Origin of the sequence: Enterococcus camelliae, assembly GCF_042685105.1 — a bacterium.
Lineage (GTDB): Bacteria > Bacillota > Bacilli > Lactobacillales > Enterococcaceae > Enterococcus_G > Enterococcus_G camelliae.
The window spans coordinates 1-56,782 of the sequence record NZ_JBHUMO010000056.1 but is presented as its reverse complement, the minus strand read 5'-3'; the positions used below and the strand labels follow the sequence as shown (position 1 = coordinate 56,782).

At 39.7% G+C, this 56,782-nt stretch carries 61 protein-coding genes, 1 rRNA gene, 1 other RNA gene and 1 riboswitch (1 of these 64 cut by a window edge); of the genes, 16 read left to right on the top strand and 47 right to left on the bottom strand.

Annotated features, from left to right (window positions below; genetic code table 11):
* Together ACFSR0_RS09280 and ACFSR0_RS09275 are read left to right on the top strand one after the other, a co-directional pair.
* On the top strand, positions 1-388 hold the 3' end of the coding sequence (locus ACFSR0_RS09280) for an ABC transporter ATP-binding protein (RefSeq protein ID WP_379982135.1). Its footprint begins 722 nt before the window's first position; 388 of the gene's 1,110 nt are visible here — the last part of the coding sequence; its start codon lies off the left edge, out of view; the stop codon is at positions 386-388.
* A gap of 230 nt (positions 389-618) precedes the next feature.
* The gene (locus ACFSR0_RS09275) at positions 619-960 is read left to right on the top strand and encodes a hypothetical protein (protein ID WP_379982133.1); all 342 of its coding nucleotides are present in this window, start codon (positions 619-621) and stop codon (positions 958-960) included.
* 92 nt (positions 961-1,052) lie between these two features.
* Here the strand turns inward: ACFSR0_RS09275 and ACFSR0_RS09270 are convergent, their stop codons facing one another.
* The 7 genes from ACFSR0_RS09270 to ACFSR0_RS09240 form a co-directional block, all read right to left on the bottom strand.
* Positions 1,053-3,140: a DNA topoisomerase 3 gene (locus tag ACFSR0_RS09270; protein ID WP_379982131.1), complete on the bottom strand. Its 2,088-nt coding sequence runs from the start codon at positions 3,138-3,140 to the stop codon at positions 1,053-1,055.
* A complete protein-coding gene (locus ACFSR0_RS09265) occupies positions 3,088-3,450 on the bottom strand; it encodes a DUF1033 family protein (protein WP_379982129.1) in 363 nt (120 codons plus the stop codon). The genes ACFSR0_RS09270 and ACFSR0_RS09265 overlap by 53 nt, the downstream gene beginning before the upstream one ends.
* A gap of 250 nt (positions 3,451-3,700) precedes the next feature.
* Positions 3,701-4,822 carry a tRNA 2-thiouridine(34) synthase MnmA gene (mnmA, locus tag ACFSR0_RS09260; protein WP_379982283.1) on the bottom strand — a complete coding sequence of 374 codons (1,122 nt, stop codon included), beginning with the start codon at positions 4,820-4,822 and terminating at the stop codon, positions 3,701-3,703.
* A gap of 199 nt (positions 4,823-5,021) precedes the next feature.
* Positions 5,022-5,369 (bottom strand): DUF1831 domain-containing protein, encoded by a 348-nt coding sequence (locus tag ACFSR0_RS09255; RefSeq protein ID WP_379982127.1) that lies wholly within the window; start codon positions 5,367-5,369, stop codon positions 5,022-5,024.
* A gap of 47 nt (positions 5,370-5,416) precedes the next feature.
* Positions 5,417-6,589, bottom strand: a complete 1,173-nt coding sequence (locus ACFSR0_RS09250; protein ID WP_379982125.1) for a cysteine desulfurase family protein — start codon at positions 6,587-6,589, stop codon at positions 5,417-5,419.
* 81 nt (positions 6,590-6,670) lie between these two features.
* A complete protein-coding gene (locus ACFSR0_RS09245; RefSeq protein WP_379982123.1) occupies positions 6,671-7,630 on the bottom strand; it encodes a ribose-phosphate diphosphokinase in 960 nt (319 codons plus the stop codon).
* A 47-nt stretch (positions 7,631-7,677) separates the two neighbouring features.
* Complete coding sequence (locus tag ACFSR0_RS09240) at positions 7,678-8,250, bottom strand: hypothetical protein (RefSeq protein ID WP_379982121.1); 573 nt, start codon at positions 8,248-8,250, stop codon at positions 7,678-7,680.
* 110 nt (positions 8,251-8,360) lie between these two features.
* On the opposite strand from ACFSR0_RS09240, the gene ACFSR0_RS09235 reads away from it, so the two are divergent.
* A complete protein-coding gene (locus tag ACFSR0_RS09235) occupies positions 8,361-10,265 on the top strand; it encodes a M13 family metallopeptidase (protein ID WP_379982119.1) in 1,905 nt (634 codons plus the stop codon).
* A 109-nt stretch (positions 10,266-10,374) separates the two neighbouring features.
* Here the strand turns inward: ACFSR0_RS09235 and ACFSR0_RS09230 are convergent, their stop codons facing one another.
* The 3 genes from ACFSR0_RS09230 to ACFSR0_RS09220 are packed head-to-tail and all read right to left on the bottom strand — an operon-like array spanning position 10,375 to position 11,975.
* The gene (locus ACFSR0_RS09230; protein WP_379982117.1) at positions 10,375-11,091 is read right to left on the bottom strand and encodes a 5'-methylthioadenosine/adenosylhomocysteine nucleosidase; all 717 of its coding nucleotides are present in this window, start codon (positions 11,089-11,091) and stop codon (positions 10,375-10,377) included.
* A gap of 19 nt (positions 11,092-11,110) precedes the next feature.
* Positions 11,111-11,407 carry a cell wall synthase accessory phosphoprotein MacP gene (gene macP, locus ACFSR0_RS09225; RefSeq protein WP_379982115.1) on the bottom strand — a complete coding sequence of 99 codons (297 nt, stop codon included), beginning with the start codon at positions 11,405-11,407 and terminating at the stop codon, positions 11,111-11,113.
* A 4-nt stretch (positions 11,408-11,411) separates the two neighbouring features.
* The gene (locus tag ACFSR0_RS09220; protein WP_379982113.1) at positions 11,412-11,975 is read right to left on the bottom strand and encodes an NUDIX hydrolase; all 564 of its coding nucleotides are present in this window, start codon (positions 11,973-11,975) and stop codon (positions 11,412-11,414) included.
* Between the two features lie 197 nt (positions 11,976-12,172).
* Between ACFSR0_RS09220 and ACFSR0_RS09215 the strand changes: the two genes are divergently transcribed.
* Positions 12,173-12,820: a 5-bromo-4-chloroindolyl phosphate hydrolysis family protein gene (locus tag ACFSR0_RS09215; RefSeq protein WP_379982111.1), complete on the top strand. Its 648-nt coding sequence runs from the start codon at positions 12,173-12,175 to the stop codon at positions 12,818-12,820.
* A 91-nt stretch (positions 12,821-12,911) separates the two neighbouring features.
* Complete coding sequence (locus ACFSR0_RS09210; RefSeq protein ID WP_379982109.1) at positions 12,912-14,120, top strand: toxic anion resistance protein; 1,209 nt, start codon at positions 12,912-12,914, stop codon at positions 14,118-14,120.
* Positions 14,121-14,177: 57 nt separating this feature from the next.
* Here the strand turns inward: ACFSR0_RS09210 and sapS are convergent, their stop codons facing one another.
* From sapS to ACFSR0_RS09180, 6 genes are all read right to left on the bottom strand, one after another.
* On the bottom strand, positions 14,178-15,203 hold the full coding sequence (gene sapS / locus ACFSR0_RS09205) for a two-component system sensor histidine kinase SapS (protein ID WP_379982107.1): 1,026 nt from the start codon (positions 15,201-15,203) through the stop codon (positions 14,178-14,180).
* A gap of 8 nt (positions 15,204-15,211) precedes the next feature.
* A complete protein-coding gene (sapR, locus tag ACFSR0_RS09200) occupies positions 15,212-15,886 on the bottom strand; it encodes a two-component system response regulator SapR (RefSeq protein ID WP_379982105.1) in 675 nt (224 codons plus the stop codon).
* A 194-nt stretch (positions 15,887-16,080) separates the two neighbouring features.
* Positions 16,081-16,791, bottom strand: coding sequence for a glucosamine-6-phosphate deaminase (nagB, locus tag ACFSR0_RS09195; protein ID WP_379982103.1), 711 nt, complete (start codon positions 16,789-16,791; stop codon positions 16,081-16,083).
* 81 nt (positions 16,792-16,872) lie between these two features.
* On the bottom strand, positions 16,873-18,381 hold the full coding sequence (locus ACFSR0_RS09190; RefSeq protein WP_379982101.1) for a phosphomannomutase/phosphoglucomutase: 1,509 nt from the start codon (positions 18,379-18,381) through the stop codon (positions 16,873-16,875).
* 176 nt (positions 18,382-18,557) lie between these two features.
* On the bottom strand, positions 18,558-20,339 hold the full coding sequence (locus ACFSR0_RS09185; protein ID WP_379982099.1) for an ABC transporter ATP-binding protein: 1,782 nt from the start codon (positions 20,337-20,339) through the stop codon (positions 18,558-18,560).
* Positions 20,339-22,090, bottom strand: coding sequence for an ABC transporter ATP-binding protein (locus tag ACFSR0_RS09180; protein ID WP_379982097.1), 1,752 nt, complete (start codon positions 22,088-22,090; stop codon positions 20,339-20,341). Before ACFSR0_RS09180 ends, ACFSR0_RS09185 begins: the two co-directional genes overlap by 1 nt.
* 177 nt (positions 22,091-22,267) lie before the next feature.
* Between ACFSR0_RS09180 and ACFSR0_RS09175 the strand changes: the two genes are divergently transcribed.
* Positions 22,268-23,107 (top strand): helix-turn-helix transcriptional regulator, encoded by an 840-nt coding sequence (locus ACFSR0_RS09175; RefSeq protein WP_379982095.1) that lies wholly within the window; start codon positions 22,268-22,270, stop codon positions 23,105-23,107.
* A 73-nt stretch (positions 23,108-23,180) separates the two neighbouring features.
* Here the strand turns inward: ACFSR0_RS09175 and dtd are convergent, their stop codons facing one another.
* The 5 genes from dtd to ACFSR0_RS09150 form a co-directional block, all read right to left on the bottom strand.
* A complete protein-coding gene (gene dtd, locus ACFSR0_RS09170) occupies positions 23,181-23,630 on the bottom strand; it encodes a D-aminoacyl-tRNA deacylase (protein WP_379982093.1) in 450 nt (149 codons plus the stop codon).
* A 6-nt stretch (positions 23,631-23,636) separates the two neighbouring features.
* On the bottom strand, positions 23,637-25,850 hold the full coding sequence (locus tag ACFSR0_RS09165) for a RelA/SpoT family protein (RefSeq protein ID WP_379982091.1): 2,214 nt from the start codon (positions 25,848-25,850) through the stop codon (positions 23,637-23,639).
* A gap of 189 nt (positions 25,851-26,039) precedes the next feature.
* Positions 26,040-26,819 carry a 16S rRNA (uracil(1498)-N(3))-methyltransferase gene (locus ACFSR0_RS09160; protein WP_379982089.1) on the bottom strand — a complete coding sequence of 260 codons (780 nt, stop codon included), beginning with the start codon at positions 26,817-26,819 and terminating at the stop codon, positions 26,040-26,042.
* Positions 26,800-27,765: a 50S ribosomal protein L11 methyltransferase gene (gene prmA / locus ACFSR0_RS09155; protein ID WP_379982087.1), complete on the bottom strand. Its 966-nt coding sequence runs from the start codon at positions 27,763-27,765 to the stop codon at positions 26,800-26,802. The genes ACFSR0_RS09160 and prmA overlap by 20 nt, the downstream gene beginning before the upstream one ends.
* A gap of 14 nt (positions 27,766-27,779) precedes the next feature.
* Entirely contained in the window at positions 27,780-28,265 is a 486-nt protein-coding gene (locus ACFSR0_RS09150) for a DUF3013 family protein (protein ID WP_379982085.1), read from the bottom strand.
* A 122-nt stretch (positions 28,266-28,387) separates the two neighbouring features.
* Here ACFSR0_RS09150 and ACFSR0_RS09145 point away from each other — a divergent pair, with 122 nt between their 5' ends.
* Both ACFSR0_RS09145 and ssrS read left to right on the top strand, forming a co-directional pair.
* Positions 28,388-29,674: a replication-associated recombination protein A gene (locus ACFSR0_RS09145; RefSeq protein ID WP_379982083.1), complete on the top strand. Its 1,287-nt coding sequence runs from the start codon at positions 28,388-28,390 to the stop codon at positions 29,672-29,674.
* Positions 29,675-29,729: 55 nt separating this feature from the next.
* Positions 29,730-29,923: non-coding RNA, 6S RNA (gene ssrS, locus ACFSR0_RS09140), on the top strand.
* A gap of 75 nt (positions 29,924-29,998) precedes the next feature.
* On the opposite strand, the gene ACFSR0_RS09135 is transcribed toward ssrS, so the two are convergent.
* Positions 29,999-30,439 (bottom strand): phosphate-starvation-inducible PsiE family protein, encoded by a 441-nt coding sequence (locus tag ACFSR0_RS09135; protein ID WP_379982081.1) that lies wholly within the window; start codon positions 30,437-30,439, stop codon positions 29,999-30,001.
* A gap of 154 nt (positions 30,440-30,593) precedes the next feature.
* Between ACFSR0_RS09135 and ACFSR0_RS09130 the strand changes: the two genes are divergently transcribed.
* Positions 30,594-30,857, top strand: coding sequence for a hypothetical protein (locus ACFSR0_RS09130; protein WP_379982079.1), 264 nt, complete (start codon positions 30,594-30,596; stop codon positions 30,855-30,857).
* Positions 30,858-30,944: 87 nt separating this feature from the next.
* Entirely contained in the window at positions 30,945-31,415 is a 471-nt protein-coding gene (locus ACFSR0_RS09125; protein ID WP_379982077.1) for a universal stress protein, read from the top strand.
* Between the two features lie 120 nt (positions 31,416-31,535).
* Here the strand turns inward: ACFSR0_RS09125 and ACFSR0_RS09120 are convergent, their stop codons facing one another.
* The 15 genes from ACFSR0_RS09120 to ACFSR0_RS09050 form a co-directional block, all read right to left on the bottom strand.
* A complete protein-coding gene (locus ACFSR0_RS09120; protein ID WP_379982075.1) occupies positions 31,536-33,122 on the bottom strand; it encodes an ABC transporter in 1,587 nt (528 codons plus the stop codon).
* Positions 33,115-33,885, bottom strand: coding sequence for an ABC transporter ATP-binding protein (locus ACFSR0_RS09115; protein ID WP_379982073.1), 771 nt, complete (start codon positions 33,883-33,885; stop codon positions 33,115-33,117). The genes ACFSR0_RS09120 and ACFSR0_RS09115 overlap by 8 nt, the downstream gene beginning before the upstream one ends.
* Before the next feature lie 215 nt (positions 33,886-34,100).
* Positions 34,101-35,297, bottom strand: a complete 1,197-nt coding sequence (locus tag ACFSR0_RS09110; RefSeq protein ID WP_379982071.1) for an acetate/propionate family kinase — start codon at positions 35,295-35,297, stop codon at positions 34,101-34,103.
* Between the two features lie 31 nt (positions 35,298-35,328).
* A complete protein-coding gene (locus tag ACFSR0_RS09105) occupies positions 35,329-36,354 on the bottom strand; it encodes a class I SAM-dependent methyltransferase (RefSeq protein WP_379982069.1) in 1,026 nt (341 codons plus the stop codon).
* A gap of 224 nt (positions 36,355-36,578) precedes the next feature.
* Positions 36,579-36,941, bottom strand: a complete 363-nt coding sequence (locus tag ACFSR0_RS09100) for a hypothetical protein (RefSeq protein ID WP_379982067.1) — start codon at positions 36,939-36,941, stop codon at positions 36,579-36,581.
* Positions 36,928-37,419: a competence type IV pilus minor pilin ComGF gene (locus ACFSR0_RS09095; protein WP_379982065.1), complete on the bottom strand. Its 492-nt coding sequence runs from the start codon at positions 37,417-37,419 to the stop codon at positions 36,928-36,930. The genes ACFSR0_RS09100 and ACFSR0_RS09095 overlap by 14 nt, the downstream gene beginning before the upstream one ends.
* A complete protein-coding gene (locus tag ACFSR0_RS09090) occupies positions 37,379-37,669 on the bottom strand; it encodes a hypothetical protein (protein ID WP_379982063.1) in 291 nt (96 codons plus the stop codon). The genes ACFSR0_RS09095 and ACFSR0_RS09090 overlap by 41 nt, the downstream gene beginning before the upstream one ends.
* Positions 37,650-38,096 carry a hypothetical protein gene (locus tag ACFSR0_RS09085; protein ID WP_379982061.1) on the bottom strand — a complete coding sequence of 149 codons (447 nt, stop codon included), beginning with the start codon at positions 38,094-38,096 and terminating at the stop codon, positions 37,650-37,652. The genes ACFSR0_RS09090 and ACFSR0_RS09085 overlap by 20 nt, the downstream gene beginning before the upstream one ends.
* Positions 38,089-38,292 carry a prepilin-type N-terminal cleavage/methylation domain-containing protein gene (locus tag ACFSR0_RS09080; RefSeq protein WP_379982059.1) on the bottom strand — a complete coding sequence of 68 codons (204 nt, stop codon included), beginning with the start codon at positions 38,290-38,292 and terminating at the stop codon, positions 38,089-38,091. The genes ACFSR0_RS09085 and ACFSR0_RS09080 overlap by 8 nt, the downstream gene beginning before the upstream one ends.
* Positions 38,289-39,320 (bottom strand): competence type IV pilus assembly protein ComGB, encoded by a 1,032-nt coding sequence (gene comGB, locus ACFSR0_RS09075; RefSeq protein WP_379982057.1) that lies wholly within the window; start codon positions 39,318-39,320, stop codon positions 38,289-38,291. The genes ACFSR0_RS09080 and comGB overlap by 4 nt, the downstream gene beginning before the upstream one ends.
* Before the next feature lies 1 nt (position 39,321).
* Positions 39,322-40,185, bottom strand: a complete 864-nt coding sequence (gene comGA, locus ACFSR0_RS09070) for a competence type IV pilus ATPase ComGA (protein ID WP_379982055.1) — start codon at positions 40,183-40,185, stop codon at positions 39,322-39,324.
* A gap of 207 nt (positions 40,186-40,392) precedes the next feature.
* Positions 40,393-41,046 carry a tRNA (guanosine(46)-N7)-methyltransferase TrmB gene (gene trmB, locus ACFSR0_RS09065; protein WP_379982053.1) on the bottom strand — a complete coding sequence of 218 codons (654 nt, stop codon included), beginning with the start codon at positions 41,044-41,046 and terminating at the stop codon, positions 40,393-40,395.
* 57 nt (positions 41,047-41,103) lie between these two features.
* A complete protein-coding gene (locus ACFSR0_RS09060; protein WP_379982051.1) occupies positions 41,104-41,883 on the bottom strand; it encodes a phosphotransferase family protein in 780 nt (259 codons plus the stop codon).
* Positions 41,884-41,972: 89 nt separating this feature from the next.
* A complete protein-coding gene (locus ACFSR0_RS09055) occupies positions 41,973-43,196 on the bottom strand; it encodes an ABC transporter permease (RefSeq protein WP_379982049.1) in 1,224 nt (407 codons plus the stop codon).
* Positions 43,193-43,927: an ABC transporter ATP-binding protein gene (locus ACFSR0_RS09050; protein WP_379982047.1), complete on the bottom strand. Its 735-nt coding sequence runs from the start codon at positions 43,925-43,927 to the stop codon at positions 43,193-43,195. The genes ACFSR0_RS09055 and ACFSR0_RS09050 overlap by 4 nt, the downstream gene beginning before the upstream one ends.
* A 183-nt stretch (positions 43,928-44,110) precedes the next feature.
* On the opposite strand from ACFSR0_RS09050, the gene def reads away from it, so the two are divergent.
* Together def and ACFSR0_RS09040 are read left to right on the top strand one after the other, a co-directional pair.
* Complete coding sequence (gene def, locus ACFSR0_RS09045) at positions 44,111-44,674, top strand: peptide deformylase (RefSeq protein ID WP_379982045.1); 564 nt, start codon at positions 44,111-44,113, stop codon at positions 44,672-44,674.
* A 94-nt stretch (positions 44,675-44,768) separates the two neighbouring features.
* Complete coding sequence (locus ACFSR0_RS09040) at positions 44,769-45,734, top strand: dipeptidase (RefSeq protein ID WP_379982043.1); 966 nt, start codon at positions 44,769-44,771, stop codon at positions 45,732-45,734.
* A gap of 157 nt (positions 45,735-45,891) precedes the next feature.
* Here the strand turns inward: ACFSR0_RS09040 and ACFSR0_RS09035 are convergent, their stop codons facing one another.
* From ACFSR0_RS09035 to ACFSR0_RS09025, 3 genes are read right to left on the bottom strand one after another with little or no spacing between them, the layout of a single operon-like run.
* On the bottom strand, positions 45,892-46,404 hold the full coding sequence (locus tag ACFSR0_RS09035) for a transcription repressor NadR (protein WP_379982041.1): 513 nt from the start codon (positions 46,402-46,404) through the stop codon (positions 45,892-45,894).
* On the bottom strand, positions 46,404-47,243 hold the full coding sequence (locus tag ACFSR0_RS09030) for a chorismate mutase (RefSeq protein WP_379982039.1): 840 nt from the start codon (positions 47,241-47,243) through the stop codon (positions 46,404-46,406). Before ACFSR0_RS09030 ends, ACFSR0_RS09035 begins: the two co-directional genes overlap by 1 nt.
* Complete coding sequence (locus tag ACFSR0_RS09025) at positions 47,240-47,962, bottom strand: NAD-dependent protein deacylase (protein WP_379982037.1); 723 nt, start codon at positions 47,960-47,962, stop codon at positions 47,240-47,242. The genes ACFSR0_RS09030 and ACFSR0_RS09025 overlap by 4 nt, the downstream gene beginning before the upstream one ends.
* 354 nt (positions 47,963-48,316) lie before the next feature.
* On the opposite strand from ACFSR0_RS09025, the gene ACFSR0_RS09020 reads away from it, so the two are divergent.
* From ACFSR0_RS09020 to brnQ, 4 genes are all read left to right on the top strand, one after another.
* The gene (locus ACFSR0_RS09020; RefSeq protein WP_379982035.1) at positions 48,317-48,616 is read left to right on the top strand and encodes a hypothetical protein; all 300 of its coding nucleotides are present in this window, start codon (positions 48,317-48,319) and stop codon (positions 48,614-48,616) included.
* 114 nt (positions 48,617-48,730) lie between these two features.
* A riboswitch (Lysine riboswitch) is annotated at positions 48,731-48,904 on the top strand.
* 109 nt (positions 48,905-49,013) lie between these two features.
* On the top strand, positions 49,014-50,597 hold the full coding sequence (locus tag ACFSR0_RS09015) for an ABC transporter substrate-binding protein/permease (protein ID WP_379982033.1): 1,584 nt from the start codon (positions 49,014-49,016) through the stop codon (positions 50,595-50,597).
* Between the two features lie 12 nt (positions 50,598-50,609).
* Complete coding sequence (locus ACFSR0_RS09010; RefSeq protein ID WP_379982031.1) at positions 50,610-51,350, top strand: amino acid ABC transporter ATP-binding protein; 741 nt, start codon at positions 50,610-50,612, stop codon at positions 51,348-51,350.
* Between the two features lie 187 nt (positions 51,351-51,537).
* On the top strand, positions 51,538-52,887 hold the full coding sequence (gene brnQ / locus ACFSR0_RS09005) for a branched-chain amino acid transport system II carrier protein (RefSeq protein ID WP_379982029.1): 1,350 nt from the start codon (positions 51,538-51,540) through the stop codon (positions 52,885-52,887).
* 107 nt (positions 52,888-52,994) lie between these two features.
* On the opposite strand, the gene ACFSR0_RS09000 is transcribed toward brnQ, so the two are convergent.
* The 7 genes from ACFSR0_RS09000 to rrf form a co-directional block, all read right to left on the bottom strand.
* Complete coding sequence (locus ACFSR0_RS09000) at positions 52,995-53,369, bottom strand: hypothetical protein (RefSeq protein WP_379982027.1); 375 nt, start codon at positions 53,367-53,369, stop codon at positions 52,995-52,997.
* 22 nt (positions 53,370-53,391) lie between these two features.
* Positions 53,392-53,850, bottom strand: a complete 459-nt coding sequence (locus ACFSR0_RS08995; protein WP_379982022.1) for a low molecular weight protein-tyrosine-phosphatase — start codon at positions 53,848-53,850, stop codon at positions 53,392-53,394.
* A 1-nt stretch (position 53,851) separates the two neighbouring features.
* On the bottom strand, positions 53,852-54,418 hold the full coding sequence (locus ACFSR0_RS08990; RefSeq protein ID WP_379982020.1) for a TetR/AcrR family transcriptional regulator: 567 nt from the start codon (positions 54,416-54,418) through the stop codon (positions 53,852-53,854).
* Between the two features lie 20 nt (positions 54,419-54,438).
* On the bottom strand, positions 54,439-55,437 hold the full coding sequence (ruvB, locus tag ACFSR0_RS08985) for a Holliday junction branch migration DNA helicase RuvB (RefSeq protein ID WP_379982018.1): 999 nt from the start codon (positions 55,435-55,437) through the stop codon (positions 54,439-54,441).
* 12 nt (positions 55,438-55,449) lie between these two features.
* Positions 55,450-56,052 carry a Holliday junction branch migration protein RuvA gene (gene ruvA, locus ACFSR0_RS08980; RefSeq protein ID WP_379982016.1) on the bottom strand — a complete coding sequence of 201 codons (603 nt, stop codon included), beginning with the start codon at positions 56,050-56,052 and terminating at the stop codon, positions 55,450-55,452.
* An 86-nt stretch (positions 56,053-56,138) separates the two neighbouring features.
* Positions 56,139-56,567: a peptide-methionine (R)-S-oxide reductase MsrB gene (gene msrB, locus ACFSR0_RS08975; protein WP_379982014.1), complete on the bottom strand. Its 429-nt coding sequence runs from the start codon at positions 56,565-56,567 to the stop codon at positions 56,139-56,141.
* A 122-nt stretch (positions 56,568-56,689) separates the two neighbouring features.
* A 5S ribosomal RNA gene (rrf, locus tag ACFSR0_RS08970) occupies positions 56,690-56,782 on the bottom strand; the annotation flags it as partial.

Sequence of the window (56,782 nt, the reverse complement as noted above, 5' to 3'; positions counted from 1 at the left end):
GAACTTCTTTAACGTTGTGTTAAAAGATGGCGTCATTTCTGACGGTCTTGGTTTAAGTTTACGTATTCCTGAAGGTCGCAACAAAGTCTTAGTTGAAAAAGGATATGAAGGCAAAGAAGTCGTTTTTGGTATCCGTCCTGAAGACATCCACAGCGAAGAAGTTGTTTTACAATCTTCCCCTGAAGCAACGGTCAAAGCAGAAGTCGTTGTATCTGAACTATTGGGTGCGGAAACGATGCTATACACACGTGTTGGTAATACTGAATTTATTTCCAAAGTAGATGCACGTGACTTCCACAATCCTGGTGAACATGTTGAATTAGCTTTCAACATTAACAAAGCACACTTCTTTGACAAAGAAACTGAAGAAGTGATTACTCTTCATTAATTTTGTTAGTTCTTGAGAAAAGGGAAGTTTGCCCCTTCCCTTTTCTCAACTACTTATATATTTTTCCTTATTTGTACCCCCTAACCAAAACCACCAAAAACTTGCCCGTTTTTGGTGGTTTTTCCTTACATAATTTGTAACCAAACGAACAATTACCTTTCAGTTTTATCACATCTATTGAATTTGCTCATCCGAGTTGCTATACTTCCGTTCGAAAGGAAGTGTCTTCTGTGCATACATTGAAACAAAACCGTCATTATTATCATCATTTTTTATTTTTAATAGCCGCCTTAATTGCTTATTTAATGCTGACACTTGCTCAAGATAGCGCCCAAACCATCGAACCTATCTTTTGGTTAATTGGCTATGTCATGAATACATTCTTCATACTAAATTATTTTCGATCATTCTCTCTTGCCAATATGCGATTGGCTTTTCTTACTTTTTCGTGGGTATTGTATGGCATATTAAGCGATTGGTTAGCAGATGGCATTTATTTACAAATTATGCTGCCCCTTATGGTTATAGCCATTGCTAGTATTTGTCTTGATGCACAAGTGATAAACGAATAATTTGCCCAAAAAAAATGATTCAATTGCTTCGTGTTGCTACGTGCGTTTAACCGTAGTAGCTACGAATGACTGAATCATTTTTTCTTTTGCTTTTATTTTTTTGTTTGCTCCATCGCCGCTTTTAACGCTGCGGCAAGTGGGCTTTCCACTTGTTCTTCTGATTGACTATATTTTTTGACCAATTTCCGTTCTTCTTGTTTGGTCATTTTTTTCTTTCGTTCTTTTGTTTCCATCATTTTTTCGGTTGTTCCATCATATTTGCAACGGAAGAAGGCACCATTTTTCCCTTCAATGATCTCCATTTTTCGATGACATTGTGGACAACGATGATTGGAAACTTTCGGGTCTTTTCGTCTATGGTAACTACAAGTAGCGTTCGTACACACATATATTTTGCCATCACGCGTATTTTTTTCACGCAACAGCTCCCCACATTCGGGGCATTTCTTTTGAGTCAAGGCAAAATCTTGATAGGTGGCTTCACTTTGCTTAATTTCTTTGACTAATTCCCGGGTGTCTTGCTCGATTTGGGTAACAAAGGTTTGAAGTTTGTATTTTCCCGCTGCAATGGCCTCTAACTCTTCTTCCCATTTTTGGGTTAAAGCTGGAGTCACTAAATCCGGATTGACCAATGTCAACAATTGTTTGCCCTTTGGTGTAACAACCAAATGATTGCCAGTGCGCTCCATCAATTCACTCTTGATTAACTTATCAATGATTTCCGCACGGGTAGCTGGGGTACCTAGATGAAATTTCTCCATTTTTCCTAATAGCGTACCTTCTGTTAACGGTTTGGGTGGCATTGTTAAGCCTTTTTTTAGTTGAAAGGCAGGAGCAATCTGCTGTTCTTTTGACCAATTTTCCCAGTTTACCTGCGCTTCCGTTGAGGTTGGTTGTTTCCAGCCACTTTGCATCACTTGCTTTTGTTGAAAGGAAAACTGCGCCGTCCCAAAGGTTACAACGACCGTTTGTTGCTTGGTGAGATGGGGTTGTGCGAATAATCCCAAGAAGCGTTGAACAATTAGTTGATAAATTTTTTGTTCGTCACTGCTTAGCTTTTCATAGCGCGCCCGTTCTTCTGTAGGAATTAAACCATGATGATCCGTCACTTTGGCGTCATTGAAGACATTCGTTTGAATGACTTTCGCCCCATTTTTTAGGTAAAGTTTGACTTCGGGTGAAAAAGAAGCAACTGCTGCCAAGCGTTCTTTCATAGTCTGTTGCAAATCTTTTGGTAAATATTTGCTATCGGTTCGTGGGTAGCTGACTAGTTTGTGTAGTTCGTATAGACTTTGAACCAGACCAAGTGTTTTTTTAGCCGAATACCCGTAGCGTGCATTGGCTTCCTGTTGCAATTCTGTCAAATCATAAGGCAATGGTGCCGCTTGTTTTTGTGATTTTTCTTGTATGGATGCTACTTTACCTTTTTGTGTCTGTAATTGTTTGATGACTTCTTGTGCTTGGGCTGCCTCTTGAAAGGCATACGGATTTTTTTGAGCCATCGTTGCCCGCAAATTACCTACTGCCAATTCAACTTGATAATAGGTTTGTGCGCGAAATTTTTCAATAGCTTGCTCTTGTTTTCTGACGAGTGCAAGCGTAGGGGTTTGGACCCGACCTGCACTTAAATTATCTTTGTATTTGACCGTCAGTGCTCGTGTAACATTCAATCCGACAAGCCAATCCGCTTGTGCTCGTGCTAAGGCAGATTGGTACAAGTTCTGGTATTCTTCAGCTGGTCTCAGTTTACGAAATCCTTCTTTGATTGCTTTGTCGGTCTGTGAAGAGATCCATAATCGCTTGATTGGTTTATCAAAGCGAATCCACTCGATAATCCAACGAGCAACCAATTCTCCCTCACGACCTGCGTCAGTTGCAATCACTAGTTCTTTGACATCTTTGCGCTGTGCAAGTTGTTTGATTGCTTTTAATTGCTGCCCTGTTTTGGGTAATGGTTGAATCCCAATTTTCTTGGGAATCATTGGCAGTGTTTCAAGTTGCCAGGTTTGCCACTCTTTATTTACCTCTTCAGGCATTTTTAATCCCAATAAATGACCAAGGGCCCATGTCACAATGACAGTTGGGCCTTCGTAATAATTCTTTTGTTTTTGCGTTGCACCTAATACCCTAGAGAGATCTTTGGCAACGCTTGGTTTTTCGGCTAGAATTAGTTGCTTCATACAGTTCCTTTCTGCTTTCTACGGTGACAGGTTGATAGTCTTTTAAAAGGGCCAAACCTTTGTATTGTTGCAAATCATCATCACATTCTTCACACCAACGTACTTCTGTTTCATTCCAAAAAGCACTTAAATAATTTGCACGGGCATAGATATGTTTGTATTGTTCTCTTAATTTCGTCCATTGTTTTTGGTAACAGCGTTCGGCCTCTTCAAGTGAACGAAATACGTGTTCTTCATCAATATCTTTGCGCCAGTCTTCAAAAAACCACCATGGCTCATTGTCACCATACATTGTGATTACCTGATACATGTTTTTCCATCCTCACTTATCTTTCAAGTTCTGACATTACGTCTCCACTAAATGCTATAGTATGGACTTTTAGTTGAACTTTCAAGAAGTTAGCTTGTGAAGCTCCATGCATCTTTGATTTTTCTCCTTTTCTACTATAGCACATCTTCCAAAATTTAAGCCGCTTGTCAAAGAAAATTTCCCAAAAAAAGAAGGAAAAGGAGGACTTATTTGCCTCTTTTCCTTCCTGTAAACCTTTGTGTACCTTTTCCTAGACGTACTGTAAAATTTTGTTTGCTTGATACGCATGATCGATTAATCCGCCACCCAAGCATTCCATACCATCATAAAAGACGACTGCTTGACCGGGAGTAATAGCTCGTACCGGTTCATCAAAAAAGACTTCTGCTCGATTATCTGGCAAGCGATGCACCGTCACTGGTACATCTTGCTGACGGTAACGGAATTTTGCCGTGCAATGAAATACATCAGGTTGTTCTTGCGTCGTGGTAAAGTGAATGTCACTCGCATCTAGGTGATCTGCATAGAGTGCAGGATGATGGAACCCTTGACCAACGTATAACGTATTGGTTGCCAAATCTTTGCCCACAACAAACCACGGCTCTTGCGTTTTTCCGCCGCCACCAATTCCTAAGCCTTGACGTTGACCAATCGTATAATACATCAAGCCATCGTGTTGGCCTTTGACTTCCCCTTCTAAGGTCACCATTTCCCCTTTTTGGGCTGGCAAGTAGTGACTTAAAAATTGTTTGAAGTTTTTTTCGCCAATGAAGCAGACACCAGTGGAATCTTTTTTCTTTGCGGTAGCTAGATGGGCCTTTTCAGCAATCGCACGCACCTCACTTTTTTCCATTCCCCCTAGCGGAAACATCGTCTTTGCTAATTGTTCTTGTGACAATTGACTTAAAAAGTAGGTTTGATCTTTATTATTGTCCACACCTCGCAACATATGTGTGACACCTGCTTCATCGCGCACAATTTGTGCATAATGACCGGTCGCAACATAATCTGCCCCCAAGTCCAATGAATAATCGAGAAAGGCTTTAAATTTGATTTCCTTGTTGCACATGACATCAGGATTAGGTGTTCGACCTGCACGGTATTCTGCTAAAAAATATTCAAATACACGATCCCAATACTCTTTTTCAAAGTTAACCGAGTAATAGGGTATACCAATTTGCGCTGCAACTTTGGCTACGTCCTTGTAATCTTCCGTTGCTGTACAGACACCATTTTCATCCGTGTCATCCCAATTTTTCATGAAGATTCCAATGACATCATACCCTTGTTCTTTTAAAAGAAGTGCTGTTACCGATGAATCGACACCGCCGCTCATCCCAACAACGACTCTTGTGTTGCTGTTGTCTTTCATTTCTATCACCATCATTTCAATTGATTCTGAAACATCTACGATTTGAAGGTCGCAACTTTTCAGTCCACGTTATTATACTAGAGATTGCCATTTTTTTCATGTGTTTCCGCTTCAGTTTTTTGGCTACAAAAAAACCGTTGTCGGTCTTTGGATTTCGCATGAGCAAAAAACATAGACCGACAACAATTTCCTAGTTTGACTACTTCGTTACTTCTTCAAACAATCCCCGATCGATAAATCCGTCCATCAGGAACGTAAACTTCTCGCGTAACATTTCATGTTTTGGATCTTTAAATATATTGACAGCTTTTAATCCATTCGCCGTAGTAATGGACATTTTCACTGTCTTCATGTCTTTTGCTACAGTGATTTTTAATTGAAACCCCTCTTTGCTCTGTGGTGTTGCTTGCAACGGTCGAATTAATTGGAAATTTCCACCATTGGTTTCTGTAAAGCCATTGTCTCGGAGCGTATATCTTTTAGCTGTTGTAGCTAGTTGGTACAGCTGTGGGCACCCCAAAACCGTTGTTTGTGTTTCAAATGCCATTTTTTCACCTCATTTATTTATTGTCATCTCTATTATATAAAGAAAACTTAGCTCTGACTATCTTTATTGTTAGTGAATGCTTTTTTTTGCAATCGTTTGACACTTGCACTTAATTGATGGGCAAAGGTTTCCACTTCTTCTTGCGTATTCCCCAGACCAAAACTAATACGAATGGATTCACGAATATATGGCGAATTTTCACCATACATCGCAATTAAAACATGTGATGGGTCCACGTTGCCAGCGGTACATGCTGAACCAGTCGAGATGGCAAAGCCTTTCAAATCCATATGCATCAAAATCATTTGATTATCCACACCTGGAAAAGCAAGGTTTAAAATATGGGGCATCTTCGCTTGTTGATTGCCGTTTAAATGATACGTGACTTCTTCCTCATCTAAAATGGCTTTTACAGTATCAGCAAACTTTTGGTATTTGATGGTATGGGCTTGCTGACTTTCTTCGTTATTGATGGTTACCGCCGTTGCCATCCCACAGATACTAATGAGATTTTCTGTCCCGGCTCGTCGCTTTTCTTCTTGTTCACCGCCATGAAGCAGAGCCGGTAATTGTAATCCATCTCGTTTGAAAAGGAAGCCTGTTCCTTTGGGGCCATTTATTTTGTGGGCGGATACACTTAGCAGATCAATTCCCAGTTCATATGGATGTATTGGGACTTTTCCAAAAGCTTGCACTGCATCTGTATGAAAATAAGCAGGATGCGTTTGCAGAATGGCTCCAATTTCTTTAATTGGCATTAGATTCCCTGTCTCATTATTGGCAAACATCACCGATACCAAAATCGTATCTTCCCGTAATGCTTGTTTGAATGCTTCAAGATCAATCATTCCACTTTGATCAACGGATAGATAGGTGAATTCAAATCCTTGTTGTTCTAAAAAAGCGGCCGTTTGTAAAATAGCGGGATGTTCAATTTGCGTGGTAATAATATGACGTCCTTGCTCTTTTCTAGCTAATGCGGTACTAATCAGGGCCGTATTGTCTCCTTCTGTTCCACCGCCATTAAAAATAATTTCATGGGGTTGAACAGCTAAACTTTCAGCGATTACTTGACGAGCAGCCATTAATTTTTCACTTGCGGCGCGTCCATATTGATGAATACTGGAAGGATTACCGAACAATGTTGGCATTAGATTGGTCATCGTTTCAATGACTTGCGGATGGATGGGGGTTGTTGCCGCATGGTCAAAATAAGTCATTTTCTTTCCTCTTTTCATTTTTCTTTACTAAAAAGCTCCCATCATGGTATTCACCATCCGGGAGCACTCTTTTTATACCTATTACTTTTGCAAACGGAAAAGCGGGCTGACAGGTGTATTGTCATGAATTCGTTTCAACGCTTCCCCTATTAATTCTGAACAGGTGATATACGTCGTTTGGCGAGGATGCTTTGCTTCTTCGGTCAAACAAGAATCCGTGACACAAATATCTTTAATTGGTGCTTCTTCTAATACTTCTTTTGAATGACTGTTGAATAACGCATGGGAGGCACATGCATAGACCCCTTTTGCCCCTGAATGCATCAATAACTCAGCTGCTTGAGCAAATGTTTCTCCTGTATTTAAAATATCGTCTACCATGATACACGTTTTTCCCTGAACGTCTCCAATCACGTAGCCTTCATCTTCTGGATTTTCTCCTTGGTCAACAATCGCTAACGTTGTTTCCAAGTACTCTGCTAAACTTCTTGAACGTTGGATGCCACTATTTTTTGGCGAAACAACAACATATTCATCTCCACACATCCCTTTGTCTAAATAGTAGCGAGCAAATAAAGGGATTGTAAATAAATTATCAACTGGAATATCAAAAAATCCTTGCACTTGAACAGTATGCAAATCCAGAGTTAAGACCCTTGTTACCCCTGCTTCTACTAGCAAATTGGCAATCAACTTGGCCGTGATTGGTTCATGCGGTTTTGATGTCCGATCTTGACGAGCATACGCATAGTAAGGCAACACGACATTAATCGTCTTGGCACTGGCGCGACGCATCGCATCAATCATAATCAGAAGTTCCATATAATAATCGTTGACTGGTTTGTTCGTAGACTGAATCAAGTAGGTGTTGACACCCCGGACACTTTCTTCAATACTAATGGCAATCTCACCATCACTAAATTTTTTAATAGAACATTCACCTAATTCACAACCGAATACTTTAGCAATTTTTTTGGCTAGTGGCACATTCCCGTTTAAACTAAAGATTTTTAAAGGTTCTTCTGAATAATTGTCGTTCATAGTTTCCTCCAATGTTGTTGTTTGTTCTATTTTACCATAATTTTCTCTTAATTTTCATTGGTTTCTGCTATTTCACAAATTTCCTTAAAAGAGATGGTACTCATCAACCATTTGGCCGGGACAACAGCGCGATAATTCCCCCAATTATCGTGAACTTTCACCCAGCGTTTGCCCTCTTGGTCTTCCCCATAGGCATAAGCAACTACCCAATGATTGCCATAAGTACTCCCTAAGCGTTGGTTTAATCCAACAATTAATGGCAATCCAGTATCAATGCGTTTAATCGTTCTTTCCCAACCGCCAATTGGGGTCGAACGCGCCCATTGCGGTTGCTTCATAAAGTGACAAAACCGTGAAATTCCCCAACTAACTTGTAGCGGAATCGTGGAAAAGCCCAGTGGTTGTATAAATAATTGCAAATAATGAACCAGATTTTCCCCATCAGATGACCCTTTTTTTCGAACAAAAGGGGGGAGCGTAAACGTGGGGTGATAGTCTTGCAAGTATGCGAGCAAAATCGTCGCTGCGTAAGAGCCACATAGTTGTCCATCGCTATTAATCCAATCTTCATATCGCTTAAACCGCTCTTCAGATATCCCTTGCCACTGAATGCATGCCATCTTTCAATTCCCCTTTTTCTCTAATCACTTCTATTTTCTCATAGGGCTGCTACTTGTCAGAACTTCTACCTTATACGATAATAGTAGCATAAGAAAGCGAGGAATTACCTATGAACTTAAATTTAAAAGATGATTTTTATCATTACGTCAATGGAGAATGGATGGAAACAGCCGTTATTCCCGCTGACAGACCTTCCATTGGAGGCTTTCAAGATTTAGTTATCGAAATTGAACAGTTACTAATGAAAACATTCGCTGATTGGTCCGCAAATCCTGAAACAATCCCCAATCAAAAATTAAAACACGCCGTAACCTTTTATCAACTGGCAACCGATTTTGAAGAACGCAATCAATTAGCAGGAAAACCCATTTTGCCAATGTTGGAACGGGTCAAAGCCCTCAATAGCTTCCAAGACTTGAATACCCAATTAGGTGAGTGGATTTTAGAAGGCTTTCCATTACCTTTTGATTTTGGCGTGATGGCGGATATGAAGCAAACTAGCGCCAATGCTGTCTATCTCTCACCGACTCAGTTAATTTTGCCTGATAAAACGTACTATGCCGAAGAAAATGAACAAGCTGATGCCATGTTACAAAAATTTTTCGAAACGACGAGCTTGTTGTTGCAAAAACTCGGTCACACTCGTCCAGAAGCAGAGACTTTAGTTGAACAAGCGATGGCTTTTGATCGCGCGCTCGTGCCTTTTGTCAAAAGTGCCGAAGAAAATGCAGATTATAGTCTAATGTACAACCCTCGCTCGTATGAAGAGGTGGTAAATTATTCGGAACTACTTGACTTTGATCAAGCCTTCTCCGCTACCTTGCCCTTCAAACCAAAACAAGTAATTGTTTCCGAACCCGCCTTTTTTGAATCATTTAAAGAATTTATCACTGAAGAACATTTTCCTTTGTTGAAGAGTTGGATGTATGTCATGACTAGCTTAAATTATACCGACTATTTAAGTGATGATTTACGGATTCTTGGCGGAGAATATGGTCGTTTCTTATCGGGTATCCAAGCAGCAAAAGAACCACTTAAAGCAGCCTATGCACTTGCTTTCAATCAATTTAGTGCAGTTGTGGGTCTTTATTATGGCCAAAACTACTTTGGACCTAAAGCAAAAGAAGATGTTGAACATATGGTTATGACGATGGTTGATGTCTATAAAAATCGTTTGGAACAAAACACTTGGTTAACTGAAGCAACCCGCAAACAAGCCATCGTGAAACTTAATAAAATCGGGATCCATGTGGGATATCCTGAGACCATTCCAGCCATCTATGACCAGTTGGTAACCGTTGCGAAAACAGATGGCGGTACATTCCTTGGCAATGCTTTGCACTTTAAGCGTCTTGCTCGTCAAGACAACTTCAACAAACTATCGCAGCCCGTCGACCGCGAAGAATGGGGCATGGCGGCTGCAACTGTCAATGCTTATTATAGTGGTTTAATGAATATTATTGTCTTTCCAGCAGCCATTCTCCAAGCACCATTTTATAGCATCAACCAATCGAGTAGCGCAAACTACGGAGGCATTGGCGCGGTCATTGCACATGAAATTTCACATGCATTTGATAACAATGGAGCAAAATTTGACGAAAATGGGAATTTACACAATTGGTGGACAGAAGAGGATTTAACTCAATTCCAATCACTAGCGCAAGCCATGATTGATGAGTTTGATGGCATTGATTTTGCTGGTGGCAAGGTGAATGGTAAGTTAACTGTCTCTGAAAATATTGCCGATGCTGGTGGGTTAAGCTGTGCCCTTGAAGCAGCGAAACGTGAAGCGGACTTAAATTTAGTAGACTTCTTTACGAACTGGGCGAAAATCTGGCGAACCAAAGCAACAACCCAATATCAACAATTATTGCTGAATGTCGATGTCCATGGTCCAGCCAAACTACGGGCTAATATTCAATTACAAAATTTGGATGACTTCTTCACCACTTTTGATATTCAATCTGGTGATGCGATGTACCGTGAACCTGAAAAGAGAGTCCATATTTGGTAAAACACGACCTTTCATCAAGTGAGTAGCTAAACAAACATACGTCGTCTGCAAGTTGGCCGTGATGCCAATCTACAGACGACGTATGTTTGTCTTGCTAAAAAGGAGGATCCTACTCTATTGTTCTTTGGTTTGCTGCGTGGTTGTTGATAAACTGTAAAACCATATTCGCAGATTGCTTACCTGCTTTTTCAATAAACTCATCAAAACTTTGTGTTGCTTGATGATCGGCAGTATCGCTCATTGCGCGGATAACTAAAAAAGGAACGCCAAATTGAAAGGCTGTCTGAGCAATGGCCGCTCCTTCCATTTCACATGCGAGTGCTTCTGGAAAGTGATGAAGAATATGCTGAATACTCGCTTGGTTATTGATAAACGCATCGCCAGTGACAATCAGACCTTTTTTCGTTTTCAATTGATTGATTCGTGCCGCTTCTTCAAATTCATTTAATAAACGGGCATCTGCTTCAAAGTACAAAGGCATCCCTGCAGGCAACTGACCGTATTCATACCCGAATCCCGTCACATCCACATCGTGATAGGCTAGCTTTGTCGACAATACCATATCACCAACGGCTAATCCCTTCCCAATTCCACCAGCTGAGCCAGTATTCACGATTGCTTCAACACCATACTTTTGAATTAACAAACTTGCTGTAATGGAAGCAGCAACTTTGCCAATCCCCGATTCCACAACGATCACTTCTTGTTGTTCGATGGTCCCAGAATAAAATTTTGCACCTGCTTGTTCCCACGTCTTTTCATTTACTAACGCTTCACGTAACAGAGCTACCTCTTGGGACATTGCCCCAATAATACCAATTTTCATTATTTCCTCCGTTCATCGATTACAGATAGATAATTGCTAAATAAACAAGGACAATCAAAACCGCAACCAAAGCAATCGCTTTTCCTAAAAACGTATTCATTTGCCGTGATTTTTGATTCTCTCTTGCGCGTGTCTTCTTAATCGGTTGCTTTTTTTTGTATTCTTTGCGGTAAAAACGATCAATCTCTTTTTCTCGACGGTGTTGTTCGTTTTCACTTTCTTTAATCATTTGTTTTTGTTGTTCACTTAATTCATGGTCTGCTTGTTGACGCCGCTTTCGTAATTCCGCTCGAGTAATAAGAGGTTCTTGGCTCATCCACTTACCTACCTTTCAGCATTCGTAACTCCCAGTATGTCACTGCATAGATGGTTTTCGCATCACAAATTGTTCCTTTCACAATTTCTGCTTTGGCTTCTGCGAGTGTTAATGCAACCACCGACAAAAATTCATCCTCATCTGCAGCAAGCGGATGTGCTGCTTTATGAAGCTCTTCTGCCCAATAAATGGTCAAAAATTCGTTGGAAAAACCCGGTGTGGAATACATGCCACATATTTTTTCCCAATGATTCGCTTGATAGTCCGTTTCCTCTTCTAGTTCTCGCTTCGCTGTCTGTTCCGGTGTATTTTCTTCGCCTGGATCTATTTTTCCAGCGGGGATTTCAAGGGTTATTTTTTCCATTGGCTTACGAAATTGACGAACAAATAACATTTTTTCTTGGTCGTCAATGGCCATAATCGCTACTGCCCCATGGTGAAACACCAATTCTCTCGTCGCCATTTTGCCATCCGGAAGCCTCACTTCATCGACAACAAAATCAATAATATTTCCGTGGAATATCTCGTTACGCTTAATTGTTTTTTCTTCAAAATTCTCTCTATCCATTTCATCCACCTCTTTTGTAAAATAGCAAGTTCTGTTTGATTTGTCTATTCTTTTCTAGTGTATCATAGAAAATTATGATTTTTCTAAATTATTGAAATCCATCCCAAGTCTGATACTCAAGTGATTCTACTCGTGTTAAAATACAAATAGAACAAATAAGAACACGTTTTGATTCAGATATTTCAGGAGGAACGTAAATGAAAAAGAACCTATTGTTTGGTGTCTTCTTAGTAATTATTGGCTTCCTATGCTTGGTGATGGCTTTGAGACCAGTTTTTTGGCCGATTGCTTTTTGCCTAGTTGGTGCATGGCTTATGTATCGAGGTTTTGCTGGGGGGAAAAGCAAAACAAAACCTAAGAAAACGACGCCAACTTTATCAAGAGAACGTGAGCGCCACTATCGCGAAAATGGAATGAGTACTCGTGAAATTGAGCTCTTTCGCGAAACCATGAATCAAACAAAAGAGGCGATCGATCAACTTCAACAAAATTTTAGCACGCATGCAAAATTGAAAGCTATTGATTTGCGCCATGACACCGTCAAAGCAGCGAAAGCTTTATTCAAAGAATTGGTAAAAGAACCCCAAAAATTACATTATGCAAGCCATTTTCTCTATACACATTTGCCAAATCTGGTTGATTTAACAAATAAATATATTGAAATTAGTGCGCATGAAATCAAATCGAAAGAAACCTATGATAAAATGGAAGAAAGCATCCTCGTCATTGATCAGATGGCTGCGTTGATTGCTAAAGATTACCAAAATTTCGTTTCAGATGACTTTGAAGATATGGATGTGGAGCTATCACTAGCGAAACAAAGTATCAAAGAAGAGGCCAAGTAACGAACTTCTTTTTTATCAGTGATTTTGCAGAAAATCTAGCTGATGGCTAGATTTTTTTGCTCATTATGAAAAGTTTATAGGAGGGACTCCCATGACAGACGAGTCGAAAAAAGAAACAACCTTTGAAACAGATTCTTTAAATGATTTATTAGCCAATCCCTTTGAGACGCCTATCGACACGTTAACCACCAGTCAACAAGCCGATATCGATGTCTTAAAGAAACAAGAAACCGCACCACGATTAATTGATCAGTTACCAGAAGACCGCCAACAACAAGCGAAAGAGCTAGCAGAAAAAATTGATGTCAACAATCAGCAAGCTGTGATTACTTATGGTGCCAACGCACAAACAAAGTTAAGCGAATTTTCGCAATCCATGTTAAATCACGTACAAGCCGCAGACATTGGTCCTGTTGGTGACTCATTGACAGAATTGATGTTTCGCTTGCAAGAAGCCAATCCCGATGAATTGCGGGCCGGTGACGGCAACTTTTTCCAACGCATGTTTGGGAAAGTCAAGCAATCCATCTACGAAATTACAGCGAAATATCAAAAAATTGGTGCACAAATTGACAAGGTTGCTGTCAAACTAACCAAAGAAAAAGACGGGTTGTTGCAAGACAACTTGATGTTGGAGCAATTGTATCAAAAAAACAAAGACTACTTTGATGCGCTAAATATTTACATCGCAGCTGGCGAATTAAAAATGGATGAAATGCAACAAAAAATCATTCCCGAAGCATTGGCAAAAGCACAAAAAACAGGCGATCAAATGGATGCACAAATAGTCAATGACTATACACAATTTCTGGATCGTTTGGATAAACGAACCCATGATTTACGTTTAGCTAGACAAATTACGATTCAACAAGCACCCCAAATTCGCTTAATTCAAAATACCAATCAAGCGTTGGCTGAAAAAATTCAGGCTTCGGTTGCGACAGCTATTCCATTATGGAAAAACCAAGTGGTGATTGCTTTGACCTTACTTCGTCAAAAGGATGCTGCCACTGCTCAAAGACAAGTCTCAGAAACCACAAATGATCTTCTGCGGAAAAATTCTGAGATGCTCAAAATTTCAGCGATTGAAACAGCCAAAGAAAATGAACGGGGAATCGTTGATATTGAAACCTTACAACAAACGCAAAATGACTTGATTGAAACCATTCAAGAAACACTCCGCATTCAGCAAGAAGGCAAAGAAAAACGTCGTCATGCAGAACGCGAGTTAGGTGTTATGGAGAATGATTTAAAAGAAAAATTGTTAGAACTAACCAGTCATCGAATTGATCACAACTAAAAAAGCTACCCAGAGGCAATTCCTTCTTTGAGAGTGAATTGCCTCATGGGTAGTTTTTTATTTTTGTTCTTGATAGTACGATAATTGTGGGAAAAAGAGTGTAAATTTGGTTCCAGAATTGACTTGGGATTCGACCGTCACATCAATACCTAATTTTTCTGACAAATTTTTCACTAGATATAAGCCTAATCCTGTGGAATGAATTTGCGCATTCCGCCCATTTTTACCAGTAAATCCCTTATCAAAAATGCGATGAAAATCCTCTTTCGGAATGCCGATACCGGTATCCGAGACACTAAGGGACACACCTTGAAGGTTGCGGGCAAATTGAATCAGAATTTGGCCATTCTCTGAAGTGTACTTGATGGCATTTGAAAGCAGCTGACGAAAAATAAATGCCACCCACTTCCCATCTGTTAAAACATACTGGTCCTCACCTTGCAGTTCAAACCGAATATTTTTTTGAATAAAAAAATTGGCTTGACTGCGAATTACTGGTTGAACGGTCTCTTTTAATGATGTTTCTTTAATCAGATAATCTTTCGTAAAACTATCTAGTCTCGCTACGTATAACACCTGTTCCACATAGTCATTCATACGCCCCAATTCATTTTCGATGGCGATAAATTTTTGGTCAGTCAAATCAAATTCGACTGACTTCACGAGTAGTTGCATCGCGGCCAGTGGTACCTTAATCTCATGGACCCAGGAATCAATGTAATCTTTTTGTTCTTCTTGGTTGCCAATGATTTGTTGCATCGTTTCTTGATGTTCACGCAACAATTGATTCATATAGGCTTGTTGAACTTTTTCTTCTTCTGTTTTTGCTCCTGTAACGTAATCCTGCAGCAGACTGGCATTCGTCGTACAAGTGATTTTCGCCCACCATTTTCGCTTCAACCCATAGTAAATCGCTTGAAACCCAATAAGTAAAACCGCCTCTAAAAAAAATAGATAACCCACCACACTCCAACGGAAAGGGTAATTAGGGGTTAACCACAAAACAAATACGGTTAAACTCATAAAAACGAACCATGCAAGATACAAAAGCCACTGATCTTTTAAAAATTTTCTGATTGTCATGGCTCACCTCACGGAACAATATATCCTTGCCCAACCTTCGTTTCAATATAATTGTGTACACCTGCTTGTTCAATTTTTCGCCGAAGACGGTTGATATTCACGGTCAAGGTGTTATCATCAACAAACCGTTCATCATCCCATAATGCGCGCAATAATTTTTCACGACTCAAAATTTTCCCATGATTTTTCATCAAAATATAAAGCAAGCGGTATTCGTTTTTACTCAAGTCTACGAGCTCTCCATTAATTTCTACGCTGCTATTGTCAACATTAAGAATTAAGCCATTGTGAGCAAAGGTTTCTTGGCTACCTTCGACATAATTATAGGAACGTCGCAACAAAGCGTTTATTTTTGCAACAAGAACATCCAATTCAAATGGTTTGGTGACAAAATCGTCCCCTCCCATGTTCATCGCCATAATCATATCCATGTTCGTATTGCGACTGGAAATAAAAATAATAGGCACTTTGGATACTTCCCGAATTTTTTGGCACCAATAAAATCCATCGTAAACAGGTAAATTAATGTCCAATAACACTAATTGTGGCGCCTGTGATTGAAAATCATCGAAAACGGCATGGAAATCCGTTGTTCCAAAAGTTTCAAATTGCCATTTTTGGAGTTCTTCACTGATCAGTTGTCTAATGACCGCTTCGTCTTCGACAATCATTATTTTTGACATACGTACGCCTCCTTTTCTCTCTTCCACTTTACCAAATAAATCAAAAATTCACCATGAAAAATCGTCGTTCTGCCTCAATCTTTTTTTTGAGCACACAAAAAAAGAAACTGTTCTCAAGTCGCTTGCCAAACAATGATGTCTTGTTTAGCAACCACTTCACAAACAATTTCTTTTTCATGATTCCTTCAATTAAATTACGCGTTCGTCAACTCACTCGCAGCGGCTTCGTCAATAATTACGACCACATTTTTATGTGTTTGTAGAACACTTGCTGGTAATTGCTCCGTTACCGAACCTTCAATCATCTTAGCAACAGCGGCAGCCTTTTCCCGACCAAACGCCATCAAAATAATCTGTTTACTTTTAAGAATGGAAGCAATTCCCATCGACAAGGCATGGGTTGGGACTTCTTCGATAGACTCAAAATAGCGTTTGTTCGCTTCAATTGTCGATTCCGTTAGTGCCACAACATGCGTTTCAACTGCGAAAGAAGTGCCTGGTTCATTAAAACCAATATGCCCATTGCGACCAATGCCCAGTACTTGTAAGTCAATAGGATGATCTGCAATAATTTGGTTATAACGGATACATTCTGCATCCAAGTCGTTTGCTTTCCCGTTTGGTACGAATGTTTCCTTAAATGGCTTGTGGAGAAATAACCGGTCATTCATAAAATAGCGGTAACTTTGTGGATTTTCGCCACTAAGACCAACATATTCATCTAAATTCACAGAAGTCATATCCGAAAAATCTAAGTCGCTCTTCACCATTTCTTGATAAAGTGTTTCTGGTGTACTACCAGTTGCTAACCCTAGTGTTGTTATCCCTTTCGCCATCTCTTCTTTTAAAATAGCAAAGGCTTGTTTTCCGCCTTCTTGTGCGTTTTTGACTTGAATGACTTTCATTTTTAACGTCTCCTTCTATTTGGTATATACCAAATATACCACGAACCGTCCGTTTAAGCAAGAGTTGTCTATACCAAATGGTTAATTTGCTAAATAAGCCGTCAACTGGTCTTGATTAACTTCTGGAAATGCCGCTAAAATTGCTGGAAATGCCGCTATGGTTTGTCGAACCTTTCCAAATTCATCATTTTCTACTTGTAAAACGAGCAATGGTTCATGCAAACTCATCCGTAGTAAAAACCAGCCTGAACCATAGGGCGCCGTCACTTTAAAGCGAACCCCTTCTTCATTTTCTGGATCCAATATCCAGCCTAGCTGCTTGCCCTTACGGAAAGTTTCAATCACAGACTCCCCTAGCGCACGATAGTCAGCTGTCATTAGCTTAAATCGGATTTCTTGTGTCTCGGCAGGTTGCCTCAAATCAGCAATTAATTCGTCTAGTGTGAGCTGTTGTTGTTGCAATTTGGGTAACAACATCAAAATCTTAGCAATGACATAAGCCCCATAATCCAGAAAATAATTTTCTTTAAACGCAGCGTGTCCACTCGTTTCGATAGCCAATTGACAGTCTATCCCGGAAGCATTTAATGCAATCGCTTTATTGATCACATTACGATACCCTGAAATGTAGCGTACTTGCTTTCCACCTAACTGCTCAATAAATGATTTCAGATGATCAGAAGTAGGCGAGTTAGTCACAATGCTTGTTTGGGGATATTCATCTAAGACAATGCGACTTAAAATGGCAATCAAGTTGTTGCGATTGAGGACATCCCCACTTTTCGTTACAACTGCTGAACGGTCCACATCCGTATCAAAAATAACACCTAAATCTGCGTGATTGGCTAAAACAGCAGCTTGGATACTTGCCATGGCCTCTTTATTATCTGGATTTGGAATATGGTTTGGAAAGTGCCCGTCCGGTTCTAAAAATTGTGAACCAGTGGTATCCGCACCCAGAGGTTGTAACACTTTTTCAGCAAAATACCCGCCAGCGCCATTCCCAGCGTCGACAATAATCTTCACCCCTTTGAGTGGCTGACTAGCAGTTGTTTGCATACCTCTACGAATTTTGTTAACTAAATCTTCCGCGTAAGGCGTTAAAATATCAGCTTTTTGAATTTCTAGTTTCTCGGCACTCGCTTCGGGTAAATCAAGGTGCGTCAGAATATAGGCAATATCTTTTTTTTCGGCACCGCCCGTCTGGCTAAATACTTTGATACCATTAAAATAAAACGGCAAATGACTTGCGGTAAACATAATCCCTGCATCACAGGCAAACTGGTCAAACTGGGTACTCATAAACATTGCTGGGGTCGTTGCTAATTGAAAATCAAGAACACGAACCCCTAAATTTTGCAATTCATTCATAAATGTGTCTGCCAAAGTTGGACCACTCAAGCGGCTGTCTCGCCCCACCCCAATAGTTAATGGAACACGGACGATATTTTTCTCATTTCGTAACCAATTTACCAACCCACTGGCAATTGTTTTTACCGCTTCCGGTGTCAGATTGGCTTGATATTCGTCTGTGGCAATGGCAATTCCTCGAATATCCGAACCATTTTGTAACGCTGTTAGATGACTCATGCTTCTTCCTCCTATCCATCATTTCGCTTTCATTATACCAAATTTCAGGATGAGAACCGGAGAAACTTTCGTGACACAAAAGATGGATTTTGTCTCTTACGATTGACTTAGCGCTTAGGGACTTGGATGATGCCTTTTTTTATTCTTTGGCGTGGCCTATTTCCCAATCGAAGCACCTAATTGGCTCGAATCAAATCATATTGCGATTGATATAAGTGATGGTAGCGACCACGGAGCGCCATTAATTCTTCATGGGTGCCTGCTTCTGCGATTTTGCCTTCATCGACATAGAAAATTTGATCACTATTTTTAATGGTTGAAAGTCGATGCGCGATAATAAAGGAAGTACGTCCTTTTAATAATTGCTGCAACCCTACTTGCAGCTGTTCCTCTGTTTTGGTATCGATGCTAGAGGTTGCTTCATCTAATATAAGCAATTTGGGATTGGCCAATAAGGCACGTGCAAAAGACAGCAACTGTCTTTGTCCTGCCGAAAGAGTGCTCCCTCGCTCTTCAACAACTGTATGATAGCCATCTTTTAACTCTTGAATAAATTCATGTGCTTGCACAATTTTGGCAGCTGCGATAATTTCTTCTTCTGTCGCATCCAATTTTCCATACCGAATGTTTTCTAAAATGGTTCCAGAGAAAATGAACGTATCTTGCAGCATCACTCCCATTTGTGAACGCAAGGAACGCAAGGTGACCTCGCGCACATCGATGCCATCAATCAACACCTGACCACGCTGTACATCATAAAAGCGGCTTAACAAATTAATCACTGTTGTCTTTCCAGCGCCTGTTGGTCCAACTAGCGCGATGCTTTGACCGGGTGGAATGTGGAATGATACATTTTTTAAAATAGGTTTGTCTGGTTCATAACCAAATGTTACCTGTGAAAAGCGCACATCGCCTTTGATCATCGGCAATTCCTTGGCATTTGGTGCGTCTTGAATTGCTGGTATTTCATCCATTGTTTCAAAAATACGTTCCAAATAAGCCGTAGCTGTAATGAGGGAATTGTAAAAATTTCCAATATTGATAACTGGATTCCAGAAATTATTAACGTACCCAATAAACGCAATCAATGTCCCAGTGGAAACCGATACGCCTAATTGCCGAATTCCGACATAATAAATTAAGCACGTCGTTAAAACCGAGATATTTTGAACCACTGGCCAAAGAAGAAATTGAATTTTTACTGCACTCATCCAAGAACCACGATATTCCTCATTTACTTCGCTAAATACTTGATAGTTTTCTCGCTCTCTAGCAAAAGATTGGGTAATTTTAATTCCAGCAATACTTTCATGGATATACGCATTCAAATTGGATTGTTTATTGCTTAGCACTTGGTAGGCTTGTCTCTGTTTTTGTTTGATAACCATTACTATTGCAAATAAAATCGGCAATAAGCCCAAACTATAAAGGGTTAACACTGGGTCAATCCATGCCATAAACGCCAATGTTACGATGACACTCATCAAGTCTGAAATCAAATTAATTAACCCATTACTCAATAAATCACTCAACGTATTAATATAGTTGACCACGCGAATCAAAATTTTTCCATGAGGCCGATTGTCAAAATAAGAGAAAGGAAGCGTCTGTAAATGACGAAAAATATCAAATCGCATGTCTTTTAACATATCCTGACCAATTTCTGTCATTTTTAAAATACGATACTTCAGACACCAAGCAATCACCAAAAGAGATGCCAAAAAAATCACGCTAATCCAAAGAAGAAGTGTCATATTCTTTTGAGGAATAACTTGGTCAATCGCTACTTTGGTAAAATAAGGTCCTAACATGCTCGCAATATTGGCGAGCAAAATCACGACTAACACACGATAGATTGAGTGCTTGTATGGTTTGATATACTGACCCAATCGACGATAGTGTTGCCAATTAAATTCTTGTTCCAATTCTTCATCAACTGCAAATGTATTTCTTGCCATTAGTTGCTCCCCCCTTTTTCAGCGGTTGTCAGTCCTAATTGTTTTTGGTAGACCTCATAGTAAGCCCCGCGTTTTGCAATTAGTTGCTCATGTGTTCCTTGTTCAATGATTTTCCCTTTTTCCATCATCAAAATACAATCCGCCTCTCGTACAGATGAAATACGGTGCGCGATAATGAATGTCGTTTTTTCTGAAGTTAATCGTGTCAATTCTTGTTGAATTTTCGACTCGGTCTCCATATCTACTGCAGAAGTCGTATCATCCAAAATTAAAATGGCAGGATTTTTGGCTAATGCACGTGCCAAAGAAATTCGTTGCTTTTGCCCGCCAGAAAGTCCAACGCCCCGTTCACCGATAATCGTACTGTACCCATCTGGCATTTTACTGATAAAAAAATCTGCGTCAGCAATGCGAGCCATTTCACGGATATAAGGTGCATCGGCGGTTGGATTTCCAAATGCAATATTTTCTTCAATTGTGTTAGAGAAGAGGAAGATATCTTGCATGACCATAGCAATGTTTTCCCGGAGTTGCCGAACCGGGTAACTTTTGGCATCCTTCCCATCAATACGGACTTGACCCGTTGTTGGATCATAAAAACGAGCGACTAAATTTACTAACGTCGTTTTCCCAGAGCCGGTCTCCCCTAAAATGCCAATCGTTTGTCCCGGATGAACCGAAAAAGAAATTCTTGATAAGACTTCCGTTTCTGGATCATCCGAAAAATGGAAAGAAACATTGTCAAATGTGATATCTCCTCGAATTGTCACTTCTTCTGAGTGAGCGGCAATTGGAATTTGGGGTTTCGTATTTAGCATTTGTCTGATTTTGATGCATGCAGCGGAAAACCGTTGCACATCATTAATTAACCAACCACTCATTCGCATGGGCATATTCAACATCCACAAAAAGCCATTAAACGCGATTAGATCGCCTAATGTCATTTGTTGGCGAATCACCAACCATCCACCTAGTGCCAATGAAATCAAGGAAAGGCTTCCTGCAAATAAATCTAGCCATGGAAGATAAGTAGCAGATACTTTTGCTGAAGCCATATTTTTTGCTTTGTAATCTTCATTGTGTTTTGCAAATTTTTCCAGCTCATACGGTTCTCTTGTAAAAGCCTTTACAACTCGATTGCCACCAATATTTTCTTCTACCATAGAATTCAAGCGGGAAAAACTTTCGCGAATCTCAAAAAACACTGGGTGGGCTTCTTTTGACATTTTAGTAGTAAAAAAATAAATCAGTGGCGTCACAACCAGCATCGCTAGTGTCAAAGGAACGCTTAACGTCATCATCACAATCATGGCTAAAACAAACCAAATCACACATTCAAGAATATTGTAAACTACCCATGAAACAAAATGGCGAATTGCATCGGTATCACCAGTCATCCGGGCCATAATGTCCCCCACTCGGGTGTGATTAAAAAAATCAAAATCCAGTTCTTGCAATTTCTTGTACATATCTTGTCTTAAAACAAATAAGGTATTTTGACCAACGCGTTCAAACAAGATTTGATACGTGTAGCGGATAATAGTCCGAATGAACGTCACCGCAATCATGATGCTTACATATGGCACGAGCCACTCTGTTTTTTGCTGGTCAATTACCACATCAACCAATTTTCCTGATAGTAGTGGATTAATCACAATTAATGCCGCATTCAGCAGCAAAAATACCAATGCTAAACCTAATTGCCTAGAGTAAGATTTCGCATATTGCCAAATCCATTGAAAATTATTCATTTTGTCTTCCTCCAACTTTTTTGCTAGTCCTATCTTATCGTTCTTAAACAAAATAAGAATGGAATTATTTAGTTAGAAAGATGGATAATTTTACCTTATTCAATCAATTTCATACCCGTTCTATTTTTTTTCAGCTATACTAAAGAAAGCGATTAAGTTTAATGGAGGAATTCAATCATGTTTTTTCAACCGGAAATTCTTTATGTCTTCGATGTTTGGAACCAGCCTGGCAATCATTATCATCGACATACCCATGATTTTTTTGAAATTAGTTTCCTGTTGGAAGGGGAAGCCACGTATTGGTTCCAAAATCAATGGCATACCATTCGTGGCGGTGATTTATTGCTTTTTAATCCTCAGGTTGAACATGCTGAAAAACAAAGTATGACCTCTTATTCTCACCAACTACATATTGGCATTCGTCAATTTCAACTTCCGGACTTGGCACCCAATGTCTTCCCAACCGCGAGTCCCCACGTATTGTTGCGAGAAAATCAGCTACAAATTTTCGATAAAGCCTGGCAATTAATGAAGGAATTTAACGATCAACCAGATGGCTTTAAGCTAATGGGGCAAGCACTAGTGACGGAACTACTCATTTTTTTGTTACGCAGTGTTCAGTCAAACGAACGCTTTGAAGAAGCCAAACAGCGTCCTACTTTAAAAAATGAACGTTTGACTCGTGTGGTTACCTCCGTGCAAAGTTATATTGAACACAACTTTGAAAAAGACATTTCCTTGGAATCATTAGCTAATGCTTATTATGTTAGCCCAACCTACCTTTCCAAAAGTTTTAAAGAACAATTAGGAATATCGCCCATCACCTATTTAATTCAAGTTCGTCTAAAGCATGCCTTCCAACTGCTTCAAGATCAACATGGATCCGTAAAAGATGTCGCTCAGGCAGTCGGCTACGAAGATGCCTATCATTTCAGTAAATCCTTCAAAAAAATATATGGCGTTGCGCCTTCAAAAATCAAGGCTACTCCCAAAAATAAAGCGCCGCTGAAAGAGTGATAAAAAACCACAGAAGAACGAAGGTCAAGCCATTCGTTCTTCTGTGGTTTTTTGCCTTATGCTTTGGTTAGGGTTACTCTTTTTCTCGTGTATCATAAAGAATCGTTACGGGTCCATCATTAATCAAGGAAACTTGCATTTCTGCACCAAATTTTCCCGTTGCCACAGGAATATTTTTTTCGCGTAGTGCTTGGTTGAACGCCTCATAAAGTGGTTCGGCCACTTCCGGTCGTGCTGCTGCAATAAAACTTGGGCGATTGCCTTTCTTGGTTTGCGCATATAAGGTAAATTGTGAAATACTTAAAACTGCGCCTCCAATCGTAGCCAAGGATTCATTCATTTTTCCCTCATGATCCTCAAACACTCGTAATTGAGCAATCTTTTTGGCGAGATAATGGGCATCGTCGATTGTATCTTCTTGATGAATGCCTAATAAAACGACAAAGCCACAATCAATCTTTCCTAAACAAACCTCATCAACCGCTACCTGAGCTTGGGATACGCGTTGAACAACTGCTCGCATCTTTTTTTATCCTTTCATACGACGAACGCTATAAACGTCGGGTACTTGCTTAATTTTTTCAACAATTGATCGAAGATGCGCAAGATTTTGAATTCCTACAGTTAGTCGAATCGTTGCTGTTTTTTCCTTATTGCTACGTGCTTCTACTCCAACTAGCCGTTTCGTCATAGAGCTAACTGTTTGTAAGATGTCATTTAACAAACCTGAACGATCGTATCCATAAATTTCAATATCCGCATCGTATTCTTTTTCTTTGCTGGCTGTGTCTTCCCATTCCACCTCAATTAGCCGATTTTCGACTTCCTCTGAATTGCGCACATTGGGGCAATCCGCTCGGTGAATAGAGATGCCGCGTCCTTTGGTGATATACCCAACGATTGGATCACCTGGTACGGGGTTGCAACAACGACTGATCCGAATGAGCAAGTTGTCCACCCCTTGGATGACAATGCCTCCCTCATGGCGTACCTTCATTTTTTCAGGTTCTTTTTTGACAGGCTGATTCAGAAGTTCTTGGACTTGCTGCTTTTGTTTTTCTAGATCACGTTCCTTGCGTTCTTCTTCGGTTAAACGATTGGCTAGAGTCGTTGGACTAACTTCTCCAAAGCCGACTGCGGCAAATAGGTCATCGTCTGTCTGATAATTAAAGCGACCTAATGCTTCTTGTAGTTTTGTTTTGGTCAAGATTTCTTTCGGTACAAACCCCATATCCATTAAAGTTCGAACGACCGCATCATGTCCTTTTACAATATTGGCATCCCGATCTTGCGTTTTAAAAAATCGTTTGATTTTGTTTTTGGCTTTGCTTGTTGCCACCAATTTTAGCCAATCCCGACTTGGACCAAACGAATTGGGAGAAGTCAAGATTTCGACAATATCCCCATTTTTCAATTTATAATCCAATTGGACCATTTTGCCATTAATCTTCGCTCCAACGGTCTTGTTGCCAATATCAGTATGGATATTGTAGGCAAAATCAAGTGGACTTGAGCCTTGTGGGAGTTCAGAAACATCCCCATTTGGAGTGAAAACATAGACTTTGTCGCTAAAGATATCTCCTTTGACCCCTTCCATAAAATCAGAGGCATCATAGCTTTCATCTTTGAGTTCCAAAATTTCTTTAAACCAGCCGACTTGTTCCGTCATTTGATCTGGTTTAACTTTGTCTGTTTTACCTTCCTTATAGGCCCAGTGTGCGGCTACCCCAAATTCGGCAATTTCATGCATTTCATGTGTTCGAATTTGAATTTCTACGGGGTTCCCATTTGGTCCAATGACTGTGGTATGCAAAGATTGGTACATATTGGCTTTTGGCATCGCGATATAATCTTTGAAACGGCCCGGCATTGGTTTCCATTTGGTATGGATGGTTCCTAAGACTGCATAGCAATCCTTAATTGAATCCACAATCACCCGAATAGCTAATAAATCATAAATCTCATCAAATTGCTTTTTCTTATCCACCATCTTGCGATAAATGGAATAGATGTGCTTGGGCCGACCATATATTTCAGCATAAATATCTAGTTCTTCCGTAGCTACCCGTAATTCCTCTACCGTTTTTTCAACATAAGCTTCGCGTTCATCGCGTTTGGTCTTCATTAAATGGACGATGCGGTAATACTGTTGTGGATTAATGTACCGCAATGAACGGTCCTCTAATTCCCACTTAATACGACTAATCCCTAAACGATGAGCCAATGGTGCATAGATTTCAAGTGTTTCTCGAGCAATTCGGCGCTGTTTGTCCTCACGTAAATGTTTTAGCGTACGCATATTATGCAACCGGTCAGCTAATTTAACCATAATGACCCGTAAATCTTGTGCCATGGCAATCAACATTTTTCGGTGATTCTCTGCTAATTGCTCTTCATGTGATTTGTATTTAATTTTCCCTAATTTCGTTACACCATCGACTAGCATTGCAACATCCGGCCCAAATTCGTCCGTTAAATCTTGAAGAGTCACTTCCGTATCTTCAACAACATCGTGTAAAAAGCCTGTTGCAACGGTATGCGGATCCATTTGCAATTCTGCTAAAATCCCGGCCACTTGAATAGGATGAATAATATACGGTTCCCCTGACTTACGAAACTGCCCTTCATGTGCTTTTGTCGCGTAATCCAATGCTTTTTGCACAAATGCTACATGTTCGTCACTCATGTAACGTGCAACCATATTCATGACCCCTGGGCCAGTCAAGATGATATCTTTTGCCATACTCCCTACCCCTTCTTTAAAAAATCGACGGATGTGAAAAAGTCTCCACTTTTCCATCGGACTCTTTTCCAATGGCCACTTCTGTGATTTCTGGTTTCGTTCATTTTTTGGAAAGAAAAAAGAAAGTACCACCTGTCAGCAGTACTTTCCAAATGATTGGTCTTATTATACAAAGAAATAGCGTTTTTTTCAATCCACGGACGTTGGTTCCGCTTGGCAGAGTTCATAATGATAACTGGCGGCCCCCAACACATAAAGTGGTGCGGTCTCTGTTCGTAAAATACGTGGTCCCAACCCACAACAGAGCGCTCCTGCTGAAAGAAATTGCGCAATTTCCTCTGGTAAAAAGCCGCCCTCTGGACCAAAAATCACCAATAGCTGTTGCCCCGGCCGCATTTTTTTGAAGGTTTCTACCAATTGGGCATGTTCCCCTTTTTTGGCCGACTCTTCATAAGCAATGAGTACCTGATCTGCGGTTTGCATTTGTGTCAACAATTGACTTTGATTCTCGAGTAGTACTACTCGAGGACAGCTTTGCCGATGGGATTGCTCAGCTGCTTCTTGGGCAATTTTCTGTAGTCGCTCTTGCTTTTTTTGACGTTTCTTTTGATCCCATTTGACAATGGATGTCTTAGCTGGAAAGGCAAGGAATTGATTTGCTCCTAGTTCCGTTCCCTTTTGGACAATCCATTCCAACTTATCGCCTTTTGGAAAGCCACTTGCGATGGTCACGTTAATTGGTAACTCGCGATGAACTTGCTCGCGATTTCCTAACTCAAGCACCACTGAATCTGAGTTTATTTGGCCAATTCGGGCTTCAACACTGACACCATCGCTAAAAACCAGATATACCTGTGTGCCTACCTCCATCCGCATCACGTGAACCATATGATGAAAGGGTTCCCCGGATACTTCATAGGACTGCGGTGTCGTAGTTCCATAAGCTGTATTAAGAAAGTAGCGTTGCATCATCTTCCTCCATTTTTACGAAAATCAGCGCATGCCAATCTTTTTGTGTAAACATCTGTGCCAATAGAAAACCATGTGCCTGCATCTCTGCCAAAATCAGTGGCTTTTTCTCGGAAATAATGCCTGAAACAATAAAATGACCGGCGGGTTTTAACAGTCGAGCAGCGTCTGGTATCATACGCACAATGATATCGGCTAAAATATTTGCCACAATCACATCTGCCTGGATGGTAATACCCGTTAATAAATCATTAGCCGAGACCGTTACCTCTTTGGCAATTGGGTTTAAATCCATATTTTCTTGCGCTGCAGCCACTGCAACACTATCCAAATCAAACGCATGAACCTCTTTGGCTCCGTAGTACTTACTAGCAATGCTTAACACACCAGAGCCCGTGCCAACATCTAAGACAGTCTCACCACCTCGCAAAGTCACTTCTAGTGCTTGCAACGTTAGGTTAGTCGTTGGATGCGTACCAGTCCCAAACGCCATACCAGGATCTAGCAAAATAACCTTTTCGTCCGGCATCGTTGGTTGGTACGTTTCCCAACTAGGAACAATGGTTAAATAACGCGTCACTCGAACAGGGTGGTAATATTTTTTCCAAGCAGTCGCCCAATCCTCTTCCGCCACTTCACTGACTGTCATCGTATTTTTCCCAATGGCTAGGCCAAATTCAGGTAACTTATCAATTTGGGCTTGGATAAAGGGCAAATGTTCCAGTAAAAAGACAGTCTCTGGAAAATAAGCCATGACCAAAGCGCCTTCCTTAATGTGGTCAAACCCTTCTTTGGTTAATAATTCTCCATATTCATCCGAGTGGAAATTTGCTACATCCAAGGCATCTTCGATTGCTACACCACTCGCTCCCGCTTCCATCAATAGATTGGCGACTGCTTCGACCGCTTCACTTGCTGTTTCTATTTTTACTTCATTCCATTTCATCTCACTGATTCTCCTTAATAACTTGGGTACGGTAAATAACGTTCATTGTTGGGGTTACTTATTTCCGCCTGGATGTGTTGGAAAGTTTCCTTTGAAAAGTGTAACTCAAACGTACTTGCATCTTCGGAAACAAGAAAGTCGAGCAGATCATCTTGCCCATTGATCAGGATATCTGGTAGATAACGAACTAACGCATCAATCACTTTTTGCTGAAGACCTTTTTTCCCTGCAAATGGAATCGTTGCTAAGTAGTCTGCTTCATCAAAGCTTGTTTTTTGGTCATCATAGAATAAGATGGCGTCTTCGAATTCAATCACTTCTTCTTCAGAACGGACTCCTTCTTGATCATCGATTGTTAAGTGATTGGTATTTTCTGCGTACAAACGAATAATCAATTCAATTGCATGGTTACGAGTATCCCAATCAATCGCCAAATCAAAATCGGCTAGTTTTTTTTCTATTTGTTCATCTAAATAGGTCAACATTGTGTCTTTTGCCATTTCGTTCTCCTTTAATTATGTGGTAGCTCAAGTTTACCATTATTACTCCTTTAGAACCACACGAGAACTTAGGAAATTATGCTATACTAACTATAGCAACATGTAGAAGGAGTCGAATAACCATGTATCACCCTTTAGCCTATCGTATGCGTCCGCGTAACTTAGAAGAAGTCGTTGGTCAACAACACTTAGTTGGGCCAGGAAAAATTATTCGTCGCATGGTGGATGCCCATTTGCTTTCTTCCATGATTCTCTATGGCCCTCCAGGTACGGGGAAAACAAGTATTGCCAGTGCTATTGCTGGGTCTACCCATTTCGCTTTTCGAACGCTGAATGCCGCCACGGATTCCAAAAAAGATTTGCAAATTGTCGCCGAGGAAGCCAAGATGAGTGGTACCGTCATTTTGCTCCTAGATGAAGTGCATCGCTTGGATAAAACAAAACAAGATTTTTTGTTACCCCATTTAGAAAATGGACGAATCATCCTCATTGGCGCAACCACTGAAAATCCTTATATTACCATCAATCCGGCTATCCGAAGTCGAACACAAATTTTTGAAGTGTATCCTTTGAGTGAAGACGATATCCGTTTGGCTCTCCAACAAGCGCTACTCGATAAAGAACGGGGTTTAGGTAACATGCCTTTAACCATCGATGATGCGGCCCTCAATCATTTGGCTCGGGTGACAAATGGGGATTTGCGTAGCGCGCTCAACGCGTTAGAGCTGGCAGCAAAATCAACACCACCAAATACTGATCATGTGATCCAACTCACCTTGACAATCATTGCGGAATGCGTCCAAAGAAAAGCGTTGTCACATGACAAAGATGGTGACGCGCACTATGATGTGATTTCGGCGTTTCAAAAATCGATTCGGGGAAGTGATCCCGATGCCGCATTGCACTATTTAGCCCGCCTAGTTGAAGCTGGAGATTTGGCAAGCATTTGTCGGCGGCTACTCGTAATTGGCTATGAAGACATTGGTTTGGCAAATCCCGCTGCCGCTGCTCGTACAGTCGATGCCGTTTTAGCTGCTGAACGCCTAGGTTTACCAGAAGCCCGAATTCCATTGGCCACAGCCGTTGTCGATCTTTGTCTCTCTCCAAAATCCAATTCAGCCTATACTGCTTTGGATGCAGCGATTGCCGACATCAAAGATGGACGCGCAGGACAAATCCCTGATCATTTGCGAGATAGTCATTATCAAGGGGCAAAAGCCTTAAATAGAGGTGTAGGGTATCAATACCCTCACGAGTTTTATGATGGTTGGGTGAACCAAACTTATCTACCGAAATCATTACAAAACAAACAATACTATTTTCCAAAAGAAACTGGCCGCTATGAACAGGCGCTTCAGAACCGCTTAAAAGAGCTGAAACGTCGCAAAAAAGAAACGCCGCCTCACTAAGTTGTTAGATTCACTAGCATTGTAAGGACATGCAAGATATGTTATGATTTATGTGGGCAATCTGTGATGTACGAATTTTCCCTTTTTGTGTTGACCGAACATTTTATTGATATATTGGGATCCGTCCGGTGTCAAATTTGGTAACAAGCCTTGTCATTTGGTAGTTCGATCGTTTGACCGTGGAGCCCACCTGCTTACATTTGCGGGATCAATACACCGGGATAAGAAAACGGCATCTACGGATTTTACCCATTTTTATTTTCTCACTTTTTACATACAAAAAACTATTCAACGAATTCGTTGAATAGTTTTTTTCTTTTATCACTAATGCTCTTCCTGCTTAATTTGCTCTAAAGGTTCTGAAGATGCGGTGTGGAAAGCCTTAATTTTTTCCAAGATTAACAATACAACTACTAGAATTAAAATTGCCACTGAAAAGAAAAGCGTCTGGGCGCCTCCATCGTGTGATAATAATAATTGACGTAAAATCGCTGTCATACTAATTAAAATCAAATAGCGTACAGGTATATGATGCCCTTCTTTCATATAGCGTAATAACATCAAAATAATTTCTAACAAAATAAACAATGTGGCAACCTCTTCAATCAGAGAGGATAGCGTATCCATTGAAGATAAAGGAATGACTTGCACAACAATATTAAAGATTGCTTCGCCCATTACAACGAGGATCAGAATAATTAAAATTGCAAGCATGATATCCACAATCCCGCTAACCCATTTTTCAAGCTTTGAATAAAACCCCATGTTTTTCCTCCTTGTTCTTGTTCCATTCTATTATAACTGATTTTATAAAAGATAAAAAAACTAATGCCTATCGAATTTTCTTTTGACCGCGACTTGCTTCTCATTGCCCTTTCTCCTATACTTAAATTAAGTAATTCAGACTGGAGCGTTCTTCATGATACTATTATTCGCAATCTTACTTAGTCTAGTTGGCTTACTAATTCGTTGGAAAAAAAACATTTTTTTCCAATTAATTGATCACAACGAGAAAAATGAGCGGTTTATTATCCACTATGCCTATCAACTGATAGGCTTAGGTTTGATAGGCATCGCGTTGCATTTCTTTGAAACAAAGGTTCTTGCGATGTTTTATATTGCAAGCGTTTTGCTTGTTTCTGGTGTATTCAGTTTCGCATTTGCCAAAAAGATGAGTGATTAATCTGTTATTTATTTCCTTTTTTTCCGTAAAAAGACTACAATATTAGTAGGTAAAGTTAGCAAAAATTTATGAAATGGGGTGTTGTCAATGCTACAACAATACAATCGAATTATGGTCGCTGTGGATGGTTCAAAGGAAGCGGAATTAGCCTTTAAAAAAGCGGTCAACGTAGCAAAACGAAATGATGCAGAATTACTTTTGGTACACGTAATCGATACGAGGGCTTTCCAAACCGTCGCTGCGTTTGATTCTGTTTTAGCTGAACAAGCAACCGAACTGGCTAAAAAATCGCTTCAAGAATATACCGAAACTGCCAATAAAGAAGGCATCACCAAAATTTCTTCTGTTGTTGACTATGGATCACCAAAAACCATTATTGCCAAACAATTACCAAAAGAAAAAAATGTTGACTTAATTATGCTAGGTGCAACCGGATTGAACGCCGTTGAACGTCTCTTTATTGGCTCCGTCTCGGAATATGTCATCCGCAATGCCCCATGTGATGTGTTAATTGTTCGCACAGATTTAGAAAATCATCTTCCAAAAGAAAAAAACTAGTTGCGTTTGAACCAATCCCCCAAAGTTAGCCCAAAAAGTTAACTTTGGGGGATTTTTACAGTTCATCAACTAGTTTTTTTTATTTCGTCAGTCTAAGGGTAGCACATTGACCTACTAGTACTAGGCAAATGCCTGCCAGTATTTCCGTTGATAGAAAACAAACGCCATAACCGTTAGCAAAATAACCAAGAGCAACAAGATGATAGTGGTAATAAATGCGGAAAAGACCAATACACCAAAAGTCGCCAACCCAATCAAGATGCCACCGCCAATTAACCCACCGAACATTTTTAAAATCATCCCTGTTGTGCCCGATCCCCGTGTAACAAGTTGATTGACATTGGTCCAATAAAGATCCATCAAACGAAAATCTCTCCAAAAGTAATATTCACTAAAAACATAACTAGAGATGATGCCACCCACTAGCATGCTTGCCAATAATGACAACGGAATATGGAATAAGAAATAAGCGACAATCGATGCAATCAAAAACAGCATGACTTGCACACCTACGCCCATCCAAAACTTCACTTTCAAATACATTTTACGATTAATTGGTAGCGCATTGACATAGAGAAAATTAAGTTTATCCAATGAAATAATTAAAGCAATAAACGAGGATGGTGTTGCAATTAAATAAGCTAAGAAGATGCCAACTAACAAAAATACAATCGCAAATTTCGCATCAAGTTGCGCAGCACTTACCCCACCAGAAATACCAAAACTAATAATAAAAATAAGAGGCATCAATAATGAATTGGTCACCACTTGCATCAAAAGATTTGGGTCTTTCATTAGTTGGAAGTTGTAATTGACTAACATCTGAATAAATGACTGATTGACTTTTTGCTTTCTCTTTTCGTGCGTTATACCTGGAGATGCATCGAGCAATTGTTCATACAACTTTGGTAAAATCAATTGCTTAATTAACCAAACACCAAGCACAATTATGCCTAGAAAGCCTCCCCATGAAAGCAATCCATTCAGCTGAAATGGAGTGCTAACCATCCAATAAAAGGGTAACAGCCCTGAGATGACCGTCCGATCCACTTGGTTTTCAGTCATCGTAGAAGAGGATTGCTGGCTCATAAACAAAATTCCCAATACTGCAATCAGTGTTGACAAAATCAGCAACAAACTGGTCATTAGTTTTTTATGTTTCTTGAATACTTTTGTTTTGGTCAAACCAAATACGAGAAAACTACATAATTCAAAAGTAAGCATTAAGAAAAGACTAAATGAAATGATAGCTAAGACGACAGCAAGCAACACATTTACGCCCGAACGCCAGCTTGTCAAAAAATACATCAAGAGCAAAGGTAAGATGAAAGGGACAATCGACAGTGCAACAATCAACATTTTCGCCAGAAAAATCTCTCTTTGACGAAAAGGGAGTGGCAAATAGCCCGCTAAATCTTGGCTTTCAAAAAAAACATTATACACTGTTGATATGCCTTGTGACAAAGCTAGAATACTAAATAATCCCATATAAAAAGTGAAAAAACCAACATTTTTTGAAAAGTCTATGCTAAGCATTGATAGTCCATAAATGCCTAGAAAAACCACCATCGACAACAGATACTGTTGAACAATATACCGTGTTAATTGCTTCCCTTGCTTGCCTTTTTTGCGTGCACGTTCCGTTACTTGTGGATTAATAAACAAAAGATTGACGTTCATTAATGCTTTCAGCTGTGAACTAATCATGCACCTCGCCTCCATTTTCCAAGGCGTCAATGGTTGCTTCACTTTCTTTTTTGCCTGTCATATTTAAATAAATGGCTTCAAGGGATTGATTTGGCGCCGTCAACAATAAATCAGCGACTGTCCCGTTATATAATAATTCCCCTTGTTTTAAAATAGCTAACTCATCGCAAAGTTGTTGGGCACTATCTAACACATGGGTAGAAAAAACAACTGTTTTGCCTTTTTCGGTATGTTTTTTCATCATTTCTTTTAAATTAAATGCTGCTTGCGGATCTAGGCCTTGTAATGGTTCATCTAAAATCCAAATATCTGGATCAGAATAAAGGGCTCCAATAATCATCGTTTTTTGGCGCATACCATGTGAGAAACTTGCGATCGTTTCTTCTTGGTGAGAAGCCATCTCAAATACATCCATTAACTCATTCAACCTGATACTCCGTTGATTCTTGTCAATTTCATAAGCCTCAGCTAGAAGGTTCCAATATTCACCAGCCGTTAGCTGCAAAAATAAATCTGGTGAGTCAGCGACATAGCCGATTCTTTTTTTGATTGCTTCTCGATTTTCAGTCAATGACTGCCCATCAAAAAAAATATTTCCAGATGTGGGTTCGATAATACTAACCATACTTTTAATGGTTGTTGATTTGCCTGCTCCATTGTGCCCTAAAAAACCAAAAATTTTGCCTTCAGGTATAGTTAAATTTAAATTTTTTAACGCCATTTTTGTGCCATACTGCTTATTTAATTGCTGAATCTCTATCATTTGGTGCCTCCTTTTTCTTCTTTTCATTTAGTCTATCGTATTTCTTTCAAAAAGAACAACATATCTCGAACATGTGACGATTCTGTAAGATGCCATACAAACATGCTACAAAAAAAAGAGAGTGCGAATTCTCCACTCTCTCAACAGCTAACTTTTAGATGAACCATTCCTCTTAAAAGTCCGTTTTTAGTTACGTTTATTGGTGCTCATAATTTCTATTCGTTTGATTCTGAACGTAATGCTTCAACGTCACGTGCAATCATCAACTCTTCATCCGTTGGTATCAATAACACCTTCACTTTTGAATCTTTCGTTGAAATAACGTGTTCGCCAAATTTTGCATTCGCTGCTTCATCCAATTCAATACCAAACCAAGAAAGACCTTTGATAATTTCTGAACGAACAGAAGAAGAATTTTCGCCAATACCCGCAGTAAAGACAATCGCATCTGCTCCATCCATAACTGCAAAGTAGCTACCAATGTATTTGCGAATTCGATCGTAATAAATTTCTAGCGCTACTTTCACTTCTTCTTTGTCTGCATTTGCTTGTAAGTCACGCATATCACTTGAAAGACCATCCGTTAAACCTAATAAGCCGGATTTTTTGTTTAGAATATTTAACATTTCATCGATATCAATGTCTAGTTTTTTCATTAAATATGGTAACACTGCTGCATCAATATCTCCTGAGCGTGTTCCCATGGTAATCCCAGCTAATGGTGTGAATCCCATAGATGTATCGACCGATTTTCCTTCTTTCACAGCTGTAATCGAGCCACCATTTCCCAAGTGACAAGTAATAATTTTTAGGTCTTCTACTGGTTTTCCTAAAATGTCAGCTGCTCTTTGTGAAACGTACCGATGGCTTGTTCCATGCGCTCCATATTTACGAACCTTATAATCATTATAATAAGAGAGTGGTACACTATATAAGTAAGCTTCACGTGGCATATTGGCATGGAAAGCTGTATCAAAAACGGCCACACTAATGATATTTGGCAATAAATGTTTGAAGGCGCGGATTCCCATTAAATGTGCAGGGTTATGCAATGGTGCAAAGACTGCTACTTCCTCAATTTTTGCAATCACATCATCATCAATAATCACTGACTTATCAAAATATTCTCCTCCATGAACGACACGGTGGCCAACGCCTGTAATTTCATCATACGATTTTAAGATATTTAACTCAATTAATTGATCAAGTAACATTTTGACTGCAATCTCATGATCAGGAATATCTGTAACAACTTCGTATTTTTGACCATCACCATATTTTACAGTGAAGATTGAATCAGTAATTCCAATTCTTTCTACTAGACCTTTAGCGATAACTGTTTCTTCAGGCATTTCGTACAATTGCCATTTTAAACTAGAACTACCTGCGTTAATTGCGATTGTTTTTGACATGTGGTTTCCTCATTTCTTTCATTAAGTTCATTTAATCCTTGATTTCTTTTTTGTTTTCTTGTAACCATGTTTCAAATTGAGTAAAGAACGCTTGAATACTTTTTGGGTTACTTAAACTACCTAGTTTTGCTAGAAGTACTTCTGGAACCTGATTCGTGTGCTCATTTCTATTTTGTACAATTACGATGCTCTTACGAGAGGTATCTTGCTTGAATAATTCATCAGGCAATTCAATAATTCCTTGCAAGAATACCCGCTCCTGCAACCATTTTTTTACTACATGACTCTGATCTGTTTGCAAAAAATTCGTTGGGAGTAGAAAAAGACCATAGCCGGATTCTTTGACATAACGCATGCTTTGTTCCATTAGCAAATGGTGTGCATAACTATGTTCTTGCGAGACGCTCATCATAAACTCACTAGCTCGCTCATCATCGGGATAATAACCCACCGGCAAATCAGCTACCGCTACATCCATTGGTTCAAGTAACATCGCTTGTAGTCCATCTTGATGGAACAAAGTCAACGTTTCACCCATCCATGAACTCGTCGCTGCTGCCACTCCCAATAGCGTTTCATCATTATCGACACCTACGCCTTTGATTGACTGATAACCTGCTATACGCAAATTATTGATAATGGTCAGTAAAAGATTGCCCATTCCCACAGTTACATCAAGAATCGTTAGGGGTTTCTCTTTTCTAGGATAGAGTTGTTCGATTAGATAAATAAACAAAAAGCCTATGCCATCGGGTGTTAATTGATGATTTGGTTGCAACGGCTCCGTCTGAGTTCCTTTCAGTAAAACAAGTTGAGACACCTTGCGAATTTCTTCGGGTGTCAGCTGTTCGGTAGCTAACTGTTGATAAATTTCTTGTAATCGCTTAACTGATTTCTCATCCGGAACACCATCAATCACGCGAACTTGATAGTCGTCTACAAGATTCTCCACATGCTCAACATATGCATCAATGAATGATGATGATAGTGCATTTTGCAACAATTGAACCGCAGTTAGATTTCGTGAGAAACTCTCTTCAACTTTTTTTATCGTCATCTGACCCCTCATTTCAAATACTATAACACTACTTTCACCTGTATAATTCTAAATGATTTATTCTAAATAATCAACTGGCTAGATGCAAAGCTTTTCATTGAATTCTACCTTTATGCTAAATAAAATAACTTGCATCACTAAATACCACTATATCCTGTGAATTGATGTACAAAGCATTAAAAAAGAACGTTCCTATTTCCGGATGACGTTCTTTCGTTACTGTATTATTTTTTTTCAGAAACTGTTTTTTTCACTGCTGTTTCATGCAATTCCTTTGCTTCTTTTGCTTCCTCACTTCGAGCAATTGTTCTTTGATGATAAACACGACTGTTTGCCACAATCGTATATTCAATATATGTGGTAGTTGTCTTAAATCGAATCTCTCCAAGATTGTATTGAATCGTTCCATTCACTCCCGGTTGAGCAGATAATAACTGCTTTTCATATTTTTGTAGAAAAAGTTCTTCCATAATACGTAACTGATAATTATAAGCAATTAATTCACGCGATGCTTTGGCATAGTGGGCACTCGATCGCACCATATACAAAAATGTTAAGAGGAAAAAAAGCAGACTAATCGCTACCACCAACAAACTTCCCTGTTTTGATTTGTGCCAATTTGATTCGACTGCTTTTCACCTCGCCATCCTCAAAAGTTGCTTTTACGGTCAATATTTCATTTTGTAATGAATAATTAACTCGCCTCACTTTGGTTAGCACAATCCACGTTCCTCCTTTTTTTGAGAAAATCACACGTTGATTGGCCCCTTTTTTAATTTCTACATTAATCCACTTTCGTTGATCAATTGGTTGCTTGGGATCTTCCAAAATTTCTAATGAAACCCCGCTGTTCGTTAACACTACATTTTGGCAGTTGTTGACATTCTCTTCTAAATAAATGAGGAAAATCGCCCATTCTTGCTCGCGCCTTTGGTATAAATGAGGCTGAACGGCATACACATAATGAAACACTTGATTACTAATTGTCAAAATGAAGAGCGTTAAAAATAGGAGAATGACTCCTTCAATCAGCATGAATCCATTCATCTGTTTGGTAAACTTCAACCTGATCACTTCCTAGATAAATACTTGCACGTTCCTTTGACAATTGAATGGTATATTGTGAGGATTGACTACTTTGAGTGAGTACTGCTTCAAACAACACGCAATTCATTTCAATCTTGGCTTGCTCTTTTTTACTTGCTTCCAACCACGTTGAACAAAGTTGAAAAATTGGAATCAAACAAACTGACAGTAAAAATAAACTAATAAAGCCCTCCGCTGCGATAAAACCTTTATGGAACATGTTTTTCAAAATTACCACTTCCAAATTTAAATGTGTAGGTGACTCGTTTTGTTTTTCCACCTTCGCTCCATGAAAAGGGCAACGTCATCGTTGTATTGGTATTCCCAGTCCATCCCTTAAAACGAAATTCCACAAATGTCGTGACCAATAGCGAAACATTCTTCGGCAAAGGCATGCGTTTGGCCGTGTTCCCTTCCATAAATAGAAATGAGCGATTGCTATATTGTATGGCTGTCGTTTTGCCGAGAATCATTGCTCGTTGTTGCTGAATCTTCACTTCCCGTTCGAAATTTTGGAAGAACTGGCCTGCTAGTAATGCATCTCTTGTATCGTTGAATTGATACGAACTTAAAGAAACAACACTTAAAAAAATTATCAGTGCGACACAAGTCTCAATAAGCGTGAATCCTCGTATTTGGTGCCCAATTTTACTCATTGATGCTTGTCCATGTCTCGAGTTCTTTGTTTGTATCCGTCATTTTTTGCTCAATTTTTTGTTTCGTGTCCTGAGCTTTTTTTGACTGATTCATGATATTTGGTAGAAGAATTATTGCTAAGGCAGCGATAATAAATAGGACAATCATGACCTCGACTAACGTGAAACCTTCATACTTTTTCGTCTTTTTTTTCAAAATAAATCTCCTCCTATGTTTTGATACATTGGTAACAACATTGCTGCATACATACTGATGACTAGACAGGCAATCAAACAAAACAAGATGGGTTGGACCCATTTCAACAATCGTTCACTTCTTTCAGCAAATTGTGCCAAGACGATTTGACTATAAACCAACAATTCTTCTCCCAATCTTCCCGTGCGCTCACCTTGGTAGATAATGACTGCAACTTCCGGCATCAGAAATGGATAGGTTTGAATCATTTCAGAAAATGAGTCCCCTACCAAAAACCGTTCCTTCATTGCGACAGCCATTTCATACATGATGGTATTCTTAGGTAATTCATGCATACACGCTAATAATTGTTTGCTCTCAAGTCCTTGTGTATATAGTTGTCCCCACTCCATTGAAAAATAGCTTGTTTGATACATCGAATACAGTGAGCCGACAAAAGGCAGTTTGCAAAAAAAAGTAGCTTTTTTTATTCCTGAAATGTTATTGAAGGTTCTTTTCGTTCCCAAATAGCCCAGGACACCCAGACAACTTACAAGCAGGACGCTAATTGGTGCATATTGAATAAACCGCACACCCCAATGATCGCGAGAAATCATATTGGTCATTAGTAGTTGTGGTAAGAAAAAGACGTTCATACCAATCAATAAAAAGAGAACCATCGCGACCAATGCAAGCGGATAGGCACTTGCTTTTAACAGCTCTTGTTTTTGTTTGGCCAGTCGTTTTCTTTGATCAACAATCGTTGCTAATGTTTGCGTAACATTCCCATGTACTGTTGCGAAATATACTTGACTCACTTCTTTATTCGTACAGCCAATCACTTGAAAGCACATGGCTAGGCTCTCGCCTCGTACTAAAACCGCTTGAAAATTCTGCATCATCAAAGGGGAGAGTTGTTTGCTTCTCTCCATAATATCCATACTTTCTTGTAGCCCGAAGCCATTTTTTAGCAGTAACAACAACATATTTAAAAAGAGCGTCACTTGTTTTTGTTGAATTCTTTTGGAAGGAACTCGTTGTTTTTTCACTTTATATACGCTCTCTTTCATACGGCTGATAATCAATCACAGGTGTCATTCCGGTATCCGTGGTCAGTAACTTCTGATAAATGATGCCTCTTAAACAATTATCCACTTCCCATTGACTGCAACCAAGTTCCAGTAATCGGGTGACTGTCTCTTGCTTTCCCTTTGCATGAACCGTCGCGAACACTTGATGTCCAGTTAAAGCTGCTCGGATGGCTGCATGAGCAGTCAAACTATCTCTGATTTCACCAATCAATAAGAGATCTGGTCGATGACGCAAAGAAAGTTTGATTAATTGATCGTAGGTTTGACCAATCTTGTCATTGGTCTGCAACTGCAAAAATGTCGGTTCTTCAATTTCAACTGGATCTTCAATCGTAATAACTTGGCCACCCATCTTTTTGGCCAAATGATACATTAACGTCGTTTTCCCTGAACCCGTTGAACCACTGAAAAGAAAGAGTCCTCGCTGATTCGCTACATCTACTAACAGATCGTCATATGCAGCCGCATGTGCATAACTATACGCATATTCTTTACTTGTTAAAAAGCGAATTACCAAAGATTCATAGCCGCGATAATCTCCAACCGTTGACAAGCGCAAGCGAACCGATTGCTCAAGCAAATCATACGTAATGGCCCCTAATTGCGCCTTGCGGGTTTCACCAATGTCCATTTCTCCCAAAAATTTAAAGCGGGAGATAATCTGGCGTGCTTCTTGACTTGAATAGGTCGCAAACACAGACATCTGCTCATTCTTGCGAAACTTGGCTACTCCGTTTTGCTCATCCACATAGAGATACAAATCTTGCATCTGCTGGTCAAGACCATACTGAATCAATTGATCGGATTGTTCTTGAATGTCCATCTCTTTTCACCCTCCACAAATAAGTACGCAAAAAGCAACAGTCAGAAGAGAAAACAATGCTTTCTCCCCTAAAATAACAAGAAGAACTGTTTTCTTTTCCCCTAATTAATCTTCCAAAACTAGATGAAATCCATCGATTGTACAGAACATTTTGCATAATTTTTTTCAAAAAAAAAACAGTCCAAATTGGACTGCTAAACAAAACTGTTACCTCATTTTCTTTGGGAAACTGGCTTCAACACGAAAAATTGGTTGCCCTTTGGCTGAAAATTTTTCTTCATATTCCGTCATGATATTCGTAGCGACCTCATCTGATTGATGCAGATCGAGCCACACCTTTTTTAGCACCATGCCATATTGCGAAAAACTTGCCAAAGAATATTCAAATAACCCGCGATTATCTGTTTTAAAATGAATTTCACCTTGCGGACGCAAAATTTGCTCATCAACTGACAGAAATTCTTTGGAAGTCAAGCGGCGTTTCTCATGTCTTTTCTTCGGCCAAGGATCGGAAAAATTCAAATAAATTTGATCCACTTCTCCGTCAGCAAAATAATTTGTTAGCGCTGAGCCGTCCACATGGAGCAACTGGACATTTGGTAGCTGTTCTGCAAGCACCTTGTCTAGTGCAAACGAGACCACGCTGACTTGCATGTCAATGCCAATATAATTTATCTCCGGATTCGCCTTGGCCATTCCCGTGATAAATTGACCTTTCCCCATACCAATTTCAATCTGAATTGGTTGATTTTTTGGGAAACGTTCTTGCCACTTACCTTTCCATTCCTCCGGTTGTGCGACAACAATTTGAGAATTTTCACTCAGTAATTCTTCTGCTCCTTTGCGTTTACGAACGCGCATTTTTTTCGCTCCTTTTCAACAAATGAGGTGGTCTCCTCCATTGAGGACGCCACCTGATTAGCCACTATAAATTCTTTTTAATTGCAAAATTTCTTCGTTTGCTTCCTTAATCGCCCCACGACGATAATGTTTTTTTACCTCTTGTAGGACACTAAGCAATGCATACCAATACGTCTTCTCCAACATCGCCTCATCTGGCTGAACACCATAACTCATTAACCACTTACTCCAGTTTGAGACTGGTAAATAATGCCCTAAAACAGTCCCAATATCATAGGCTGCATCGGCAAACATAATGGAATCCCAATCAACAAGGTACAAATAATTTTGACAAACAAGCCAATTACGATAATTGACGTCCCCATGCACAACCGTCTTTTCAGTGCTTTTAAAATTAGGAATATGTTTTTCAATATACGTATGCACCAAAGTCAAAAATTCATTTCCGACCAATTCAGTTGGCAAATCGGTAAAATAACTTCCTAATAGTTTTTGAGGGGTGAGTGTTTTCCCCCCTACTTTGGCTAGTATTTCTTGCAGTGACTTAGAATGATGCAAATGGTATAACACATCAATCACATCATTGCGTTTCCCAATTTCTTCCGGTGTAAGAATTCGTCCTTCAAGCCATTCTTGCGCTGATAATGTATCCCCATTGCCTGTCCGTTTGGTCCAGATTAATTTGGGTGTAATCCCTTCTTTTGCCAAGGCAGCCAACATCGGTGTAGTATTTCGTTTGATAAACACTTTATCATCCGCTTTTTTTCCAATATATGCTTTGCCAGTATCACCTTTAATTGGTTGCAGATACCAGTCGTTATCAAAACGAACATCCATCGAGTTTCTCTCCTTAATTCACAGTACTTATTATTCTAGTCGCCTATTTTCGTAACGTCAAGCACATATACGTTCGTATACCTAAACTTTTATTGAATTGGCTGCAATCGTTTCGTGAGCCGCATCGGTAAGTAAAGATAACAGAAAAAGCCATCAAAAGAAAGCATTCCTAACCAAATACCCATTCTTGACAAACCAGTCAGTTCATTGAAGCCACCAATAATTCCGAGAATGAACGTAGCCACCAACAATGTAGCCCCAACGACCTTTTGAAAGGATTGAAGTTGTGTTTTTCTGGTAATAGGATACATTTGCGCCAATGACAGGTATTGAAATTGTTGTGCCAATGGGAATAGTTGAAACCCAATTAAGTACAACCAAACTATACTAACAAGCAAAATCAGCCACCACTCATCGACAAACCATAAACTGAGGCCTCCTAAAAAGAGGAGACGAATAACCAACCCACTGTATTCTGTTCCTCGAATCAATCGACGTAGGTACAAGTAAGTATACGTATGCTTTTGATCTCGAGGAATCCATCGTAACAATGGATCCGCATATTTCCTTCGCTTGACGGTAGCAGTGATTTGTGGCACATCTGTAAACAAATTAATAAACCGATACATGCGATACAATCGTTTTTGCTCGGTGGCAATGAGGGTTTCCCAATCAAGTGGCGCATTCAGCCTTACCCAGGTTCGTTGCACAATAAACAAGAAAAAAAGGACTGCCAGTAAAACACCCACGAAGGGCGTCACAAAAATAGCCGTTAACCAAGCCAAAAAATTAAATAGCCAAAACGCAATGGCTAGTGTCTTGTGCAATTGGTTGGTTCCCTGAAAAAAAAGAAGTTGCTGCAAATACAATTGACTCCCTTTTAACAACCCAAAAAGAAGCAAAAAGAGGAAAAACAACCAAAACGATTTTTGAGTTACTACGACATATAATGGCATACCTGCCCCAATAATCAAAACGGCCACTCCCATAGGCAAATAATAGGAATAGCGTCTTGCACTCGTTAAATAGGAACGCATTTGGGCTTCTTTGGGCAACAAAAACACTTGATCTGCTGGCTGAGTCAGCGAGGCAAAGCATCCCATCGTAACAGCAAGCCCCCATACAATGACCAGCAACCATTTGCCATAAATAAACGAAGCATCAATTGACTTTAGCCAATTGGAATAGGATAAGCCGGCCGCCCCCAGTAAAAAGGTCATTAATAAGGCAAAATGATCATTGAACACATACTTTAAATACCGTTGAATCCTTTTTTGATGGGCATGCATTCTGGTCTGAAAAAAAGCGTTCATTCCTCTTCCTCCTTTGTGAGAGTCAAGTAAATTTCATCTAAAGAAGCATGAGGCATATCAAACGCCTGTTGCAATTCATGAAGGGAACCTTGCGCCCGAATTTGACCATTATGTAACAAAACAAAGCGATCACAATATTTTTCGGCGGTGGCCAATACATGGGTGGACATCAGTATCCCCGCGCCTGTCTGTTTCATTTCATTCATTAATTCCAATAAGGCATGAATAGCTAGAGGATCCAATCCCAAAAATGGCTCATCAATAATATACAAACTAGGTTCAACTAAAAAAGCGCATAAAATCATGACCTTTTGCTTCATCCCTTTTGAAAAATTGGCTGGAAACCAATCCAACCGCTTTTCTAACCGAAAAGTGGTCAACAGTTTTTCTGCCCGTTTAAAGGCGATATCTTGAGGAATATCATAGGCCATTGCCGTGATTTCAATGTGTTCGCGCAACGTCAACTCTTCATATAAAACCGGTGTTTCTGGGATAAAGCCAATTTTTTTTCGATAGGCTTCCGCATCTCTGCTGAGACTCAAGCCATCGATTGCAATCGTCCCACTCATCGGTTGCAAAAGACCAATGATTTCTTTAATAGTGGTACTTTTCCCCGCGCCATTCAACCCAATCAATCCCACTAATTCACTATTTCTTACTTCAAATGAAACATCTTTTAAAACAGGTAATTGGCCATAACCACCTGTTAGCTTTTTAATTGTTAATGTCATGTACGAATCCTCCACTTTACTCTTACCGTTATTATACCATTTAAGAGCATTTGCGCCTATGCACCACTTTTGACTACTTATTTTTTGGCTCTTCTAGGTACACAATCGTATCTCAGCGCGACAATTTTTAATGATTTGTGGTACACTATAGAGTGGAAAATCAAGAAAGGAGCGGATTTTTCTATGATAACAATGGATACAATTATTCGTGAAGGCCATCCAACTCTCCGGGAAACAGCAAAAGAACTCACTTTTCCTCTCTCTGATCAAGAAAAACAATTAGGGAAAGACATGTTTGAATTTCTAGTGAATAGCCAAGATCCCATCAAAGCAGAAGAATTGCAATTACGCGGTGGTGTTGGACTCGCTGCACCGCAAGTCAATGTTTCTAAACGAATGATTGCCGTGCTCGTGCCAAGTTCTGATGATGAAAAAGAAGAGCCAGAATTTGCTGGCGTATTATACAACCCTAAAATTGTTAGCCACTCCGTCCAAGATGCTTGTTTAGGTGAAGGTGAAGGATGTTTGTCAGTGGATCGAGAAGTTCCTGGCTATGTGGTTCGTCATGCACGTATTACGATCGTCTATCAGGATGAAGCGGGGGTAACTCATAAAGTACGGTTGAAAAACTACCCTGCAATCGTTGTTCAGCATGAGATAGATCATCTCAACGGGGTATTGTTTTATGATCATATCAATCCAGACAGTCCATTTGCTTTAAAAGAGGGCGTCTTAATACTCGATTAAACAAGACCATCTCATTTTTCTTTTTTACCTTGCAAAAAAGGCATGTCAATGCAATTTGCAAGGTTTTTTTATTGAATGAAAGGGAGTGATGCTGATGTTTTTTGACATGCATTGCGATACGCTATTAAAAATTTATGAACAGCCAGGTACTCATTTACGGGAAAATTCTTTTCAAATTGATTTGCGTCGCATGAAAGAGAGTCTGATTGATTTTCAAAATTTTGCAATTTTTATTGAACTAGAGACGGTTGCGGATCCCTACGTTCGCTACCAAGAAATACTGGCTATTTATCAAAAAGAAATGAGTGCAAACCGTGATTTGATTCGACCCGTTTTAACCTATACTGATTATGTAGAAAATCAAAAAAACCAGCTCCTCAGTGGCATGTTGACCATGGAAGAAGGAGCCCCGCTTGCTGGACGAATCGATCGCTTAGAACAGTGCTACCAAGATGGTGTTCGAATGATGACATTGACATGGAATATGGAAAATGAGTTGGGCTTCCCCAATGCTTGTTACGTCGATGCCTCCACTCAAAAATTTTTGCCAATCGCTCAGCAAGGATTAAAACCCGCGGGCAGGGAAATAGTGACACGAATGGCTGAGCTAGGAATGATTATTGATGTCTCCCACGGTTCTGATCAACTTGTCAGCGATGTTCTGGACACAACCGACGTACCTTTTGTAGCAAGCCATTCAAATTGCCGAGCCTTGTGTCAACATAGTCGCAATTTACCTGATTCCCTTATTCGCTCCATCGCAGAACGAGGCGGCGTTATTGGTCTCAATTATTTTGCCGAATTTATTCAATTTGATGCTTCGCTTTCTTTACCTATGCAATTAGCCAAGCATGCTGCTCATCTAAAAAATGTTGGAGGAATTGGTTGTATTGGGTTAGGTTCGGACTTTGATGGCATTCGCCCGAGCAAAGAACTCCCTGACATTCTAGCTGTTGAAAGAATCGTTGCCGCTCTGCAAAAAGTCGGTTTTACTTCTCGAGAAATCGACGCCATTGGCTATCAAAATGTTGCCCGACTTTATCAAGAAATTTTAGCTTAAAAGAAGAAATAAAAATAAGCCATGCAATAAAAGAATTTTGACTGGAGCTCCGAAAAATTGGCTATTAGAACCAATTGGGAGCTCCTGTTCTTCTATTGTCTGGCATATTTTTAACTATAAATGGCGATTAGGACACTTTGCTTTTCGATGAATTTTTTTATTCTTCAAATAACATTTTTTTCGCACGTAAGGCTTGTTTTATTTGTGAGACTGTTTCCAGGGAATCACAGCGAATGGTATGAAGGTGTACCCCATTCGTTAAATTGGAAAGTAGCTTTTCGTTCGTTGCCGTGTACTTATGCATAAATTCTTCAATGTCGTCCATCGTTTGAATACCTAAACTTCCACGCAACTCCCCGTAAAGCAAATGATCGACTATGACATCAATGACCTCCCCACCAAGTGAAACAATGGTTTGTAATTCTTCTTTGACTTGGTCGGAACGATGGCATACAGCGATTTTGACCACTACTCCTTGACTCTCCTCTTCAAGTATATACCCTCGAGCTGTAGCTAAAATAGCTTCGCCACCCGCCCGTAATAATGCGATGTCGCCAACAATAATTTGCCGACTCACTTGAAATTGCTTCGCTAAACGACTAGCACTAATCGGCTGCTCACCGCACTGCAATGCTTGCAGGATCTCCCTACGTCGAGTTTCTCCATCCATCACTTCTCCTCCAGTTGTTGGGTTTGAAAGGTACGCGAATGCTTCATCAGATCACGAAATGTCGCCAAAATGGCCTCTTCAAACGAGGGCTCTTTGATGGTTTTTCGCACGGTTTCCAGTACCTCTAATTCACGATTTGAATCCAAAACAGCCAACTTTTTGAGCCGTTTTTCCTCTGATATAGCCGCAACAACCGTCATTCGTTCTTCTAATAACTTTACTAACTGTTGATCAATTGCATCAATCTGATTCCTTCGCTTTGCAAGTGTCTCTTTTTCTTCTATATTGACTGCTAATTCTTGGATAACGCTTGCCGGATTACCAGCAAGTACCACATTGGCCGGAAATGATTTGGTCACTACACTTCCTGCGCCGACAACCACATTATCCCCCAAAGTCACTCCAGGTAAAATAATGGCGCCGCCGCCTAACCAAACATTGTCTCCAATGGTAATGGGCTGCCCCATTTCCAGACCACTATTTCGTTTGACTGGATGCAAAGGATGGGTAGCTGTATATAGCTGTACATTGGGTGCTACCATACAATTGTCCCCAAATGTAATTGGGCAAACATCCAATAAGGTCACATCAAAATTAGCATAAAAGTTTTTTCCCACTGAGATATTATAACCGTAGTCAAAGCGTACATTGGGTTCCATATAAATTCGATTTGCCACAGAACCAAATGTTTCCTTTAACAATTGCTCGCGAATAGCATTGTCCTTTTCTTGATTAATTAGTGCCATTTGTTCTCTAGCAAATGCTCGCTCAACTTCTAATTCTGGATCAGCTGAAAAATACAATTCCCCAGCAATCATTTTCTCTTTTTCACTTTTCATTTCTTTGCCTCCTCATAGTTCTGATGGAGCGCTTGAAAGAAATCCAAAGCATTTCCAATCAGTTGTTCATTTTCAACAGTTAGTTGAATCGGGGTTTGATTGATCACAACCACATTGGCTATTTTTTTCTTGTAATAAATTAAATCACAAAATGGATGAACTTGGAAGGTAGTCCCAACAATCACTAACACATCGGCCGCTTCAACAGCAGCGATGGCTTGCCGAATGGTATCCTCTGTAAAGCCTTCTTCGTATAGGACAATGTTTGGTCGCAGTCTTCCTCCACAATGATGGTGAATATCTGATTGGAGATACTCTGTATAGGGCACCTCTTTCCCACATGTCATACAGTGAATATGATAAAGCGAACCATGAAAATTGATAACTTGTGTAGAGCCAGCTTTTTCATGAAGCCCATCAATATTTTGTGAAACAACCCACAAATTATGGCTTTTTTCCAATTCATGCATGGTTTGATGAATAGTATTGGGTAACGCTTCCGGATGATAGAGATGCTTGACAAACGAATAAAATTTCTCGGGCTCACGCTGCAAACACGTTGCACTCAATAAATACTCTGGTTGATCTAGCCCTTGATACACACCATGTAATGAGCGATAGTCCGGTATTCCAGACGATGTGGAGACACCCGCACCCGTTAAAAACGTCAGTGATTTTGCATTCATTATGCTTTTCATTATTTCTGCTTCTTTTGTCATACTTCTCACCTCGTAATCATTATACGTGGAGAATGACTATTTGTTAACCACCTAAGCTAAATGAAACATTCGGTTCTCTCGTATTCGCAGCGATAAACGAAAAAGAAAGCTTCACAAGGCGTCGCAGTTGCCTGAGTGTTGCCCAATTGTGAACATGTAAAAAAAAACGATTCTTAAAAATTAGAAACAATCCGTGACGCCATTTCATCACTAGTTGTGTGTAGGTTGTGCATCTTTTTTCCACCGACCTGATATACTTCACTAAAAAATTTTTTTGATGGACCTCTCAATGCCCTCATGACATTCTTCACAAAAAGTGATACACTGGAGATGATAAAAGTGAGGTGAAAATAGATGTTAGCTGAAATTTTTTACTGGGGTTTGATTTTTATTAACATTGCTTGGATTGCTTTAAGCCTTTATTTTTCAATCTTTTATTTTGTTCGTAAAGAAAATGGTAATTTATGGGCGTTTGGTTTCTTTAACGTTCTTTCTTTGATTGTCTTAGCACTTTTGATTGTTGTCTACCATACATGGGGTTGGGGAATTACGCAATATTCTAACTTTGTTTATTTATTGATGGCAATTTTAGCTGTGATGACCGTCTGCCAAGCCTTTCTTGGCAGAGAACCAAAACCACAAACTGCAAAATAACCATTCGCTAAACACAGGGGTTTCATTCGATTGAAATCCCTGTTTTTTATTGACAAATCTCCACTTTTCTACTATCCTAGCCTAGAACATTAATTTCATACGAGATACCTTCAACATCGAGGTAGAGGTCGCGAGGTTCATTAATCCTGTCGAGTGGAGCAACACTATGAAACAGGCCTAGGGAACATCGCCGAAATCATACTTTTTTTGCTTAAAAAGCATGATTGGGTCGTAAGTAAATAACTTACGAACTGTCTTAGCAATTGGCTAAGGTGCGCTATGTTTTGTGAGAGGTTTGTAAATATTTTTTTACAGGCGTTTTCCAATCATGGAGTACGGCTGTTTTTTGTTGTCCTCATATCTTTTTAACATCTCGTAAAAAGAAAGGAAGAAAAAAATGAAAAAGTTTGGTTTATGCTCATCACTTTTCTTGGGACTTTTACTATTCTTTACCGCCATTGTACCGACGACATACGCAGATGAAAAAACCCCTGCGGATCAATTTCGTGTAGGGATGGAGGCTGCCTACGCTCCGTTCAACTGGACTCAAACAACCCCTGGGAAACATACCGTTGAATTATCTAGTCAAAAATATGTGGGGGGATATGATGTCCAAATCGCTCAAAAAATTGCCGATCACTTAGGAAAAAAATTGGTGGTCGTACCTACGCAATGGGATGGACTTGTACCCGCATTGCAATCTGGCAAAATTGATGCCATCGTTGCTGGGATGTCCCCCACAGCCGAACGCCGAAAAGAAATTGATTTCACTGATCCCTATTATGAATCACAATTGGTCGTGGTTGTCCAAAAAAATGGAAAATACGCTGATGCAAAAAGTATTCAAGATTTAAAAGGAGCCAAAATCACAGCCCAACTGAATACTTTCCACTATTCTGTCATTGATCAAATTCCAGATGTTGACAAACAACAAGCTCAAAAAGATTTCTCGGCGATGAGAGTTGCCTTGGCTTCAGGAGTTATTGATGGGTATGTCAGTGAACGACCGGAAGGAGTCACTGCAACCAATGTCAATAAATCCTTTAAAATGCTTGAATTTTCGAAAGCAAACGGCTTCCAAACAAACCCGGAAGATGTTCAAGTAGCAGTAGGGATGCGCAAAGGTGACGAAGATGTTCAGAAAGTAAATGACTTACTAGCCACTATTTCATCCAGCGAACGCACCAAATTAATGGATCAAGCAATTAAAGAGCAACCAACTGCAACAGACGATCAAGATAGTGGTATCTTGACAACCTTTAAACAAATTCTCCAACAATATTGGAAATTATTCTTAAGTGGCGCTGCTTTAACGCTATTTGTCGCAATCTTTTCGACCATCGCCGGAACGATGATTGGACTTCTGGTTGGTGTTTTCCGGACCTTGCCGACTTCAGAAAATCCAGTTTCTCGCTTCTTCCAAAAACTGTTTAATGGTTTATTGACCGTTTATATTGAAGTCTTTCGTGGAACCCCAATGATGGTGCAAGCCATGGTTATTTTTTACGGTCTAGCATTGGCTTTTCATATTGATCTAAATCGAACGATTGCGGCCTTACTCATTGTTTCCATCAATACTGGGGCATACATGTCTGAAATTGTCCGTGGTGGTATCTTCGCAGTCGATCAAGGTCAATTTGAAGCAGCACAAGCAATTGGAATGAACCATCGACAAACAATGACAAAAGTTGTCTTGCCACAAGTCTTGCGAAACATTCTGCCCGCAATTGGAAATGAAACAGTCATTAATATCAAAGACACAGCCGTTTTGAGTGTCATCAGTGTCACCGATCTATTCTTTGCCGGCTCCGTCGCATCTGGTACCAATTTACAGTTCTTCCCTACCTTCACAATTATTGGTATTATCTATCTGATTATGACGTTAAGTGCCACAAAATTATTGCGTTTGATGGAAAAGAAAATGGACGGACCTACATCCTATGTGAAAATTGACGATGATTTAGATACACAAGAAGAGTAAGGAGAAGGACTTATGACAGCGATTATTGAAATCACACATTTGAAAAAAAACTTTGGTGAAAATGAAGTATTAAAAGATATTAACTTAGCCGTCAACAAAGGTGAAGTGCTAACAATCATTGGTTCTTCTGGTTCTGGAAAATCAACATTACTCAGATGTATAAACCTACTGGAAAAACCCACTAGTGGCACTATCCTTTACAAAGGTGAAAATGTATTAACCAAAAACTATAATTTACCCAATTATCGGACCCATCTTGGTATGGTTTTCCAATCATTCAATCTATTCAATAATATGAACGTTTTAGAAAACTGTGTGAGTGGACAAGTAACTGTTTTGAAACGAAGCAAGGAAGAAGCTAAAAAAATCGCCTTAGAGAATCTTGAAAAAGTAGGCATGGGACGCTATGTGGCGGCCAAGCCCGCTCAATTATCAGGTGGACAAAAACAACGGGTCGCCATCGCCCGCTCGTTATCAATGGATCCAGATGTCATGTTATTTGATGAACCCACATCTGCCCTTGATCCAGAAATGGTCGGTGAAGTCTTGTTGACGATGAAAGCCTTAGCTGAAACGGGCTTAACAATGGTTATCGTTACACACGAAATGGGCTTTGCACGAGACGTCTCTGATCGAGTGATTTTCATGGATAAAGGTGTAATTGCTGAGGAAGGAACTCCAGAAGATATCTTTGTTCATCCAAAAGAACAACGAACCAAAGCCTTTCTTGCACGTGTTCTCGAAAACAAGTAATATTTCAGCAACTTACGAATCAAAAAGAATCGAACATTATCGAGCTCAACAGGACCCGATTTGTTCGATTTTTTTTGGGTATTTTTCTTTCCCATCTGATTATCTTCGATTTCTCTCTTTGTTTTGTTGCACTTCCACAAACATTCTGGTACGTTTACACTAAGAAAAGAAAGGAAATAATGAAAAAATGGAAACAAAATTAACAAAAAAAGATTATTTATTCATTGGCTCTATGCTTTTTGGGATGTTCTTTGGCGCTGGAAACCTCATATTTCCGGTTCACATGGGACAAGAAGCAGGAGCAGCCGTTTTCCAAGCAAATTTAGGTTTTCTAGTTACTGGTATTGGGTTACCTTTTCTCGGCATCATAGCAATTGGTCTTTCTAAAAGCAATGGACTATTTGATTTAGCCCAACGGATTGGCCCACGCTATGCCTATGTTTTTACGATTCTCCTCTACCTTGTTATCGGCCCTTTTTTTGCTTTGCCACGTTTGGCAACGACTTCTTTTGAAATTGGCATCGCCCCATTTTTAACTGAATCACAGCAAACAATCGCATTGGCTCTCTTTAGTATCTTATTTTTCTTTTTTGCGTGGTGGTTTGCACGCAAGCCATCTAAATTAATGACGTATATTGGTAAATTTTTAAACCCAATTTTTCTGATATTACTCGGCAGCTTGTTACTGATTGCCTTTTTAAAACCAATGGGTACCATAAGCACCCTTGAGATTGGTGCAGCTTATCAAAATCATCCCTTCATGACTGGTTTTACACAAGGCTACAATACCCTAGATGCTCTGGCTGCCTTGGCGTTTGGGATTATCGTCGTGACAACCATTCGCCAGCGTGGTGTAACCAATGCTCGATCAATCGCTCTCGATACCATTAAAGCTGGTAGCATTAGTATTTTACTAATGGGTATTATTTATACCTTGCTGTCTTATTTAGGAGCAATGAGTGTCGGAAAATTTCCAATCAGTGCAAATGGTGGGATTGCACTTGCGCAAATTTCCAATTACTACCTTGGTGTCTATGGATCAATCATTTTGGCCTTTATCGTTATCATTGCTTGCTTGAAGACAGCCGTTGGACTCATATCTGCTTTTTCAGAAACCTTTGTCACCTTGTTTCCCCAAAGAAGCTACCGTTTTTTTGCCCTGGTTGTCAGTGTTTTGCCTTGCTTATTCGCCAATGTTGGTTTGACAAAAATTATAGAACTCTCACTTCCTGTATTGATGTTTCTCTATCCTTTGGCCATTACCCTCATTCTATTGGCCATTCTAAGCCCATTATTCAACCATGCTACCCGTGTCTACCAAGCAACAAGTTATTTTACTTTTGTGGCAGCCATTTTTGATGGATTAAATGTGGCTCCTGCTCATTTACAACAAACCTTTCCCATCGCTCAATTATTGTCATTTGCCAAACAGTACTTGCCGTTCTTTTCTGTCGGTTTGGGATGGCTCATTCCTGCAATACTTGGATTTTTCTTTGGATTATTATGGACAGTTATCGAAAAAAAACAACATAGCTGAGCCTCTCTGATGATCCGTAAAAAAACTTAGAATCAACAACACGTCAAACACCCCCTAAAAGTCGGACTACCTTCTGGCTTTTAGGGGGTGTTTGATTCTCATATGACTTAAGAAAGTGTCTCTCGGCGCTTGGAATCTTTTGCTAAAGGAAATTGACTCATTTTTTTTATGGATGTCACATCTACAATGCGCCATTGCGTTGGCCCATTTAGCAATTTAATAATGACTTGCTTCCCATTCGTTCGTTTCTTTAGCACCCATCCAGAGAGCGTTTCGGGATTTTTTGCTTGTTTTGTTTGAATTTGCAAGACCACAAGCACTTTATAGGCTGCAGCCAACTGCAATCGTTCGGAAAAGTCTTTGGCTTGAGCAAATGCGTTTGCTTCATCTGCCTCATCTGTTAAAAAACGATCTACGAAAAGTTTTGATGAATCTGTCAAAAGCTTTTCCATTTTGACTTGAATCGATCGTCCTTTCTCCACTTTTTCCCCTCCTTGTTCGTCCTTATTGATTTTGCTCAATCTTTTTAATCCAATAAGGTATCCCTTCTTCAATCAACTGTTCTGTTTGTGTAAAATTTCCTGTATACCATGGATCCGGAATATCTTCCGTCTCCTTTTGAGGAACAACACTCCTATATAAGTAAATCTTTTTTTGAGCATCTTTTGGTGCTATTGCTCGCAAATCTTTGACGTTTTGGTGATCCATGCCAATAATCCAATCGTACCTTTCAAAATCGCTCGTCGTAATTTGCCTAGAAACCAAATTCTCTGTTGGACAACTCCGAGCTTGTAATATTCTTTTTGTTCCTTCGTGAATAGGATTGCCATGCTCCCAACGGCTTGTAGCAGCTGAATCTACTTGAATGGCACTACCACTTTTTGAGATTGCTTGCCGGAAAAGTGCCTCGGCCATGGGAGAACGACAAATATTTCCTAAACAAACGAATAGCACTCGTTGCATCTTATTCCTCCTCTTGTTGAAACAGTCGATAGGAAAAGAATTCCACATCCTTTGCCAATTGAAAGAGTTGACTGGCAACATCCATTGGTGATTCTCGATAATCAGTCAAAATCCAATTTTCAAGTATGCCACAACAACCATATGAAAAAAACCGACTATAAAATTGAACATCTTTCTTTGATAGTGCTTGTTCTCGATCGACTTGCTGAAACAATTGCGAAAAATGTTCCTTTACAAGATGAAAAAATTCATTGATAAATACATCACGGGCATCATCCATCATGTTGCGGTAAAAATATCGTTTTGCTTTCATTGCTTGAAGCATTTTTAAGGTCTGTTCTTCCCAATTTTCAATATGAACGACCTCAAGACTCAAATATTTTAGTGCATCTTGGTAATATACCCAACGAAGTAATTCTTTTTTGTCGGTGAAATGGTAATAAAACGTTTGGCGATTAATATCAGCTAGTTTGGATACTTCCTGAACACTTACTTTGGAAAAGCCTCGTGATTCACATAAATCAACAAATACGCCACCAATTCGTTCTTTTGTTCGCTTACTTTCCATAACCTACCTCACCTATCATTCTACTCTTTTTCTTGTTGATACCCAAAATGTCGATAGGTCCGTTCTGTTGCTATCCTACCACGAGCTGTGCGTTGAATAAATCCTTTTTGTATCAAAAATGGCTCATACATGTCTTCTACTGTCTCCGTTTCTTCGCCGATATTCACAGCAATCGTTGACAATCCTACTGGTCCGCCATGGTACATCTCAATCATTGTTCGTAAGAGTTTTTGATCAATATAGTCCAATCCTTCATGATCGACTTGCAGGATTGTCAATGCTTGATCGGCTACTTCCTTTGTAATAAACCCATCATATTGCACTTGTGCAAAGTCACGAACACGTTTTAATAAACGATTGGCAATTCGGGGGGTTCCTCTAGAACGCCGAGCAATTTCAATAGCCCCGTCTTCTTGAATCACTGTTGAAAATATTTCCGCTGAACGCTGAACAATTTCCGTCAACTCTGTATCAAGATAATATTCCATATGACTAATAATGCCAAAACGATCCCTCAAAGGTGCCGACAACATTCCAGCTCTCGTTGTGGCTCCAATTAAGGTGAATGGGGGTAAAGGAAAATGAACCGGATGGGCGGTTGGCCCTTGACCCACCATTATATCCACATAAAAATCCTCCATCGCTGAGTACAACATCTCTTCAGCCACTCTTGGCAAACGATGAATTTCATCAATGAATAGAACATCCCCAGGCTCCAATTCATTTAAAAGGGCAATCAAATCTCCAGGCTTTTCGATAGCTGGTCCACTAGTTGTGCGAATATTGACAGCCATTTCATTGGCGATCACCATTGCCATCGTCGTTTTCCCTAGACCAGGAGGACCATATAAAAGCACGTGATCGAGCGATTCTTCGCGTTTTTTGGCAGCTTGAATATAAATAGTCAATTCTTGTTTCACTTTTTCTTGACCAATATACTGTGACAAATACTGTGGTCGCAATGATTTTTCAAAGGTCAAATCTTCATTTGATGGTTCTGGTGAAATCATTCGCTCCATCTGCTCCTCCTTTTACTTCTTCATTAATAATTTTAAGGCCAAACGTAAATACTCATCCGTAGATTGGGCCATATCTTTCTTTAAACTTGTTTCAACCCGTTTGATTTCCTTATCTGAATACCCTAAAGCGGCCAAAGCAGAAAGTGCTTCTGATAACGCAGTTGTTGTTGAATTGAAAAGTGGCATAGCTAGGTTGCCATTTAGCTCACCGGCTAATTCACCTAATTTTCCTTTTAAGTCCAAAATCATCTGTTGAGCTGTTTTTTTCCCAACACCAGGAAATTTGATTAAATAAGAAACATCATTCGATTCAATAGCCGCAATTAATCCCTCATGATCCTCATTGGCCATAATCGCAATCGCGCTCTTGGGTCCTATTCCAGAGACACTAATAAGTCGCAAAAATAATACTTTCTCTTCTAATTTCTCAAAACCATACAAGGTGTGCGCATCTTCGCGTACAATCAAATGAACATAGACTTTTACCACTTGATCTTTTTTCCCTGAAAAACGGTATGGATTTCCCATTACGAGTTGGTAACCAATACCATTTGAATCAATAACAATATACGCTGGTTGAATATCAGCAATCGTACCTTTAATGTATTCGTACATTTTTTCTCCTTATCTGCACATACGTTCCCTTTATTGTAACATAGAAAAAATGAGAAAAAAAGAAAGGAAAGCGGCAAAACAAAAACCTATTTAACGTATTTCTTATACTGACTATATCCTTTCTTATCCATTTCATCCAATGGAATAAACGACAACGCAGCTGAATTAATACAATATCTTAATCCCCCTAACTCTTTTGGACCATCTGTAAAAACGTGTCCTAGATGGGAATTTGCTTCTTGACTCCGCACTTCCACTCTTTGCATACCAAATGAATGATCCGTTTGTTCAAGAATATCAGTTGCTGAAATAGGGCGCGAAAAAGCAGGCCAGCCACAACCAGCATCAAATTTATCCGTTGAGGCAAACAAAGGAGTACCGTCAACAATATCAACATAAATACCCTTTTCATAAAAATGATCATATTCACCACTAAAAGGTTTCTCAGTTGCGCCTTCTTGTGTCACCGCATATTGCATTGGCGTCAGTTTCTTTTTTAATTCTTGTTTTTCCATTTATGACCGCTCCTCTATCTTTGGTAAGACTAGTGTGACTTCTTTCTCAAAAAAAGTCCATTGCTATGCCTCAAAAGAAAAAAAAGCAAGAATGAGTAATCATTCTTGCTTTTTTTTCTTTTGCATGGCGACGTCCTACTCTCACAAAGGGCAACCCTTCACTACAATCGGCGCTAAGAAGCTTAACTTCTGTGTTCGGCATGGGAACAGGTGTG

Bases quoted from the DNA above. Each gene is read 5' to 3' on its own strand.
- ACFSR0_RS09175 (WP_379982095.1), top strand. From the start codon at position 22,268: ATGTTTTTTCAACCGGAAATTCTTTATGTCTTCGATGTTTGGAACCAG.
- ACFSR0_RS09255 (WP_379982127.1), bottom strand. From the start codon at position 5,369: ATGGCATTTGAAACACAAACAACGGTTTTGGGGTGCCCACAGCTGTAC.
- ACFSR0_RS09245 (WP_379982123.1), bottom strand. From the start codon at position 7,630: ATGAACGACAATTATTCAGAAGAACCTTTAAAAATCTTTAGTTTAAAC.
- ACFSR0_RS09160 (WP_379982089.1), bottom strand. From the start codon at position 26,819: ATGCAACGCTACTTTCTTAATACAGCTTATGGAACTACGACACCGCAG.
- def (WP_379982045.1), top strand. From the start codon at position 44,111: ATGATAACAATGGATACAATTATTCGTGAAGGCCATCCAACTCTCCGG.
- ACFSR0_RS09230 (WP_379982117.1), bottom strand. From the start codon at position 11,091: ATGAAAATTGGTATTATTGGGGCAATGTCCCAAGAGGTAGCTCTGTTA.
- ACFSR0_RS08995 (WP_379982022.1), bottom strand. From the start codon at position 53,850: ATGCAACGAGTGCTATTCGTTTGTTTAGGAAATATTTGTCGTTCTCCC.
- ACFSR0_RS09015 (WP_379982033.1), top strand. From the start codon at position 49,014: ATGAAAAAGTTTGGTTTATGCTCATCACTTTTCTTGGGACTTTTACTA.
- ACFSR0_RS09165 (WP_379982091.1), bottom strand. From the start codon at position 25,850: ATGGCAAAAGATATCATCTTGACTGGCCCAGGGGTCATGAATATGGTT.
- nagB (WP_379982103.1), bottom strand. From the start codon at position 16,791: ATGAAAGTCATTCAAGTCAAAAACGCACAAGAAGGCGGAAAACAAGCC.
- ACFSR0_RS09150 (WP_379982085.1), bottom strand. From the start codon at position 28,265: ATGGCAAAAGACACAATGTTGACCTATTTAGATGAACAAATAGAAAAA.
- ACFSR0_RS09270 (WP_379982131.1), bottom strand. From the start codon at position 3,140: ATGAAGCAACTAATTCTAGCCGAAAAACCAAGCGTTGCCAAAGATCTC.
- brnQ (WP_379982029.1), top strand. From the start codon at position 51,538: ATGGAAACAAAATTAACAAAAAAAGATTATTTATTCATTGGCTCTATG.
- ACFSR0_RS09030 (WP_379982039.1), bottom strand. From the start codon at position 47,243: ATGAAAAGTGAAAAAGAGAAAATGATTGCTGGGGAATTGTATTTTTCA.
- ACFSR0_RS09130 (WP_379982079.1), top strand. From the start codon at position 30,594: ATGATACTATTATTCGCAATCTTACTTAGTCTAGTTGGCTTACTAATT.
- ACFSR0_RS09035 (WP_379982041.1), bottom strand. From the start codon at position 46,404: ATGGATGGAGAAACTCGACGTAGGGAGATCCTGCAAGCATTGCAGTGC.
- ACFSR0_RS09040 (WP_379982043.1), top strand. From the start codon at position 44,769: ATGTTTTTTGACATGCATTGCGATACGCTATTAAAAATTTATGAACAG.
- ACFSR0_RS09020 (WP_379982035.1), top strand. From the start codon at position 48,317: ATGTTAGCTGAAATTTTTTACTGGGGTTTGATTTTTATTAACATTGCT.
- ACFSR0_RS09125 (WP_379982077.1), top strand. From the start codon at position 30,945: ATGCTACAACAATACAATCGAATTATGGTCGCTGTGGATGGTTCAAAG.
- ACFSR0_RS09250 (WP_379982125.1), bottom strand. From the start codon at position 6,589: ATGACTTATTTTGACCATGCGGCAACAACCCCCATCCATCCGCAAGTC.
- msrB (WP_379982014.1), bottom strand. From the start codon at position 56,567: ATGGAAAAACAAGAATTAAAAAAGAAACTGACGCCAATGCAATATGCG.
- ACFSR0_RS09115 (WP_379982073.1), bottom strand. From the start codon at position 33,885: ATGATAGAGATTCAGCAATTAAATAAGCAGTATGGCACAAAAATGGCG.
- ACFSR0_RS09235 (WP_379982119.1), top strand. From the start codon at position 8,361: ATGAACTTAAATTTAAAAGATGATTTTTATCATTACGTCAATGGAGAA.
- ACFSR0_RS08990 (WP_379982020.1), bottom strand. From the start codon at position 54,418: ATGGAAAGTAAGCGAACAAAAGAACGAATTGGTGGCGTATTTGTTGAT.
- ACFSR0_RS09220 (WP_379982113.1), bottom strand. From the start codon at position 11,975: ATGGATAGAGAGAATTTTGAAGAAAAAACAATTAAGCGTAACGAGATA.
- prmA (WP_379982087.1), bottom strand. From the start codon at position 27,765: ATGAAATGGAATGAAGTAAAAATAGAAACAGCAAGTGAAGCGGTCGAA.
- ruvB (WP_379982018.1), bottom strand. From the start codon at position 55,437: ATGGAGCGAATGATTTCACCAGAACCATCAAATGAAGATTTGACCTTT.
- ACFSR0_RS09145 (WP_379982083.1), top strand. From the start codon at position 28,388: ATGTATCACCCTTTAGCCTATCGTATGCGTCCGCGTAACTTAGAAGAA.
- ACFSR0_RS09180 (WP_379982097.1), bottom strand. From the start codon at position 22,090: ATGAATAATTTTCAATGGATTTGGCAATATGCGAAATCTTACTCTAGG.
- ACFSR0_RS09185 (WP_379982099.1), bottom strand. From the start codon at position 20,339: ATGGCAAGAAATACATTTGCAGTTGATGAAGAATTGGAACAAGAATTT.
- ACFSR0_RS09240 (WP_379982121.1), bottom strand. From the start codon at position 8,250: ATGGCATGCATTCAGTGGCAAGGGATATCTGAAGAGCGGTTTAAGCGA.
- ACFSR0_RS09110 (WP_379982071.1), bottom strand. From the start codon at position 35,297: ATGTCAAAAACAATCGCAATTAACGCAGGTAGTTCTAGTTTAAAATGG.
- ACFSR0_RS09190 (WP_379982101.1), bottom strand. From the start codon at position 18,381: ATGAGTCATCTAACAGCGTTACAAAATGGTTCGGATATTCGAGGAATT.
- ACFSR0_RS09105 (WP_379982069.1), bottom strand. From the start codon at position 36,354: ATGACGATAAAAAAAGTTGAAGAGAGTTTCTCACGAAATCTAACTGCG.
- ACFSR0_RS09050 (WP_379982047.1), bottom strand. From the start codon at position 43,927: ATGACATTAACAATTAAAAAGCTAACAGGTGGTTATGGCCAATTACCT.
- ACFSR0_RS09060 (WP_379982051.1), bottom strand. From the start codon at position 41,883: ATGGATGTTCGTTTTGATAACGACTGGTATCTGCAACCAATTAAAGGT.
- sapS (WP_379982107.1), bottom strand. From the start codon at position 15,203: ATGACAATCAGAAAATTTTTAAAAGATCAGTGGCTTTTGTATCTTGCA.
- ACFSR0_RS09025 (WP_379982037.1), bottom strand. From the start codon at position 47,962: ATGACAAAAGAAGCAGAAATAATGAAAAGCATAATGAATGCAAAATCA.
- ACFSR0_RS09135 (WP_379982081.1), bottom strand. From the start codon at position 30,439: ATGGGGTTTTATTCAAAGCTTGAAAAATGGGTTAGCGGGATTGTGGAT.
- comGA (WP_379982055.1), bottom strand. From the start codon at position 40,185: ATGGACATTCAAGAACAATCCGATCAATTGATTCAGTATGGTCTTGAC.
- trmB (WP_379982053.1), bottom strand. From the start codon at position 41,046: ATGCGCGTTCGTAAACGCAAAGGAGCAGAAGAATTACTGAGTGAAAAT.
- macP (WP_379982115.1), bottom strand. From the start codon at position 11,407: ATGAGCCAAGAACCTCTTATTACTCGAGCGGAATTACGAAAGCGGCGT.
- ACFSR0_RS09055 (WP_379982049.1), bottom strand. From the start codon at position 43,196: ATGAACGCTTTTTTTCAGACCAGAATGCATGCCCATCAAAAAAGGATT.
- ACFSR0_RS09265 (WP_379982129.1), bottom strand. From the start codon at position 3,450: ATGTATCAGGTAATCACAATGTATGGTGACAATGAGCCATGGTGGTTT.
- ACFSR0_RS09215 (WP_379982111.1), top strand. From the start codon at position 12,173: ATGAAAAAGAACCTATTGTTTGGTGTCTTCTTAGTAATTATTGGCTTC.
- ruvA (WP_379982016.1), bottom strand. From the start codon at position 56,052: ATGTACGAATACATTAAAGGTACGATTGCTGATATTCAACCAGCGTAT.
- sapR (WP_379982105.1), bottom strand. From the start codon at position 15,886: ATGTCAAAAATAATGATTGTCGAAGACGAAGCGGTCATTAGACAACTG.
- ACFSR0_RS09210 (WP_379982109.1), top strand. From the start codon at position 12,912: ATGACAGACGAGTCGAAAAAAGAAACAACCTTTGAAACAGATTCTTTA.
- ACFSR0_RS09010 (WP_379982031.1), top strand. From the start codon at position 50,610: ATGACAGCGATTATTGAAATCACACATTTGAAAAAAAACTTTGGTGAA.
- mnmA (WP_379982283.1), bottom strand. From the start codon at position 4,822: ATGAAAGACAACAGCAACACAAGAGTCGTTGTTGGGATGAGCGGCGGT.
- ACFSR0_RS09120 (WP_379982075.1), bottom strand. From the start codon at position 33,122: ATGATTAGTTCACAGCTGAAAGCATTAATGAACGTCAATCTTTTGTTT.
- dtd (WP_379982093.1), bottom strand. From the start codon at position 23,630: ATGCGAGCAGTTGTTCAACGCGTATCCCAAGCTCAGGTAGCGGTTGAT.
- ACFSR0_RS09085 (WP_379982061.1), bottom strand. From the start codon at position 38,096: ATGAGTAAAATTGGGCACCAAATACGAGGATTCACGCTTATTGAGACT.